Source organism: Roseococcus suduntuyensis (assembly GCF_014196305.1).
Classification (GTDB): Bacteria; Pseudomonadota; Alphaproteobacteria; order Acetobacterales; family Acetobacteraceae; genus Roseococcus; species Roseococcus suduntuyensis.
This window is the reverse complement of sequence record NZ_JACIDJ010000003.1, coordinates 1-55,402: the sequence shown is the minus strand read 5'-3', so window position 1 is coordinate 55,402 and position 55,402 is coordinate 1. Positions and strand designations below refer to the sequence as shown.

Genomic DNA, 55,402 nt, shown 5'->3' with positions numbered 1-55,402 from the left:
TACCTGATGAAGCCCTTCGACGGCGCGCCCGCCACCATCGGCAACGGCGCCATGGCCGCCTTCGAGGCGCAGGACCGCGCGACGGTGGACGACTTCCACCGCATCGCCCTCGAACATGGTGGGCATTGCGAGGGGCCGCCGGGGCTTCGCCCGCACTACCATCCCGACTACTACGGGACCTATGTCCGCGACCCGGACGGGAACAAGCTGTGCTGCGTGTGCCACCGCCCCGCATGAGGGGCATGAGGGAATGACCATGGAAGAGAAGAAGGGGCTGGCCCGGAACGCGGCCAACTACGGGGACCGGGAATTCGCGCTGTATTTGCGCCGCTCCTTCGCCAAGTCCATGGGCTATTCGCGCGAGGCGCTGGCGCGGCCGGTGGTGGGCATCGCCGACACGGGCAGCGACCTCAACAACTGCCACCGCACCGCGCCGGAGCTCATCGAGGCGGTGAAGCGCGGCGTGCTGATGGCCGGCGGGCTGCCGCTGAGCTTTCCCACCGTCAGCCTCTGCGAGCCCTACCTGAACCCCTGCTCCATGCACTACCGCAACCTCATGGCGCTCGACACCGAGGCGATGATCTCGGCCCAGCCCATGGATGCGGTGGTGCTGGTGGGGGGCTGCGACAAGACCGTGCCGGCCCAGCTCATGGCGGCCGCCAGCGCGGGCGTGCCGGCCGTGCAGCTCGTCACGGGGCCGATGAGCGCCAACCGTTTCCAGGGCGAGCGCCTGGCCGCCTGCACCGATTGCCGCCGCTACTGGGCCCGCTACCGCGCGGGCGAGGTGGATGAGGCGCGCATCGAGGAGGTGGAGGCGGCACTCGCCACCACCGCCGGCACCTGCGGCGTGATGGGCACGGCCAGCACCATGGCCTGCATCGCCGCCGTGCTGGGCTTCATGCCGCTGGAGGGGGCGAGCGTCCCCGCCGTCCATGCCGACCGGCTTCGCATCGCGGAGGAGGCGGGCGCCCAGGCCGTGCGCCTCATCCACAAGCCCGTGAAGCCCACCGAACTGCTGACGCCGCAGTCCATCGAGAACGCGCTGCGCGTGCTGCTGGCGCTGGGCGGGTCCACCAATGCGCTGGTGCACCTGGCGGCCATCGCGGGCCGCGCGGGGGTGGCGATCGACTACCACCGGCTGAACGAGCTCTCCGACACCACGCCGGTGCTGGTGGACCTCAAGCCCACCGGCGAGGGTTACATGGAGGATTTCCACTTCGCCGGCGGCATGAAGGCGCTGCTGCATGAGCTGCGGGACCTGCTGCACCTGGACTGCCCCGACCTCGACGGTGTCACGCTGGGCGAGCGGCTGGGTTCGGGCCCCGCCTATGTGGACCGCACCTACATCAAGGCGCGGGAGAACCCGGTCTCGCCGGTGGGCGGGCTGGTCGCGCTGCACGGTTCGCTGGCGCCGGAGGGCGCCATCCTGAAGCGTTCCGCCGCCACCCCTGCCCTGTTCGAGACCGAGGCGCGCTGCCTGGTCTTCGACGGGCTGGAGGATCTGGCGGCCCGCATTGACGACCCCGCGCTGGATGTGGAGCCGGGCGACATCATGATCCTGAAGGGGGCGGGACCGTTGTCCAGCGCCGGCATGCCCGAGGCCGGCTACCTGCCCATCCCGAAGAAGCTGGCCCGCCAGGGCGTGAAGGACATGGTGCGGATGAGCGATTGCCGCATGTCCGGGACCGCCTTCGGGACCGTGGTGCTGCACATCGCGCCCGAGGCGGTGGCCGGCGGGCCGCTCGCCCTGGTGGAAACCGGCGACCGCGTGCGGCTGTCGGTCGAGAAGCGCAGCCTGGACCTGCTGGTGGACGAGGCCACGCTGGCCGCCCGCCGCGCCCGCTGGACCCCGCCCGAGGCGCCCCGCCGCGGCTGGGACGCGCTGGTGCGGCGCGAGGTGACGCAGGCGCCGCAGGGGGCCGATCTGCGCTTCCTGCTGCCGGAGGGGCAATAGCGCCCGATCGGCTCCGGCGCAGCCGGGGCCGTGAATCGGTCGCGTGGCAATGCCCGCCCGATCGGCTCCGGCGCAGCCGGGGCCGTGAATCGGTCGCGTGGCAAAGCCCGCCCGATCGGCTCCGGCGCTGCCGGAGCCGTGAATCGGTCTTGGCAAGGAGCGTCCGGTCGGTTGCGGGACGCTGAGCCACGGCGAAAGCGCGTGCGACGCATGTCGCGCGCGCCGTAGCCGGCAACCAAAGGCCAGGGTTAGGCTTTCCTTCAGGCGACGGGCTGCCGACTCCATCCAGGGTCGCAGAACGGCCCGCGCCCGGAGGAAAATTGCCATGTCGCGGCACCTGTTCGCGGCCGTGCTGCTGCCATGCCTGGCGGCGGTGCCGGCCCATGCCGACCCGTTCCAGCCCTGCACCGTGACGCTGTTCACGGCCCAGCCCCGCAGCGGCGAGGAGGCGCTGAGCGAAGCGCGCCGCCAGATCGCCGCCCATCGCTGCGCCCCCGGCGACCCGCTGGTGGTGGTGGGCACGGGGTTCCAGCCCATGCTGCTCGCCGCCTCCTTGTGCCGGCGCGGGGCCTCGGTGCAAATCAGCGACATGCCCGACACCGAGGACCACACCCGCCAGGTGGATTGCGAACTGCCCGCACGGAGCACCCGCTGACGCTCGCCCTCATCGGGGCCAGCGGGCGGTCGGGGCGGGCGCTGGCCGCTGCCCTGCGCGAAGCGGGCCTGCCTTTCCGGCCCGTGCTGCGCGACGCCCTGAAGTGGACGGGGCCGGAGACGCCCTCCCTCGCCGACCTCACCGACCCGGCGGCGCTGGCCGCCGCGCTTGCGGGGGCGGAGGTGGTGGTCTCCACGGCCCATGCCCGCCACGCGCCCGCCATCCTGGCCGCGGCGCCGGCGGATGCGGCCTTCGTGCTGATGGGCTCGACCCGCCGCTTCTCGCGCTGGCCGGATGATCATGGCGATGGCGTGCGCGCGGGCGAGGCGGCCTTCCTCGCCTCCGGCCGGCCTGGCGTCATGCTGCACCCCACCATGATCTATGGCGCGGAGGGCGAGGACAATGTGCAGCGCCTGGCCGCCCTGATGCGCCGCCTGCCCGTATTGCCCCTGCCGCAGGGCGGGCGGGCGCTGGTGCAGCCCATCCATCAGGACGATGTCACCGCCTGCCTGCTGGCGGCGATGCGGCGCGCGCGCGGCATGGCGGGCGCGCTGGTCATCGCGGGGCCCGAAGCCCTGCCCTATCGCGACTTCTGCGCCGCCGTGGCCCGCGCGGCGGGAATGGCACCCCGCCCCGTTTTGCCCATCCCGGCCGGGGCGCTGATGGCCTTCGCCCCCCTCACCCGCGCCCTGCCCTTCCTGCCGCGCATCGGCCGCGACGAAATCCGCCGACTCACCGAGGACAAGGCCTTCGACATCGCGCCCATGCGCGCCACACTGGACATTGCGCCACGCCCCCTTGCCGCCGGGCTCAAACAGACGTTTTGATGGGGCAAAGTTGGAGTTCGCCCCATGCCCGTCCTCAACCGCATCGCCGAGTTCCACCCCGAGATGACGGAGTGGCGCCAGGATTTCCACCGCCACCCCGAGCTGGGCTTCGAGGAGGTCCGCACCAGCGGCATCGTGGCCGAGAAGCTGCGCGAATTCGGCTGTGACGAGGTCATCACCGGCATCGCCAAGACCGGCGTGGTCGGCGTGATCCATGGCGCGAAGGGCCCGACCGGCCGCGCCATCGGCCTGCGCGCCGACATGGACGCCCTGCCCATCCATGAGGCGACAGGCCTGCCGCACGCCTCCACCATCCCCGGCAAGATGCACGCCTGCGGCCATGACGGGCACACCGCCATGCTGCTGGGTGCGGCCAAATACCTGGCCGAGACCCGCAATTTCGACGGCAGCGTCTATGTCATCTTCCAGCCGGCGGAAGAGGGCGGCGGCGGCGGCGGCGTCATGGTGCAGGAAGGCCTGTTCACCCGCTTCCCCATGGAGCGCGTCTTCGGCCTGCACAACTGGCCGGGAGCCCCCGCGGGCACCTTCCTATGGCGCGAGGGGCCGGTCATGGCGGCGGTGGCGGGGCTGGAGATCACCGTCACGGGGAAAGGCGGCCATGGCGCCCTGCCCTTCCAGACCGTGGACCCCATCGTGGCCTCGGCCGCCATCATCCAGGCGCTGCAGACCATCGTGGCGCGGAACATGGACGCGGCCGATGCGGGCGTCATCACCATCGGCAGCATCCATGCGGGCGAGGCCGGCAACGTCATCCCCGAGGTGGTGAAGATGACCGGCACCGCCCGCTGGTTCCTCCCCGAGGTGGGTGACCTGCTGGAGCGCCGCTTCAAGGAGATCGTGACCGGGGTGGCCGCGAGCCTCGGCGCCACGGCCGAGCCCGTCTTCCGCCGTGCCTACCCCGCCACCATCAACGAGGGCGACAGCACGCGCCTCGCCGTCCGCGCCGCCGAGACCATCGCGGGTGCGGCCGCCGTGCAGCACATGGACAAGCCCACCATGGGCGCGGAGGACTTCGCCTTCATGCTGGAGGCCAAGGCCGGCAGCTACCTCATGCTGGGCGGCGGGCGCGGCGCGAACGACGCTTCCGTCCATCACCCGCTCTACGACTTCAACGACGAAATCCTGCCCATGGGCGCCTCCTACTGGGCCACGCTGGCCGAGCAGCTTCTCCCCCGTGAGTGAGACGCGGACACCGACCCGGGCGGAACTCTTCCTGGGCTATGCGAAGATGGGGCTGCTGGGCTTCGGCGGCGTCGCCGCCTGGTCGCGCCACGTCATCGTCGAGGAACGCCGCTGGCTGACCGAGCGCGAATACGCCGAAATCCTGGGGATGGGGCAGATCCTGCCCGGGCCCAATGTGGGCAATGCCTCGGTGATGATCGGGCGGCGCTTCCATGGGCTGGTGGGCGCGCTGCTGGCCACCTCGGGCCTCTATATCGGGCCGCTGACGGTGCTGATGGGCCTCGCTTTGCTCTATGACAACTTCGCCGAGGCGCCGGGCGTCGCTTCCTTCATGCACGGCATCGCGGCCGCGGCCGCCGGCATGGTGATCGCGACCGCGCTCAAGATGGGGCAGAATTTGCGCCCGCCGCCGGAACTCATCGCGATCGGCATCGCGGCGCTGGTGGCCGCCGCCTTCCTGCGCCTGCCGCTGCTGCTGATCGTGTTCAGCCTGGCGCCCGTCGGCATCTGGCTCTCCATCCGCCGGGCCTACCGGGAGACCCCCGCGAAATGACCCTGCTGCTGCAGATCTTCCTGGCCTTCGCCACGCTCTCCCTCGTCGCCGTGGGTGGCGCCACCGCCGTGCTGCCCGAGATGCACCGCCTGCTGGTGGTGGTGCATGGCTGGATGGACGACGCGACCTTCACCCAGCTCTTCGCCCTGGCCCAGGCCGCGCCCGGCCCCAACATCCTGGCCGCCTCGCTGATGGGGTGGAACATCGCAGGCATCGGCGGGCTGGCGATGGCGACGCTGGGCATGCTGATGCCGGCGGCCATCCTCGCCTGGTATGTGGCCGGCGCCACCCACCGCCTGCGCGGCGCGCGCTGGCTCAAGCCCGCGCAGTTCGGCCTCGTGCCCATCGCCGTCGGCCTCATCGGCGCCTCGGGCATCACCCTCGCCCGCGCCGCCACGACCGGATGGCTGACCTGGGTGATCCTCGCCATCTCCTTCGTCTTCGTGTGGCGCACGAAATACTCGCCCCTCTGGGTGCTGGCCGGCGGCGGCGCGCTGGGCGTGGCGCTGCTGTAGGGTGCGCCGCGGGGGACGCTGTCCCCCGCACCCCCTGCCAGAGGCCGAGGGCCTCTGGACACCCATTCGATTGTTGGGGTTTTCGGGAGGGGGCATGTCGTGCCCTTGATCCAGGGCGCGCGTGTGACGCCCCCTCCCGCAAACCCCAAAACTGACGGTTTCCAAAGGCCATGGCCTTTGGCAGGTGGGGTGTGGGGAGGACAGCGTCCTCCCCGCGGCACCCCCTCAGCTGCCCACTTTCAGCGTGCTGGTCAGGCCGCGCAGGCAGGCCAGGATGGACAGAGGGGTGATCTTGCCGGTGCGGGGGTTTTCCTCGCTGGGCACGTTCTCGATGGTCATGGTGAGGCGCGCCGAGGCCGCTTCCACGCGGATGGTGTGGGTGTTGCGGGTGACATGCGGATCGGCCCAGATCTCGATCATGGTCTTCCGCGGGCCGATGCCGGCGAGGGCCAGGGCGGCGGCCACGTTGACGTTGGCGGGGAAGCCCTGGGCCGCGTCGAAGGCGTTGCCCTTGAAGACGAGCTTCTTCTCATCGGTCACGGCCAGCACGTCGATCTTGTGCTGTTCGAGATAGGGCGCGCCGACCAGGCCGCGCGGCGGCTTGCGCGTCTCGATGGTGACGGAGGCGACGTCGCCCTCGGCCGCGGCGCGCACGGCATCAAGGCCCAGCAGCGCGCCGGTGGGCACGATGATCCGAGCGCCGGTGCGGCGCGCTTCCTCCACCAGGTGCATCCGCGGCAGCAGCGCCCCGCAGGAGGAGGGCACGAAGATGCGCCCCTTGGCGATGGCGGCCTTGGCCACTTCCTCGAAGATGGAGGCGGGGGCCGCTTCCACCACGATATCGGCCTCCGCGAGGCCGGCCAGGTCCGTGATGGCGGGCATCTTGCGGAAGCCCGAGAGGTTGGCGCGCGCCTTGTCATGGTCGCGCGCGGCGACGGAATGCAGGCTCAGCCCTTCCACGCCCGCGTCCAGCGCGCGGGCGAGGTGCAGGCCGATGGCGCCGAGGCCGGCGATGCCGACGGTGAGGGTGCGGGACATGGGCGGGTTCCTCCGGCGAATGTGTCGCCGGGGTTGATGCCCGCCCATCGCCGCGCCGGCAAGGGCGGGAGGTCAGTCCTCCTTGAAGCCGTAGGCCGGGATGCCCTGCTCGTTGCCGTAGTATTTGTAGGGCAGGAACTTGCCGGTCATCTCGATCTTCACGCGGTCGCCCTTCTCATGGGCCATGCGCTCGAAGTGGAAGTCGAAGTCGATGGCGGACATGATGCCATCCCCGAACTCCTCCTCGATCAGTGCCTTCCAGGCGGGGCCGTTGACCATCACCATCTCGTAGAAGCGGTAGATCAGCGGGTCGGTGGGGGGCATCGCGGTGCCGCGGTAAGGCACTTCGTTCAGCATGCGTTCCTCGACCTCCGACAGGCCGAAGAGCTTGGCGGCCTTGGCGGCCAGCGGCTTCACGAGCTTCATTTGGCCCAGCAGCGCCCCCACGATGAGGGTGGGCGACATTCCGCCGATCTCCTCGCAGATATACTTCCAGGTCCAGTTCTTCTCCCGCTTGATGTCGAGAATTTTCTCCGTGAGCTGCGAGCGAGTCATGTTTGTGCCCTCAAACGCCGGGCGCGCGCTGCGCGCGCTTGGCTTGCGGCGCGCGGCGGTCGCGCCTGTTGTGAAGCTCCGTGGGCGCCGCCGGCCGCGTTGCGGCCGGATCCTCGGAGGGTGGTGGCCGGGCGTGCACAGAGGATCTCTGCCCTCAAACGCCGGGCGCGCGCTGCGCGCGCTTGGCTTGCGGCGCGCGGCGGTCGCGCCTGTTGTGAAGCTCCGTGGGCGCCGCCGGCCGCGTCGCGGCCGGATCCTCGGAGGGTGCGGAGGAAGGGCGCCCCCTCAGGCCTCGGCCGGCACCACCACCGGTGGCCGCCGCGAATCCCAGCCCTCGGGCGGCTTGCCCGCCAGTGTGCGGCTGCGCGTGATCAGGAAGTCCATGATGTGGTCCCGCAGCGGGTGGTAGCCGGGCATGTGGTGCAGGTTGGCGCGCGCCCGCGGGCGCGGCAGCGTGTTCTGCACCACCTCCGCCACCCGCGCCTCGGGGCCGTTGGTCATCAGCAGGATGCGGTCGGCCAGCAGGATGGCCTCGTCCACGTCATGCGTGATCATGAAGGCGGTCTGCCCGGCCTCCGTCACCAGGCGCGACACCTCCTCCTGCAGGGTGCCGCGCGTCAGCGCATCCAGCGCGCTGAAGGGCTCGTCCATCAGCAGCAGCTTGGGCTCCACGGCCAGGGCGCGCGCGATGCCCACGCGCTGCTTCATGCCGCCCGACAGCTGCGCGGGCTTGCGCTCGGCCGCCTGGGTCAGCCCCACGCGTGCCAGCGCCGCGCGCGCCGCATCGCGCACCCGTGCCTTGTCCCAGCCGGGATTGCGGCAGGAGACGGCGAAGGCCACGTTCTCCAGCGCCGAGAGCCAGGGCATCAGCGCATGGCCCTGGAAGATCACCGCGCGGTCGAGCGAAGGCCCGCTGATCTCGCGCCCATCCACCAGCACGCCGCCCTCATCCGGGACGTCGAGCCCGGCCAGGATGTTCAGGATGGTCGTCTTGCCGCAGCCCGAATGGCCGACCAGGCAGACGAACTCCCCCCTGTCCACATGGAACCAGAGGTCCTGGAAGACGGTCAGCCCCGGGAAGCGCCGCGCGATCCCCTCGATGCTGACGATGCGCGCGGCCCCGCCCATGCCCGGCATGGCGTTCATTCCTGCCACGCCACCGCGCGCGCCACGAGGCCGAGCGCCCGGTCCAGCAAGAGCCCCACCAGCCCGATCATCAGGATGGCGATGACGATGTCGGCGATGGAGAGGTTGTTCCACTGGTTCCACACCCAGTAGCCGATGCCCGTGCCGCCCACGAGCATCTCCGCCGCCACGATCACCAGCCAGGCGATGCCGATGGAAATGCGCATCCCCGTCAGGATGGTGGGCGCGGCCGCGGGCAGGATCACGCGCATGGCGGTGCGCCAGCGCCCGGCCTCCAGCGTGCGCGCCACGTTCAGCCATTCCTTCCGCACGCTGGCCACGCCGAAGGCCGTGTTCAGCAGCATGGGCCAGATGGAGCAGATGAAGATGACGAAGATGGACGAGATGTTGCTGTCCTTGATCGTGTAGAGGGCGAGCGGCATCCAGGCCAAGGGCGAGACCGGGCGCAGCACCTGGATGAAGGGGTTCAGCGCCGCGTTCAGCAGCGGCGACATGCCGATGACGAAGCCCAGCGGAATGGCGATGGCCGCCGCCAGCAGGAAGCCCGCCATGACGCGCCAGAGCGACCACGCGATCTGGATGCCGATGCCCTGGTCATTGGTGCCGCGCTGGTGGAAGGGGTCGCGCAGCAACTCGACCAGCCGCGCGCCGATGTCCGACGGCGCGGGCATGGCCGTCTGCCCGCCGGCCGCCGCGGCCGGGCTGAGAAGTGCCGCCAGTTCCGCATCCACGGTCGGGCCACCCGGCCCACCGCCGCCCTTCACCGCCCATTCCCAGGCGCCCAGCAGCACGGCCAGCAGCAGCGCGGACAGCAGTGCCGCGCGCCAGGCCTCCCCCTTCGCGGCCATGGCTCAGTTCCGGCGGATGGCGAAGCTCGCCATATAGGCCTCGGGCTGGCGCGGGTCGAAGGTGCGGCCGAGGATGGTCTCGTTGCGCATCGGGCTCTCGGGCACGGTCAGGCCCAGGTCGCGCATGGCGCGGCCGGCATCGAGGGCCAGGAAGGTCTGCTCGGCCACCGCCGCCCAGTCCACGTCGCGCTGCAACTGGTTCCAGCGGCGCATCTGCGTCAGGATCCAGACGGCCATGGAATGCCAGGGATAGGGGTCGAAGCCGATGCGCTGCGGCACGCGCTGCACCCCGCCCAGCCCATCGGCGAAGGTGCCGGTCAGCACCTGCTGCACCACGGTCAGCGGCTGGTTGAGGTAGTTGGGCCCATGGATGGCCTGCGCCACCGCCACCCGGTTGGCGGGGTCGTTCGAATGGGCCGTGGCCTCCACGATGGCGCGCAGAAGGGCCGCATAGGTGTTGGGCGTGTCCGTGATCATGCTGCGCGGCACGGCGAAGGCGCAGCAGGGGTGCCCGTCCCACAGCTCGCGCGTCAGGATGTGGATGAAGCCCACCCCGTCGAACACCGCGCGCTGGTTGAAGGGGTCCGGCCCCAGGAAGCCGTCGATGTTGTCGGCGCGGAGATTGGCCACCATCTCGGGCGGCGGCACGGAGCGGATCTGGATGTCGCGGTCGGGGTCGAGCCCCGCCTCCGCCACATAGGCGCGCAGCAGGTAGTTGTGGATGGAGAAGTCGAAGGGCACGGCGAAGCGGAAGCCGCGCCAGTCGCGTGGGTTGCGCTTGTCGCGGTGCTTGTTGGCCAGCGTGATCGCCTGGCCATTGATGTTCTCGATCGCGGCGACGGCAAACGGGATGGGGTTGGCCACGCCCACCCCCAGCGACATCGCCACCGGCATGGGCGCCAGCATATGCGCCGCGTCATATTCACGCGCGATGGCGCGGTCGCGGATCACGGCCCAGCCCGCGGTGCGGATCACCTCCACGTTCAGCCCATGGCGGCGATAGAAGCCCATCGGATCCGCCATGATGATGGGGGTCGCGCAGGTGATGGGGATGAAGCCGATCTTGAGGTCGCGCTTCTCAGGGGCCGCGGCCGGCGTGCCCTGGGCCAGCGCCTCGCGCACATTCCCCAGCGGCAGCACGCCCTCCAGCGCCGACAGCAGCGTGCCCGCGCCGAAGAGGGAGAGCAGCCCGCGCCGTGTTGCCGCATTGGGGAAGGCCGCGCGCAGCGCCGCCTCGTTGACGACACGGCCCATCTCGCCCGTGCCGTCGGGCGGGGCCTCCGGGGCGCAGGCGAAGGCGGCCGGGTGGCCCACCCCGCAGGCGCAGACATCGAGGACAGGGTCGCGGCGGAACATGCGGGCCATGGAGACTCCCTGGGCTGGTCTCCATGAGATTGGTTCGAGTGCATGCCGCTAGAGCGGGCGGCAGGGGCGAAATCTCCGGGCCCTGCCGCCCTTTTGCATCATTTCAGGGCAGAGTGGGTAACGCCTGCCCAATCCAGGCCCCTCACACCACCGGGCTGCGACCCCCATCCACATTGATGGCGGTGCCGGTGATGTAGCCGCCCTGCTCGCTCGCCAGCAGCAAAGCGAGGGAGGCGAATTCCTCCGGCTTGCCGATTCGGCCCAGCGGCACGACGCGGCCCTGTTCTTCCTTCCATTCCTCCCAGGTGATGTTGCGCTTGTCGGCCGCGTGGCGGCGCACCCATTGGTCGCTCTCGATGATGCCGACCAGCATGGCGTTCACCAGGATATTGTCGGGCGCATATTCATTCGCCAGCGCCTTGGTCAGCGCCATGCCCGCCGCGCGCGAGACGCTGGTGGGCGTGGAGGTGGCCAGCGGCGCCTTGGCCCCGATGTTCAGCACATTGATGATCCGGCCCCATTTGCGTGCCCGCATGCCCGGCAGCACGGCGCGGCAGAAGCGCACGGCGGCCATCAGCTTCAGGTCCAAGTCGTCCTGCCAGAGCGCGTCGCTGATATCGAGGAAGGGCCCGCGCTGCGAGGTGCCGGCATTGTTCACCAGGATGTCGATGGGCCCGATGGCGGCCTCGGCCTCGGCGTGCAGGCGCACGCATTCGCTGGCCTGGCGGATGTCGCCGGCGATGGCGGCCACCTTCGCGGTGGGGGCGGCGGCCTCGATCTCGGCCTTGGCGGCGGCCAGAGCCTCGGCGCCGCGGGCCACCAGCGCGACATGCCCGCCCGCGCGGGCGAAGGCGAGGCCCATGGCCAGCCCCAGCCCCTTCGAGCCCCCGGTGATGAGCGCGCGTCGGCCCTCGATGGAAATCTGCATGGCATGTCCTCCCGTTGCGTGGGCGCGATGGTGGCGGGGCCGGGGGCGCGCGTGAAGCCACCCCTCGCCCACCCCTCGCCGACCCCTCGCCCCTGGGGGCGCCAGGGCGTAAACAGGGCGCATGTTCGACCCCTCGGGACGCCGCGTCCTCGTTCTCGGCGATGTGATGCTGGACCGCTTCGTCTATGGCGCGGCGGGGCGCCTTTCGCCCGAGGCGCCGGTGCCGGTGGTGCGCCTCTCCGAACGCCGCGCCATGGCGGGCGGCGCGGGCAATGTGGCGCGCAACATCCAGGCGCTGGGCGGCGAGGTGCTGTTGCTGGCCGCCATCGGCGCCGATGCGGCCGGCGCGGAACTGGCCGCGCTGCTCGGCCCCGCCGCGCAACTTCTGCGCGTCCCGGGCCGGATGACGCCCGTGAAGCTGCGCGTCATCGCCGGCCGCCAGCAGGTGGTGCGGGTGGATGAGGAGGACGCCGCGCCGCTCACGGACGCCGCCGCCCTGCTGGAGGCCCTGCCCGCCGCGCTGGACGGCGCCCAGGCCGTGGTGCTGTCCGACTACGCCAAGGGCACCCTGCCGCCTGCCGTGATCGCGGCCGCCATCGTCGGCGCCCGCGCCCGCGGCATCCCCGTCCTGGCCGACCCCAAGGGGCGCGACTTCGCGCGCTATGCCGGGGTGGATGTGCTCACACCCAATGCCGGGGAGTTGGCCGAGGCGGCGGGAATGCCCGTCGCCACCGATGCCGAATGCGAGGGCGCGGCCCGCCACCTGCTCACCCGCATCGAGGCCCGCGCCATCCTCGCCACGCGCAGCGAGAAGGGCATGATGCTGGTGCCGCGCGACGCGCCGGCCACCCTCATCCCCGCCATGGCGCGCGAGGTGTTCGACGTTTCGGGCGCGGGCGACACGGTCATCGCGACCCTGGCGCTGGGGGTGGCCAGCGGGTTGTCGCTGGAGGGCGCCATGCGCGCGGCCAATGCGGCGGCGGGTGTGGTGGTGGGCAAGATCGGCACCGCGACCTGTTCGCTGGCGGAGCTGGAGGCCGCGCTGCGCGAGGGTGACGGCGCGCTGCTCACCTGGCCCGAGGCCGCGCGGCAGGTGGCCGCCTGGCAGGCGCAGGGGCTGCGCGTCGGCTTCGCCAATGGCTGCTTCGACCTGCTGCATGCGGGCCATGTCGGCCTGCTGCGCGCCGCCCGCGCCCATTGCGACCGTCTGGTGGTGGCGCTGAACGACGATGCCTCGGTGACACGGCTGAAGGGTCCCGCGCGCCCTATCAACACGCTCGCCGACCGCGCCGCCGTGATCGGCGCGCTGGCCGCCGTGGACTTGGTGGTAGGCTTCGCGGAGGACACGCCGCTGGAGGCCATCCTCGCCCTTCGACCGGACGTGCTGTTCAAGGGCCAGGATTACCGCATCGAGGATGTGGTGGGCGCGCCCGAAATCGCCTCCTGGGGCGGGCGGACGGTGCTGCTGGAATTGCTGCCCGGCCGCTCCACCACCGGCATGGTCGAGAGGATGCGCTCATGATCCGCGCGGTGCTTCTGCTTCTGGCGCTGACCCTGCCGGCCCAGGCGCAGGCCCCACGCAGCAATGCCTGGGCCGAGGTGCCGGGGCCGGCGGCCGGCCCCGCGCGTTCCATCGGCGGGGCCTCGCTGGGTTGCCTGGCGGGCGGGGTGCAATTGCCGCTGGAGGGGGTGGGCTACCAGGCGGTGCGCGTCTCGCGCAACCGGCACTGGGGCCACCCCGTCACCATCCGCTTCGTGCAGGAATTCGCGGCCGAGGCGCAGCGGCGTGGCTACCCCGACCTCTGGATCGGCGATCTCGCCCAACCACGCGGCGGCCCCATGCCCTGGGGCCATGTGAGCCACCAGACGGGCCTCGACGTGGACATCTGGCTGGACCTGCTGCCGAAAGCCCGCCAGCCGCGCGCGGCGCGGGAGGAGATCCGCATCACCTCGCTGGTGCTGCCCGACCAGTCGGCGGTGGACCCACGCCACTTCACCGCCCGCCACGCGGCGCTGATCCGCCAGGCGGCGGAACATCCGGGCGTGGACCGCGTAATTGTCAACCACGGCATCAAGCGCAGCCTCTGCGCCGCCCATCGCGGCGAGGCCTGGCTGCGCCGGGTACGGCCCTGGCGCGGGCATGACAGCCACATGCACATCCGCCTGCGCTGCGCCCCCGGCGATCCCACCTGCCAGCAGGCCCCGCCCATCCCAGCCGGCGATGGCTGCGACGCGAGCCTCGACTGGTGGCTGAGCGAGGAGGCCCGTCGCCCGCCGCCACGCCCCGCCCGCCCCGGACCCCCGCCGGCCCTGCCCGCCGCCTGTGCCGCGGTGCTGCGCGCGCCCTGAACCCTCGTCGGGCGCGTCGTTCCGGGCTATCGCTCCGCGCATGATCCCCTTTCCCCAGATAGACCCCGTGGCCCTGCAGATCGGGCCCATCGGCATCCGCTGGTATGCGCTGGCCTATATCGCCGGCATCGTCATCGGCTGGCGCGTGGCGCGGCGGCTGGTGGAGGCCGCGCCCGCCGCCGGCACGGCGCGGCAGATGGATGATTTCGTCACCTGGGCCACGCTCGGCATCATCATCGGCGGGCGGCTCGGCTATGTGCTGTTCTACCGGCCGGCCTACTACCTCCAGAACCCGCTGGAGGCGCTGATGGTCTGGCAGGGGGGCATGGCCTTCCATGGCGGGGCGTTGGGGGTCATCGTCGCCGCGTTGCTGTTCTGCCGGGCGGAAAAGCTGAACCCGCTGGCCTTTGGCGACCGCGTGGCCGTGGTCGTGCCCATCGGCCTCTTCTTCGGGCGCATCGCGAACTTCATCAATGGCGAGCTGTGGGGACGGCCGGCCAGCGTGCCCTGGGCCATGGTCTTCCCGCACGACCCGCTGCAACTGCCCCGCCACCCGAGCCAGCTCTACCAGGCGGGGCTGGAAGGCGTGGCGCTGTTCCTGGTCATGTTGGCCCTGTGGTCGGTCCGGGCCAACCGTGCGCGGCCGGGGCTGCTGACAGGCACGCTCATCGCGGGCTATGGCGTGGCGCGCAGCATCGGTGAGTTCTTCCGCCAGCCGGACGACAACCTTGGCTTCCTGCTGGCCGGTTCCACCATGGGGCAGTTGCTGTCCCTGCCGATGATCCTGGTGGGTCTGTTCCTCATCCTGCGCGCCCGCCGCGCCGGCTGATGGAGCGCCTCGACGCCTTCATGGCCCGCGCGGGCGCCGCCTATTACGGGCAGCGTGCCGGCCTGGGCCGCGACTTCACCACCGCCCCCGAGATGGGCCAGGCCTTCGGCGAGTGCCTGGGCCTGTGGTGCGCCGTCACCTGGCAGGCGATGGGCGCGCCGTCGCGGGTGGTGCTGGCCGAACTCGGCCCCGGGCGCGGCACGCTGATGGCCGATGCGCTGCGCGCGGTGCGCGAGATGGTGCCGCAATTCGCGGCGGCACTGGACCTGCACCTGGTCGAGGCCTCGCCCCTGCTGCGCGCGGAACAGGCCCGCCGCCTTGCCGCCACCTGGCATGACGACGCCAGCACCTTGCCCCCCGGCCCAATGATCCTGGTCGCCAACGAGTTCTTCGACGCCCTGCCCATCCGGCAATTCGTCCGCCGGGGCACGGCTTGGACGGAGCGTTTCGTGGCCGGAGGCGCCTTCGTGGAACATCCGGCCGAGGACCAGGGCGAGGCGCCCGAAGGCGCGGTGCGCGAGGTCTGCGAGGCCGGTTCCGCACTGACCAAGAGCCTCGCCGCGCGGCTGGCGCACGAAGGCGGCGCCGCGCTGATCCTCGACTACGGCCCGGCGGAATCCGGCCTGGGCGACACCCTTCAGGCCCTGCGCGACAACGCCCCCGCCGACCCGCTGGCCGAGCCCGGCACGGTGGACATCACCGCCCATGTGGATTTCGCGGGCCTCGCCGCGGCCGCGCGCGACGCGGGCGCCGCCGCCCATGGCCCGATCCCGATGGGCGTCTTCCTGCAACGCCTGGGGCTGATGGCGCGCTCGGCCATGCTGGCGCGCGCCGCACCCGCCCAGGCGGGGGCCATCCTGGCCGCCGCCCAGCGCCTCGTCGCGCCCGAGGGCATGGGGCGGCTGTTCAAGGCGCTGGCCCTGGCGCACCCTGCCCTTCCCACTCCGGCAGGCTTCGAGAACTGAATGGCCGAATACCTGACCCATGGCGCGCTCACGGCCCGGCACGGCTTCTTCACCCGGCGCGGCGGCGTCTCGGGCGGTGGCTATGCCTCGCTGAATTGCGGGCTGCGCGGCGATGACGACCCGGCGAATGTCGCCGAGAACCGGGCGCGGGCCACGGCGGCGCTGGGCGCGGCGCGGCTCGTCTCGCTGCGGCAGGTCCATGGCCCTGCCGTGGTGGAGGCGGAACCGGAATGGACCAGCCTGCTCGAGGCCGATGCGCTGGTCACCGACCGCCCGGGCCTGGCACTCGGCATCATCACCGCCGATTGCGCGCCCGTGCTCTTCCATGACCCCGTGGCCGGCGTGGCCGGCGCCGCCCATGCCGGATGGCGCGGCGCGGTGGCGGGCGTGCTGGAGGCGACCGTGGACGCCATGGTGAAGCTGGGCGCCGAACCCCAACGCATCACCGCCGTCATCGGCCCCTGCATCGCCCAGCCGAGCTATGAGGTGCGGGCCGATTTGCGGGACGCGGTGGGCGACGCGCGCTTCTTCGCCCCCGGCCGCGACGCCGCGCATTTCCAGTTCGACCTGGCCGGCTATTGCGCCCACCGCCTTTCGGGCATCGGCGCGGCGCTCGTGCTGGGCGTGGACACGCTGGCCGAGGAGGACCGCTTCTTCAGCCACCGCCGCCGCACCCTGGCGGGCGGCGGACCCCTTGGACATCAGCTTTCCGCCATCATGCTATGAATCCGCCATGCCCTACATGATCATCTTCCTCGCCCTGCTGCTGCTGACCGCGATGGTCTCCTGTGTCATCGCGTAGCCTCCTGCTGGCCGCTCTGGCGCTGCTGCTCTCCGCCTGCGGGATAGAGCCGCGGCCGCCGCATTGGGGCAATCCGGGCGGGGCGGCGCCCTGGCTGTCGCGGCCGCTGGCCGTCCGCATCGCCATTCCGCCGCCCGAGGCCGCGCTGCTGCCCTCCGCCGATGCCGCGCGGCTGGCCGAGGCGGTCAGCACCGCCCTGCAGGCGGGTGATGTGCCCGCCACCGCCAGGCCGCCCCTGCCGCTCGACTGGCGCCTCGTCATCCTGGCCGAGAACCAGGGCGGCACGGTGCGCCCCATCTACCGGCTGCTGGACGCCGATGGGCGCCCGCAGGGCAGCGTGGGCGGCAACCTGGTGCCTGTCGCCGCCTGGGCGGCGGCCGAGCAGCCGACCCTCGATGCCGTGGCCTCCGATGCGGGGGCGAAGGTCGCGCAGCTCATCCTGGGCATCCAGGCGGCGCGCGCCTCGGCCTCGCCGGCGGCGCTGGCGGCGGGGCCAGACCGCGTGCGCCTGCTGCCCGCCACCGGCGCGCCGGGCGATGGCAACCAGGCACTGACGGCCAGGCTGCGCGAATTCCTGTCCGCCCAGGGCTATGTGGTGCAGGACATCGCGGATGGCGCGGCCTTCGCCGTCACCGCCGAGGTCAGTGTCGTCCCCGCCCCCGCGCCGCGCACCGAGCGCGTGGAGATCCAATGGATCGTCTCGCGCCGCGACGGGCATGAGCTGGGGCGCGTGCTGCAATTGAACGAGGTGCCGGCCGGGCGGCTCAATGGTTTCTGGGGCGATATCGCCTTCGCCGCCGCGCAGGAGGCCGCGGGCGGGGTGCGACAGGTGATTCGCAACGCGGCCAACCCGTGACGCCACATGCCAGGGCTGCCCTGGCGTGAAGTTTACAGCGCGATGCCCTGCGGCTATCCCTGCCGCGCACGAAACAAGGGGTGAACTGGCCCGATGAAGATCGTCGCCTGCAACAGCAACCGCCCCCTCGCCCAGGCGGTCGCGGATGCCCTGGGCATCCCGCTGACCAATGCGTCGGTGCGGCGCTTCGCCGACATGGAGGTCTTCGTGGAGATCCACGAGAACATCCGCGGCGAGGATGTCTTCGTGATCCAGTCCACCAGCTTCCCGGCCAATGACCATCTGATGGAGCTGCTGATCACGCTGGACGCGCTGCGGCGTTCGTCGGCGCGGCGCGTGACCGCCGTGGTGCCCTATTTCGGCTATGCCAGGCAGGACCGGAAGAGCAGCCCGCGCTCGCCCATCTCGGCCAAGCTGGTCGCGAACCTCATCACCCAGGCGGGTGCGGACCGCGTGCTGACGATGGACCTGCACGCCGGGCAGATCCAGGGCTTCTTCGACATCCCGGTGGACAACCTCTATGCCGCGCCGCTCTTCGCCCGCGACATCCAGGACCGCTATGCCGGGCGCGAGCTCATGGTGGTCAGCCCCGATGTGGGCGGCGTGGTGCGCGCGCGCGCCATCGCGCAGCGCCTCAACACGGATCTCGCCATCATCGACAAGCGGCGGCCGCAGGCGGGTGTGTCCGAGGTCATGAACGTGATCGGCGACGTGTCCGGCCGCGACTGCATCGTGATCGACGACATCATCGACAGCGGCGGCACCCATTGCAACGCGGCCGAGGCGCTGATCAAGAACGGGGCCCGCAGCGTCTCCGTCTATGTCACGCATGGCGTCTTCTCGGGCGGCGCGGTGGCGCGGGTGGCACAGGCGCCCATCGAATCCATGGCGGTGACCGACACCATCGCGGCGACCGATGCGGTGCGGAATTCCAACAATATCCGCCAGCTTCCCATCGCTCCCCTGCTGGCCGAGGCCATGCGGCGCATCAGCGAGGAGAGTTCCGTCTCCTCGCTGTTCTGCTGAGGGCACCCGTCTTGCTCAATCCCATCCCCTTCTGGTTCCTCCGCCATGGCGAGACCGACTGGAACGCCGAGGGCCGCAGCCAGGGCCGCACCGACATCCCGCTGAACCATGTGGGCGAGATGCAGGCGCGCCGCGCCGCCCGCACGCTGGTGGGCCAGAAGATCACGACCATCGTGGCCTCCCCCCTCTCCCGCGCCCGCGTCACCGCCGAGACGGTGGCCGAGGCGCTGGGCCTTCCCATCCAGCTCGACCCCGAGCTGGAGGAGGTGAATTTCGGCGAGCAGGAAGGCCAGTTGATGGGCGACTGGTATGATGGCTGGATCGCGGGCGACTACACCCCGGCGGGTGCGGAGAGCTTCGCGGGCCTCCGTGCCCGGACCGTGCGCGCCATCAACCGCGCCACCGCCCTGCCCGGGCCCGTGCTGGTGGTGGCGCATGGCGCGCTATGGCGTGCCTTCCGCCACGAGGCGGGTATGACAGCCAATATCCGCACGCCCAACGCCCTGCCCCTCTGGGCCGCGCCGGGCACCCCCTGGACGCTGACGCCGCTGGAGCTGGCGCCGGAGGAATAACCCGGCACAGGTTTTGCTAACCCACAGGCAATCATCTTGTCATGTGGGGTTCACCTGATGCGTCGTCGTTCCCTTCTGCCTGTTCTCGCGGCAACTGCCCTTCCCTTCGGCGCCTCGGCCCAATCGGGCTGGGTGCCGGATCGGCCCGTGCGCCTCATCGCGCCCTTCGCCGCCGGGGGAGCGGCCGACATTCTCGCGCGCATCGTGGCCGAGGACCTCTCGCCCCTTCTCGGCCAGCAGGTGGTGGTGGAGAACCGCACCGGCGCCGGCGGCGCGGTGGGCACCGAATCCGTGGCCCGCGCCCGCCCCGATGGCTTGACCCTGCTGATGGCGAGCCAGGCGACGCATGGCATCGTCCCCAACATCACGCGCCTCAGCTTCGACCCGGCCACCGACACGGTGCCGGTGGCGAACCTGGCCGGCGTGCCCGCCGTGCTGATCGTGAACCGGGACCTGCCCATCACCAGCTTCGCGGAATTCGCGGCTTACATCCGCGCGCGGGCGGGGCAGCTGTCCTATGGCTCGGCCGGCATCGGCTCCTCCACGCACATGACCATGGCGCTGCTGCTGCACATGGCGGGGCTGGATGTGACGCATGTGCCCTATCGCGGCACGGCACTCGCCATGCCGGACCTGCTGGCCGGGCGCATCATCGGCATGACGGACACCATCACCTCCGCCCTGCCCGCCATCCGCGACGGGCGGGTGCGGGCCATCGGCGTCTCCAGCCCCGCGCCGCTGCCGGTGCTGCCCGATGTGCCGCCGCTGGGGGCCGATGTGCCGGGCTATGAGGTGCTGAACTGGTATGGCCTGGCCGGCCCGCGCGGCCTTCCCGCCAACATCGTCACCACGCTGCACGCCCATATGCAGACCCTGCTGGGCCGCCCGGCCTTCCTGGAGCGCCTGGCGAGCCAGGGCGCCCAGCCCTTGCCGATGAGCCCCGAGGAGTTCGGCACCTATATCGCGCGCGACCGGCAGCAATGGGCCGACCTGGTCCGCGCCACCGGCATGACCGTGCAGTGACAGGAGGGCCCCGCATGACCCGCCTGCCCCGTCGCGCCCTGGCCCTGGCCGGCGCCGCCGCCCTCGCCACCCCGGCGCTCGCCCAGAGCAACTGGCCCGAGCGCCCCATCCGCTGGGTGGTGCCCTTCCCGCCCGCCGGCACGGCCGACATCCTGGCCCGGCTGCTGGGCGAACATGTCAGCCGCGCCCTGGGCCAGCCCATCGCGCCCGAGAACCGGGCCGGCGCGGGGGGCACGCTGGCGGCCAACATCCTCTTCCAGGGCCGTGGCGACACGCATCTGGTGATGGTGAGCAATTTCGCGCCGCATGGCGTCTCGCCCACCCTCTTCCCTGGCGTGACCTATGACGCGCAGCGCGACTTCACCCATCTGGGCCTGCTGGGCGCGCTGCCCATGGTGCTGGCGGCACACCCCTCCTTCCCGGCGGCCGATGCGGCGGCATTGCTGGCGGCCGGCCGGCAGCAGGGGGCTTCGCTGACCATGGGCTATGGCGGCAATGGCACGGCCTCGCATCTGATCGGGCTCTCGTTGCACCGGGCGGCGGGCATGTCGCCCACCTTCGTGCCCTATCGCGGTTCGGGCGCGCTGCTGAACGACGTGATGGCGGGCACCGTGCCCGTGATGATCGACACGCTGAGCGCCGCGATCGGCCATATCCGTGCCGGGCGCATCAAGGCGCTGGCGGTGAGCGGCCCCGCGCGCAGCCCCGCCCTGCCCGACACCCCCACCTTCACCGAGATCGGCGTGGGGGAGGCCACGGGCATGAACTGGTTCGGCTTCTGCACCCCCACAGGCCTGCCCGCGCCCATCGCCGCCCGCTGGGTGAGCGAACTGCGCACCGCCCTGGCCCTGCCCGCCGTCACCGAGCGCCTGTCCAGCCTGGGCGTGGAGGGCACCAACATGGACCCGGCCTTCATGACGGAATTCGTGGGCACGGAGGTGGCGCGCTGGCGCGAGGTGATCCGCGCCAACAATGTCACTGTCGGATAGTTGATCTTTTTTCGAGCAATGGGTTCGGCTGCAACCGCACCTTAACCTTCGCGTTGGAAGATTATGGGGCGAATGCCTTTCAACCGGGCACCCACGCACCATCTATTGAAATGGCATCAAGGATCGCCGCCATGACCACTCGCCTCACCGGACGTGGAATTTCTCTGGCCCAGGCCGCGCTGGCGATTGCCGCCGCGGCGCGGGCCACGCGCGAGGCCGCGGCCGCCCTCCTCTCCCCGGCACCGCAGCCCATTCCGGTGCGTATCGCCCGCACCACCCGCCGCACGACCCGCCTTCATCACGACAAGGGCTGAGCCCTACAACAAGGACCCCAGGACCCGCCCGCCCACCATAGGGCGTGGCGCGCCGGTGGTCTCTGGAAAGCTGATGGGCAGGCCACGGGCCGTGCGTGCCGCCAGCACGGCGAAGCATTGCGCTTCCAGCGCGTCGCCATCCCAGCCAACCACTTCCACCGGGCGCACCGGTTCGGATAGCGCCGCCGACAGCGCGCGCATCAGGGCGGGATTGCGCCGCCCGCCGCCCGCCACCAGCCATTGCATGGGGGGTTCGGGGAAGTGCCGGCCGGCCACGGCCACACATACCGCGGCGAAGGCGACCAGCGTCGCGGCGCCATCCTGCGGGGAGAGGTTGTGGGCCCCCGCCTCGCGCAGCGCCCGGTCGAAATCCAGCCGGTCCAGGGATTTGGGCGGCGGTGCTGCCAGATAGGGGTGGGCCATGAGACGCCCCAGCACCGCGCCATCCACCTCGCCCGCCAGGGCCAGCCTGCCGTCGCGGTCATAGTCGCGCCCGATGGAGCGCTTGGCCCAGTCATCGAGCGGGCCATTGGCGGGGCCGGTGTCGAAGGCCAGCATCTCGCCCGACGCACCCAGCCAGGTGACATTGCCCACACCCCCTAAATTCAGCACAGCCAATGGCTTGGGGAGATTTGCTGCCAGCGCATGGTGGGCAATGGGCACGAGTGGCGCCCCCTGCCCGCCGGCCGCCACATCGGCGCTGCGGAAATCGAAGGCGACGGAAAGCCCCGTGGCGCGCGCCAGGGCCTGGGCGTCGCCGATCTGCCAGGTGAAGCCCTGGGCGTTGCGCGGATCCCCATGGCGGAGCGGCCGGTGCAGGATGGTCTGGCCATGGAATCCGGCCAGTTCGGCGTCGGGCAGACCGTTGCGGGCGGCCTCGCGCATCACGCGACGCACGGCCTCGACATGGGCCTCGGTCAGGCGCGCGGTGACGCCGGCGAGGAAGTCATCATTCTCATGCAGGGTGGGAGCCAGCTCCAGCAAACGCCTGAGATCACGCCTCAAAGCCGGATCATACGGGAGAGTCAGAGTGGGCCCCAGGCGTTCCACACGTTCCCCATCCGTCTCAACCCAGGCGGCATCCACCCCGTCGAGGGAAGTCCCGCTCATCAGCCCCACGATTCTCAACATCGGCCGAGTGTGCTACGCGAGGCGCCCACTCGCCAATTGGACGTTTCCCCATGAGTTCCGCCGATTTCCTGCATGTGCTGCGCGAGCGTGGCTTCATCCACCAGGTCACCGACGAGGTCGCGCTCCAGGCGCGGCTGAACGCCGGCCCCATCGCGGGCTATATCGGCTATGACTGCACCGCCGACAGCCTGCATGTCGGCCACCTGGTCCAGATCATGATGCTGCGCTGGCTGGGCACCACGGGGAACCGGCCGGTGGTGCTGATGGGTGGTGGCACGACCAAGATCGGCGACCCGTCGGGCCGCGACGAGACGCGCCAGATCCTGACCGAGGCGCAGATCGAGGCCAACAAGGCCGGAATCCGCAAGACCTTCGACGCCATCCTCGACTTCGGCGATGGCCCGGGCAAGGCGATGATGCTGGACAATGCCGAATGGCTGGACCAGCTGCGCTACATCCCCTTCCTGCGCGAGGTCGGCCGGCATTTCAGCGTGAACCGCATGCTGACCATGGACAGCGTGCGCCTGCGCCTGGAGCGCGACCAGCCGCTGACCTTCATCGAATTCAACTACATGCTGCTGCAAAGCTATGATTTCATGGAGCTTCGCCGCCGCCATGGCGTCGTGCTGCAGATGGGCGGCAGCGACCAGTGGGGCAACATCGTCATGGGCGCCGACCTGATCCGCCGCATGGACCAGGCCGAGGCGTTTGGGCTGACCACCCCGCTCATCACCACCGCCTCGGGTGCCAAGATGGGCAAGACGGCGGCGGGTGCGGTCTGGACCAACCCCGAGCGTCTCTCGGCCTACGATTACTGGCAGTTCTGGCGCAATGCCGAGGATGCCGATGTGGGCAAGTTCCTGGCCCTGTTCACCGAGCTGCCCATGGATGAGGTGCGGCGCCTGGGTGCGCTGCAGGGTGCCGAGGTGAATGACGCGAAGAAGATCCTCGCCACCGAGGCCACCGCCATCCTGCATGGCCGCCAAGCCGCCGAACTCGCCGCCGAGACGGCCCGCCGCGCCTTCGAGGAGGGGGCCGCCGCCGAGACCCTGCCCAGCATCACCGCCACCCTCCCCGCCGCGCTGGCCGACCTGCTGGTGAGTGCGGGCCTCGTCGCCAGCAAGGGCGAGGCGCGGCGCCTCGTGGCCCAGAACGGCGTGCGGCTGAACGACGCGCCGGTGAACGACGCGGCGATGACCGTAACCGAGGGTGACCTGCGCGACGGCGCGGCCAAGCTCTCGGCCGGCAAGAAGAAGCATGTGCTGGTGCGGGCCGCATGACGATCGAGTTCCTCCACCCGCCCGGCCCCGGAGAGGCGCGCCCCTTCTCCCGCGTCGTGAAGGCCGGCGGCATGGTCTATGTGTCCGGCGCCTCGGCCCCGCATGACCCGGCGCGCGGCCTCCACCGCGGCGCCACCCCGGCCGAGGAGGTCCGCAACGCGCTGACCTATATCGCGGGACTGCTGGAAGAGGCCGGCAGCGGGCTGGACCGCGTGGTGCAGGTGACCATGCTCATCAGCGACCGCGCCGACTATGCCGCCTGCAACGCCGAATACGTGACGTTCTTCCCCAACGGCCTGCCCGCCCGCCACACGGCGCTGTTCGGCGTGCCCACCGAGGCCAGGGTGGGTTTCGCCTGCATCGCCCTTGCGGCGGAGCAATAGCGAAACGGTCAAGTCGCGATATAGTCCAACCCCAGGTTGCCCAGGGAGACGGGACAATGGGGGATCAGCGCAAGATCGAGGCCGCGCGCGTGCGCGCCAGCGATGCGGCGCCCATCCTCTGGATGCTGGGCCATGCCGGCGCCGGGCAGAGCAGCCTGGTCGCGCATCTGGTCCATGGCTGGCGCGCGGCGCTGCGCCCCGCCTTCGAACCCGCCACCCCCACCGCCGAGCAATTCGCCCACCCGGAGGAACTGCCCCTCATCCGCTTCCTGCTGACCACGGGGCTGCGGCCGGGCGAAACCTATGACCCGTCGGAGGACATGGCCTTCATGGAGGCCTCGCCCGGCCTCATCCTCGTGACCGTGGCGGCGGCGGAGCTCGATCATGGCGGGTTGCGCTCCGCCCTGCGGACCATCCGCGAGGCGCATCCGGACTGGAGGGTGCTCGTGGCGCAGACCCGGCTGCATGAGCTGTATCCCGAAGGCTCGGGCCACCCGACCCCCTACCCCTTCACCCCGGCCATCGCGCTGAACCCCGTCCCGCCCGCTCTCGCGGCGGCGCTGGCCGGCCAGCGCGCCGCCTTCGCGGGGCTGGCGGATGGCTTCGTGCCGCTGGACCTCACCGAGGGCGAGGGGCTGCGGGAGCCGCATGACTACGGGCTGCCCCAGCTCCTGGCCGCCATGCAGGCCCTGGCGCCCGAGCTGGTGCCCGGCCTTGCCCCCGGGCCCGACCCGGAGGAGGGTATCCGCCAACAGGTCATCCTGCCCTGGGCCATGGCCGCCGCCGCGTCCGATGCGCCCCCGCTCCCCCTGCTCGGCGGGGTGCCCGCCATGGCCTTCCAGGCGGCCATGGTGCGCGCCATCGCGCGGCGCTACGGGCTGGGCGCGGACGCCGCCATCTGGGCCGCGCTGATCGCGGGGCTGGGCGCGGGCTTCCTGCTGCGCCACGCCATGTTCTGGATGGTGCGCCAGGCCCTGAAACTGGCGCCCTTCTGGGGCAGCGCCACCGTCGGCGCCTGGACCTTCGCGGTCACCTGCGGCCTGGGCGAAGCCGCCATCCGCATCTGCCGCGACGAGGCGGAGGACCGCCGTCCCACCCCGGCAGCCCTGCGCGCCGCCTTCCGCAACGGCCAGCGGCGCGGCGATGCGCTGCACGATGCGGGGCGCGGCGGGGCCCCCTATTGAGATTTGTCCGTCCAGGGGTCCACAAGCCGCCCCAACACATGGCATGATCGTCCGAACAACTTCGGGAGAGAATGTCCATGGCGGACCCCACGCTCATCATCCGGGGCGGGCTCGTGGCCGATGGCACCGGCGCCCCGCCGCGCGAGGCCGACATCGCCCTGATCGGCGACCGCATCGCCGCCGTCGAACGCCGCATCACCGCGCCCCGCGGCACCCCCGAGATCGATGCCCGCGGCAAGCTGGTCACGCCCGGCTTCGTGGACATCCACACCCATTATGACGCCCAGGCCACCTGGACCTCGGAAATCCTCTCCTCCTCGCTGCATGGCGTGACGACGGCGCTGCTGGGCAATTGCGGGGTGGGCTTCGCGCCCTGCCGGCCCGAGGCGCGGGACATGCTGGTGAAGCTCATGGAAGGTGTCGAAGACCTTCCGGAAGTGGTTCTGACGGAAGGACTTCCGTGGAACTGGGAAAGCTTCCCGGAATATCTGAACGCCCTCGACAGCCGCCCCTATGACATGGACATCGCGACCCAGGTGCCACATGCGGCGCTGCGCGTGCATGTCATGGGCCGCCGTGGCTTCGAGCGTGAACCGGCCACCGAGGCCGACCGCGCCGAGATGGCGCGCCTGGCGCGCGAGGGCATCGCGGCGGGGGCTCTGGGCTTCTCCACCTCCCGCGCCATCGCCCACAAGACGCTGGCGGGCGAACCCACCCCCACCCTGGGGGCCGCCGAGATCGAACTGGCCGAGATCGCCCGCGGCCTGGGCGGCGGCTGGATGCAGCTGATCTCCGACTTCGACGAGCCGGCCGAGGAGGAATGGGAACGCCTGCTCCGCATCCTGCGGCTTTCGGGCCGGCCCATGACCTTCTCGCTGCTGCAGCGCGAGTCCAAGCCCGATTTCTGGCGCTGGATCCTGTCCCAGGTGGACCGCGCCAATGCCGAGGGGCTGAAGGTCTCGGGCCAGGTGATGGGGCGGCCGGTGGGGCTGATGTTCGGGTGGGAGCTGTCGCAGCACCCCTTCCTGACGCGCGCGGCCTACCAGGAGGTGGCGCATCTGCCCATTGACGCCCGCGCCGCCGCCCTGCGCGACCCCGCCCGCCGCGCCCGCATCCTGGCCGAGCCGACGGACCCGGCCCTCAAGGCGCGCCTCAACAACTACGCCCGCATCTACAAGCTCACCATGGATTACGAGCCGCCGCCCGAGACCAGCGTGCTGGAACAGGCCCGCGCCCAGGGCCGCGACCCCGAGGACCTCTGCTACGACTGGATGCTGGAGGAAGGCGGCCGCGCCATCCTGAACCGCCCCTTGCTGAACTACGCGGATGGCAACCTGGACGCCATCCGCGAGATGGTGACCCACCCCCACACGCTGATGGGCCTGGGCGATGGCGGGGCGCATGTGGGCTATATCTGCGATGCCTCCGCACCCACCCACATGCTGACCCATTGGGCGCGCGACCGTGCCCGTGGCGCCAAGCTGCCGGTGGAATTCGTGGTGAAGCGGCTCTCGGCCGACAATGCCGCGGCGCTGGGGCTGAATGACCGTGGGCGGCTCGCACCTGGTCTCAAGGCCGACCTCAACGTCATTGATTACGAACAGCTTGCCATCGAACGCCCGAACATGCGCTACGACCTGCCGGCGGGCGGCAAGCGGTTGGTGCAGGGGGCGCGGGGCTATGTCGCGACCCTCGTCTCCGGCCAGGTGGTCCATCAGAACGGAGAGGCCAGCGGCGCCCTGCCCGGCCGGCTCATCCGCGGCGCGAAGAATGGGGGAGCCAAGCCATGAAGCACGACCTCGTCATCCGCAACGGCTGGGTGCTGGACGGCACCGGCGCCCCCGGCTTCCAGGCCGACATCGCCATTGATGGCGAAACCATCACGACGGTCGGCAAGGTCCATGGCTCCGGCCGCGAGGAGCTGGACGCCAAGGGGTTGCTGGTCACGCCCGGCTTCGTGGACATCCACACCCATTACGACGGCCAGGCGGTGTGGGATTCGCACCTCGCCCCCTCCGCCCTGCACGGCGTCACCACGGCGCTGATGGGCAATTGCGGCGTGGGCTTCGCGCCCTGCCGCGCCGAGGACCGCGACACGCTGATCGAGCTGATGGAGGGGGTGGAGGACATCCCCGGCCCCGTGCTGCACGAGGGGCTGAACTGGTCCTGGGAGAGTTTCCCCGAATATCTCGACGCGCTGGAGCGCAAGGCGCGCGACATCGACATCGCGGCCCTGCTGCCGCATGGCGCCGTGCGGGTGAACGTCATGGGCCAGCGCGCCCTGCGGCTGGAGAACGCCACGGCGGAGGAGATCGCCCGCATGCGCGCGATCACGGCCGAAGCCGTGGCGGCCGGGGCCTTCGGCACCAGCACCAGCCGCACCATCAGCCACAAGACCCTGGCGGGCGAACCCACACCCACCCTGAAGGCGCAGGAGGAGGAACTCATCGGCCTCGCCGCCGGCATGGCCGAAGGCGGCGGTGGCTTGCTGGAACTGGTGTCGGACTGGAATACGCCGGACCCGGCCACGGAATTCGCCATTGTGCGCCGTGTGGCGGCGGCCTCGGGCCAGCCCGTGGTGTTCAGCCTGACGGCCCGGCATGACCGCACCGAGGCCTGGAAGGAGTTGCTGGCCCTCTCCGGGGAGGCCATGGCGGCGGGGCTCGACATCCGCCCGGTCTTCCCGCCGCGTCCCATCGGCATCCTGATGGGGCTGGTGGGGTCGCAGAACCCCTTCTCCGGCTGCCCCTCCTACCGCGAGATCGCGCATCTGCCGCCGGCCGAGCGCGCGGCGGCCATGCGCGAGCCCGCGCGCCGCGCGGCCATCCTCTCCGAGGACCGGGTGGCGGGGTCCAACTTCCCCCTCATCACCCGGCTGCACTGGGCGCGCATGTTCCCCTTCGGCGACCCGCCCGACTATGCGCCGCCGCGCGAGGCGAGCCTCGAAGCCCAGGCCGCACGCGAGGGCCGCCGCCCGGAGGAGGTGGCGTATGACCTGCTCTGCGCCGGGGATGGGAGTGCCTTCATCTTCGCGCCACTCACGAACTTCGCCGACTACACGCTTGATGCATCAGCCGAATGCCTGCGCCATCGCCACGCCATCGTGGGGCTTTCGGATGGGGGCGCGCATGTGGGCTTCATCTCGGATGGCAGCTTCCCGACCTTCACGCTGATGCACTGGCCCAAGCGCGGCTTTCCCATGGAGGAACTGATCCGCCGCCAGACCAGCGACACCGCGCGCGCCATGGGGCTGACCGACCGGGGCGTCCTGGCGCCGGGGCTGCTGGCGGACATCAACCTCATCGCGGAAGGGGAACTCGCCCTGCCCCAGCCGCGCATGATCCATGACCTGCCGGCCGGCGGGAAACGCCTGATCCAGGGCGCGCGGGGCTACCAGGCCACGATCAAGCGCGGCCAGGTCACCTATCGCCACGGCACGCCCACCGGGCGCCTGCCGGGGCGGCTGTTGCGGCGGCATGAGAGCGGGATGCGTTGAGGCGGCATCACCGACCCCGCTGAATCCCGCTCTCGGCACCAGCTAGAGCCATATCCGACCGGATGGAATCATCCGGTCGGAAGCCGCTCTAGGCCGTGCCGCCTGAACTCGGCACGTTCTGGGTGTCCTCTTCCTGGTCCTCGCCCATCTGGAAAGCCTGGGCGGCTGTGGCGTCGATGGTGGTGGTGATGCTCCCCGCGCCTTCCTGGCGCAGCGCCTCGGCCAGCCGGCCCTCATCGCCGATGACGAGCACATTCACCTCCACCCCCGGCAGGCGCCGCTTCACCCGGCGCAGGATGGAGCGGGCGGCGGCGGTGGAGCCCATGCCCTCCACAGTGCACAGCCAGGCCTGGCGGATGCGGGCCAGATCCTCCGCGGGGGTCGCGTCGGCGCGCAGCATCTCGGCCGGGGCGGCGCCGGCGTCCAGCCCGCGCTTGCGCAGCACCTGGGCCAGCATGGCCGCGGCCGCCATGTCGAAGGGGCCGCGCCCGCCCACGCAAAGGATCGGACCCGCCGAGGCCGGCGGCACGGGGCGCGGGACCGTGGGGTCGCCCTTGGCCAAGGGGATGGCGTCCTGCTCCACATCCTCCTCCAGATCCTCGAGCAATGAGGCGAGGCGCGCGCGCATGCCCTTGAGCTGCAATTCGCCCAGGCGGCCGCGCTGGGCATCGGCCTGGGCCAAGGCGAGGCCCGGAAGCGCCACCGTGTCGTAGTAGCGGGAGAGGCGGGATTCCCGCAGCGCGATCTCCGCCTGCTCGGCCAGGGCGTCGGGGTCGTCGCCCAGGGCGCGCTGATAGAAGGTCTCGGGCGGTTCGAGGGGGGGTCGGTCACCCAGCGCCACCTCCAGGAATTCGAAGCGCTCCACATGCCGCCCCAGCACCACGAGGCAGACCGTGAGCGGCACCGCCATCACCAGCCCGACGGGTCCCCAGAGCCAGGTCCAGAAGGTCGCCGCCACGATGACGGCGATGGGCGAGAGGCCGGTGGACCGCCCGAAGATCAAGGGCTCGAAGACCTGCCCCATCGCGCCCTCCCCCACCGCGAAGAGCACCAGCACCAGCACGGGCATGGTCCAGCCCGGCTCCACCGCCAGCGAGAGCAGCAACGGGAAGGCGACCGCGATGATGGTGCCCACGAAGGGCACGAAGCGCATCAACCCGGCCACGATGCCCCACAGGATGGGCTGCGGCACGCCGATGAAGAACAGCGCCAACGCGATGACCATCCCGTAGATGGAGTTCATCGCGACCTGCGCCAGGAAGAAGCGCGAGAGGCGATAGGCCGCGTCATCCATGGCGGCCATGGTGCGCTGCAGGTCATGCGCGCCGATCAGGCGGATGAGGCGGTCGCGCAGATCCTCGCGGTAGAGCAGCACGAAGATGACGAAGACGATGACGATGCCGAAGGTGGCGAGCGGGTAGAGCAAGGGCTCGACCACCGTGCGCAGCACCTCGAAGGTGCGGGGCGGCGGCGGGTGGACCTGCACGGGAAAGGGCCGCACCTGGTCGGCCGCGGGCATGGGCGGGGGCTCGGGTGCCGCGCGCTCCGCTCCCGCGGCGAGGCCCTGGAGCATCTCCTGCACGCGCTCGATCATCCCGCCGCTGGCGTTGATGGAGGAGAGCTTCCGGGTCAGCTCGAACTGGTAGAAGGGAATGTCATTGGCCAGCTCCGCAAGCTGGCGCGCCATGACGAGGCCCAGCATCAGGAGCACCGCGACGGCGGCCAGCACCGCCGCCAGCACGGCCAGCACACGCGGGGTGCCGATGCGGCGCAGCGCGCGCACGATGGGCGCCAGCACGAAGGAGAGCAGCACGGCCAGCGCCAGCGGCACCAGCAATTCCCGTGCGAAGTAGAGCACGGCCATGACCAGCAGCGCGGTCAGCGCCAGGTTGGTTCCCCCCTCGGGGGCGCCCGCCGGCCGAATGGAATGGTAGGCACGGCGGAAATCGGACATGGGAGGGCGAGACTCCTTCGCCGGATCGGCGATCACGCAACGGCCCCTCAACGCCCGGTGAAGCGTGCGGTTGCTGCCGAAGCGTCATCGCCGCAGGGCCCAACGCCCGGAGGCGTGAATCACGCGCGCCGCCGCCTACCCCAGGCGGGCGAAGGTCAACTCATGCTTGTTGTGGGCGCCGTGGAAGAGGGTAGCGCCAGGGATGGCCGCGAACTCGGCCACCACGGCGTGGTCGGTCGGCCCCTGGAACTTCACCGAGCAGACGATGTTCGTGGCCATGGGCAGCCAGCGCCGCACCAGGGCCAGCAGGCGGGCGGGGTAGCAGATGACATCGCTGAACAGCCATTCCACCGGCTCGGGTTCGAGCGCGAAGGCGCTCTCCTGCCGCCAGGACACGCCGGGCATGGCCATCACGCGCGGATCGAGCGGCGCCTTGTCCACCGCCGTCACCTGCGCGCCGAGTTGGGCCAGCGCCCAGGTCCAGCCGCCCGGCGCGGCGCCGAGGTCGAGGCAGCGCGCGCCCGGCGCGGGGTGGTGGCCGAGCCGCGTCAGCGCCTCCCACAGCTTGAGATAGGCGCGCGAGGGCGGGCCCTCGCGGTCCTCCACGAAGCGCACGGCGCCGCCCGGAAAGGGCGAGGATTTGGTGGGCGAGGCTAGGATCAGCCCCGTCTCCAGCAATGTCCAGCCGCCCAGGTGTCCGGTGGGCGCGGGTTCGGGAAAGGCCAGCGGCCGCGCCTTCACCGGCGGCAGCCGCGCCTCGATGAGTGCCGCGCGCCGGTGATGCAGCGCGGGCACCACGGACCAATTGCGCTGGATGGCACGCAGCGCATCGGCGGCCTCCTTGATGGAGGCCGCCGAGATTTCGCGCGGGGCGTCCCAGACATCCAGCGCCCAGGCCGCGGGCGCCGGCGGGTCCGGCGAGAGGGCAAGGCGCCCATGCCAGCGCGTGACGGCGCGGCCGGAGAGGGCAAGCTCCTCCTCCAGCACCGTCTCCAACCCCTCATCGGCCAAATAGGCGGCGCGGATCATGCGCGGGGGGGCGTGCGCAGGGCCAGCGCCACCAGCACCAGCCAGCCCGCCATCAGCGCGAAGCCGCCGATGGGCGCGATGGGCCCGGGCGAGACGCCGGTGAAGGCGCGGAACAGCACGGCCCCCGAGAACAGCACCAGCCCCGGCAGCATCAGCGCCGCCACCGCCCGGCCCCGCGCGTCGTTCCACACGCCGAAGGCGAGCAAGGCCGGCGCGTGCCAGCCCAGGATCTGGGCCACCGACTGCACCATCTCCCGCGCGTCGAGGGGCGCATGGGCGCCGAGGGCGGCGAGCGCCACGGCGGCGAAGCCCGCAAGCCCCGCCGCGCTGAACCAAAGTCTTTGCATGGGCTTCCTCTACTCCCGGCCGGGCGGCGGCGCCATGGCCGCGCGGCGCGCTTGTCCGGCCCATTCATGCGCGGCGCGCGTCGGTTCGGGCAGGCGGCGGCCGCGCAGCGTGGCCCGCACCCAGTGCAGCGCCGTGGCGAGGCTGACACGGTGGCCGGGCGAGATGTGCAGCGGGTTGGCGCGCGCCCGGCTGCGCAGCAGCGCACCCACCACATCGCCGCGGTCCCGCACCTCGACCAGCGCGCCGGGCTCCTCGCCCAGCGGCGCCACGGGCTGGCCCACCAGCCGCGACTTCGCCACGCCGATGCTGGGCAGGTCCGTGACCACGCCCAGATGCGTGGCGATCCCGCAGCGGCGGGGGTGGGCGATGCCCTGCCCGTCCACCATCAGCAGGTCGGGTGGGTCGGGCAGCTGCGCCAACGCGGCCTCGATGGCCGGGATTTCCCGGAAGGCCAGCAACCCGGTGATGTAGGGCATGGGCGCGGGCAGGCTCACGGCCGCGCGCGCCACGGGTGTGAGCGAAGGCCAGTCCAGCACCACCACCGCCGCATGCACCATGCGCGCCGGGTCGAAGCGCGAGGAGGAGACATCCACCCCCGCGATACGCCGCACCTCGCCCAGCGCATCCTCTCGCACCGCCCGCGCGGCCAGTTCCAACTGGCATCTACGCAGTTTCACGAGGTCGCTTCTGGGGGGTGCGCGGCTTGTCATACGGACAAGGTGCAGTAGTTTCCGAAACATCGCTGCACAAGACGGGAATGGATGATGGCCGGAACGATGCGCGCGCTGCTGCTGCGCGAACATGGCGACCTCGACAAGCTCCAGGTGGTGGAAGACCACCCGATGCCGGTGGCCGATGAGGGGCATGTCGTCATTCGCGTCGGCGCCTCCTCCTTCAACTACCATGACGTGTTCACGGTGAAGGGCATGCCGGGCATCAAGGTGCCCATGCCGGTCGTGATCGGCCTGGACATGGCGGGCACCGTCACCGAGGTGGGTGCCGGCGTCTCCGGCTGGTCGGTGGGGGACCGCGTGCTGGTCAACCCGCTGAACAAGAAGAAGGGGCTGATGGGCGAGATGCTCGATGGCGGCATGGCGCAATATTGCCGCGTCGCCGCCGACCAGCTCATCAGGATGCCGGCGGGCGTGACCTTCGCCCAGGCGGCCTCGCTGCCCGTGGCCTATGGCACGGCGCACCGCATGATCGTGACGCACAACACGATCAAGGCCGGCGACAAGGTGCTCATTCTCGGCGCTTCGGGCGGCGTGGGCACGGGCTGCGTCATCCTGGCCAAGCAGTTGGGCGCGCATGTCATCGCCTGCGCGGGCTCGGCCGAGAAGTGCGAGGCGCTGCTCAAGATGGGCGCCGACGAGGCCATCAACTACAACGAGGTGGACTTCTCCAAGTGGGCCACCGAGAAGTATGGCAAGCCGCAGCGCCGCAACTATGAGGGCGGCGTGGACGTCGTCATCAACTTCACCGGCGGCGACACCTGGACCAAGACGCTGCGCTGCGTGAAGCGCGGCGGCAAGATCCTGGTCTGCGGCGCGACCGCGGGCCACGACCCCAAGGAAGACCTCCGCTACGTCTGGTCCTTCGAGCTGCAGATCATCGGCTCCAACTCCTTCTACGACGACAACCTGGCGGCGCTGATGGAGATGATCCAGGACGGGCGCATCGCGCCGGTTCTCGACAAGGTGCTGCCGCTGGACGAAGCCGCGGAGGGCCTGCGCCTGATCCGCGACCGCGAGGTGCTGGGCAAGGTCGTGGTGCTGCCGAACGGAGACGAAGGATGAGCGAGAAGAAGCCCCTCCCCACCCCCGCCGAGGTGGAGGCCATGCTGCTGCGTGGCCCCTACCACCAATGGCTCGGCATCAAGGTGATCGCGGTCGGCGAAGGCACCATTGAGCTGAAGGCCACCTGGCGCGAGGAATGGGTGGTGAACCCTGACCGCCGCTACACCCATGGCGGCATCCTGGCGGCCCTGGTGGACCTGACGGCCGACTGGGCGCTGGTGTCCAGCACCGGGCGCGGCGTGCCCACCATCGACATGCGGGTGGACTATCACCGTGCCGCCATGCCGGGCGACCTGACCTGCAAGGGCAAGGTGGTGCGCGCGGGCGGGCAGTTCTCGGTGGCGGAGGCCTCGGTCTTCGACGGCGATGGCAAGCTTTGCGCCTCGGGCCGTGGCGTCTATCTCACGGCACCCCCGGCCCCGCCGAAGGCATGAGCGGGTTCACGGCGCGCAACCTCGGCGCGCTGACGCCGAAGGACGTGGCGGGCGACAAGCCCGCCCTGGTCTTCCGGTCCGGTGGCGCGCGGCGCGTCGTGACCTATGCGGAGTTCGACGCCCTGGCCGATGCGGCCGGGCGTGGCCTGCTGCGCCGTGGCCTGGTTCGCGGCGACAGGCTGGGGCTGCTCGGCGCGAGTTCGGTTGAGTTCCTGGCGCTGCTCTGCGGCGCCATGCGCGTGGGCGTGGTGGCCGTGCCGGTGAATTGGCGCTTCCCGCCCGAGACGATTGCCTATGTGCTGGGCAATGCGGAAGTCAGTCTGGTCGCGCATGACGCAGCGCTTGCCACCCAGGTGCCCGGTGGAATTCCCACCTTGCCCCTGGAAGGCGCTGATTGGCATGGATTTCTTGATGCGGGGGCATTGGACCCCCTCATCCCCGCCCCGGCCGAGCCGGCGCTCTTCCTCTACACCTCGGGCAGCACGGGCAAGCCCAAGGGAGTGGTGCTGTCGCACCAATCCCATCTCTGGATCGTGGAACAGCGCCTGAAGGCCGCGCCGCAGCGGGAGGAACGCTTCCTCATCGCGGCCCCCCTCTACCACATGAACGGGCTGGCGCTGGCGCAACTGGCGCTGGCCGCGGGCGCCACCATCGTGCTGCTGCCGCAATTCCGCGAGGCCGACTACATCCGCGCCATCGGCGACGAGCGATGCACCTGGCTCACCGCCGTGCCGCCCATGTTCGCCATGCTGCTGCGGGAGAAGGCGCTGCTGGCGGAGACGGACACGAGTTCGGTGCGCTCCATCCGCCTCGGCTCCGCCCCGGTCAGCGAGGCGCTGGCGGCCGCCATCAAGGCCGCCTTCCCCACCGCGCGCCTCATCAACGCCTATGGCACGACGGAAGCGGGCCCGGTGGTCTTCGGGCCCCACCCGGAAGGCCTGCCCACGCCGCAGCTTTCGGTGGGCTACCCGCTGCCGGTGGTGGAACTGCGCCTGCGCGCGCCCGATGGCACGCTGGGCGATGAAGGCGTGCTGGAACAGCGCACGCCCGGCCTGATGAACGGCTATTTCAACCGGCCGGACCTCAAGCCCCCCGTCACCTCGGACGGATTCTACATCACGGGCGACGTGATGCGCCGCGACGCGGACGGGTTTTTCTACGTCGTGGGCCGGGCGGATGACATGTTCATCTCCGGCGGCGAGAACATCTTCCCCGGCGAGGTGGAGGCCGTCCTCGAACGCCATCCGGAGGTGGAGCAGGCCGCCGTGATCCCCGTGCCCGACGAGATCAAGGGCACCAAGCCCGTGGCCTTCGTGGTGCGTCGGCCAGGTGCGACGGTGGACGAAGCCACGCTCAAGGCCTTCACCCTGCGCCACGCGCCGGCCTTCATGCATCCGCGCCGCGTGTGGTTTCTGGATGCGCTGCCACTGGCGGGCACCAACAAGGTGGACAAGGCCATTCTACAGCGTAAGGCCGCGGAAATATCGGCCTAGCTTTCCTACCAAATTAGATCGTGCAATAAGGGGTCTCGCCGCGGCGGGGCCCCTTGGCATGGTTCGTGCCAACCTGGAGCCCCAAGCCGATCCAGGAGACTGCCCCATGCTGCATCGCCGTTCCCTCCCCCTCCTCGCGGGGCTTGGCCTCGCCGCCCCCACCATCGCCCGCGCCGCCTTCCCCGAGCGCCCGGTCACCATGGTCATTCCCTATGCCACCGGCGGCTCGGCCGATGTGCTGGGCCGGGTCATCGCGCCCGAGATGTCGCGCATCCTGGGCCAGACGGTGGTGGTGGAGCAGCGGCCGGGCGCCGGCGGGCATATCGGCGGCGCGCATGTGGCGCGCAGCTCCCCGGCCGATGGCTACAGCTTCGTGCTCGGCTCCGTCTCCAAGGCCACCGGGCCTTCCTTGCAGACGCTGAACTATGATCCGCTGAACGACCTGACGCCGCTGAGCGGCATCGGCGCCGTGCCCATGCTGCTGGTGGTCTCGCCCCAGGCCCCCTTCCAGAACCTGGGCGATCTGCTGGCCGCCGCGCGGGCCCGGCCGGGCGAGATCAGCTATGGCTCGTCGGGTCCGGGCACGGGCAGCCACCTGGCCGGCGAATTGCTGGCGGCGGCGACCAACACCCAGCTTCTGCACGTGCCCTATCGCGGCTCGGGCGCGGTCTATCCGGACCTGATCAGCCAGCGGATCAACTTCCTGCTGGACGCGGCGGGCTCGGCCTCGGGCCAGGTGCGGGGTGGCGCGGTGCGGGCGCTGGGCGTCACCTCCGCGGCGCGAACGGCGGTCTTCCCCGAATTGCCGACCGTGGCCGAGCAGGGCGTGGCCGGCTACGAATTCGGCCTGTGGCTGGGCTTCTTCACCCGCACCGGCACGCCCCAGGCCGCCTTCCAGCGCCTGGAGGCCGCCTGCCGCGAGGCCATCGCCACCGCCGCCGTGCAGGAGCGCATGCGCCAGGCGCTGGTGGAGCCCATCCCGACCGACGCCGCCGGCTTCGCCGCCTATTTCCGCGCCGACGCGGCGCGCTGGGCGGAACTGGTCCGCAGCGGGCGGTTGCGGCGGCTGGATGGCTGAGGCGCCTCAGGGCGCGCGGCGGGCCAGCGCCTCGCGCCCGATCACGTAGAGGATGCACGTCCCGGCCCGCACCGAGCCCATGAGCGTGCCCGAAATCTTGGACACGCCCACGCGGCGCCGGTAGCCCACCGGGACCTCGGCCACGGGCAGGCCGAGGCGCAGGGCGCGCGCCTGCATCTCGACCGTCCAGCCCCAGGTCCTGTCCTGCATGGCGAGCTTCGTCAGGGCCGCGCGGGTGATGGCGCGGAAGGGGCCAAGGTCGGTGAAGCGCCCGCCCCAGATGCCGCGCATGAGCGCGCAGGCCAGCGCATTGCCCATGCGCTGCTGCGGCGTCAGGGCGCCGCGCTCCAACCTGCCCCGCACGCGCGAGCCGATGACGAGCTGCGCTTCCCCGGCCGCGATGGGTGCCAGCAGGGTTGGGATATCCTCCGGCCGGTCGGCCGCGTCGGCGTCCATGAACAGCACGGTGTCCACATCGGGCGCGAGGGCGGCGATGCCGGTGAGGCAGGCCTGGCCATAGCCGCGGCGTGGTTCAGCCACCACCTGCGCGCCCAGGGTGCGCGCGACCTCGGCCGTGGCGTCGCGGCTGCCATTGTCCACCACCACCACCTGGGCCAGCCAGGGCGGCAGGAAGGGCAGCACGCGCGGCAGCGCCGGCGCCTCGTCGCGCGCCGGGATCACCACGCCCACGCGCAGGCCGCCGGGCGCGCTCATCGCCGCGGCCACCAGAGGGCCAGGGCCAGCAACACCGGCAGCAGGTGCAGCGCGGCCAGCGCCTGGTTGAACAATGCCCCCTGCCCCGCCCGGTCCAGCGGGAACCACAGCCAGTAGACCGGCAGCAGCGCCGCCGGCAGCAGCAATGGGCGGAAGGCAAGCAGGGTGGCGAGCGGCATGAACCATGCCGCATACCATGGGTATTGCGCGGGCGAGAGGTAGAAGACGCTGGCCGCGACCACGAGCGCGCCCCCCAGCAGCCCCGCCGGGCCCGACGGCGCACGCCAGGCGACGGCCAGCGCGACCACCCCGGCCACAAGCCCGAGCACGGGCCTGAGCCCCGCACCCGCCCCCGGCCATAGGGCCACTGCCCAGGCCAGGGGCGCGTTGTTCACCAGCCAGCCGCCCGCATAGGCCGCAAGCCCTGCCTCGCCCGTGCCGAGCGTCGTCAGCAGCGGCGCCACCATGGCGCCGCCCACCACAACCAGCGCCAGCGCGGCACCGGGACGCGCCTCCGACGGCAGCGCCCGACCGAGCAACGGCGCCAGCAGCACAGGCCAGAGCTTCACGCCCACCGCCAGCCCCAGCACCACCCCGGCCGTGACCCCCCGCCCCGCCAGGGTGGCGAGCAGCGCGCCCAGCAGCAGCGGCGGCACCAGCACATCCACATGGGCATTGCCCAGCATCAGCACCGGCGCCAGCGGACAGCACCACCACAGCGCCGCCCGCGCGGCCGGCCAGCCGGCACGGCGCAGCAGCAGCATCGAGAGGCCGAGCGTGGCCGCCTCCGCCGCCAGCGCCACGAGGCGCAGCCCCCGCACATCCCAGGGCCAGACCAGATGCGCCAGCCCGAAACCCGCCTGTGCCGTGCCAGGATAGATGCTGCGCAAGGTGGGGAAGTTCACCTGCGGCGCCAGGACGGCGCCGGCCTGGCCCAGCGCCTCGGGCACGCCCGCCGCAACCGGCGACCCCCAGGGCGAGAGCCCATGCGCCAGCAGCGCCCCTTCCCACAGGTAGCGAAAGTGGTCGGTGTTCAGCACCACCGGCGCGTCCAGCCAGAGGAGGCGCATCGCCGCCCCCAGCGCCAGCCAGGCGGGCCAGCCCATGCGCGCAAGCGGCCCCGGGATGGCCCAAAGCCACAGCGCGCCCCCCGCCATGGCCAGCGCCACGAAGCCCAGCACGGGGGCGAGCGGGATTTCGGCGCCTTCGACCAGGCGGGGCGCCAGCGCCAGCATGCCCGCCTGCAGGACGAGAAGCAGGGCGGCGAAGACCAGCACGGGCGCCGCGGCGATCCGCGTCACCGGCGTGGGAATGGAGGGGTTAGCGGCCAAGGGTCCGGCGCAGCAACTGGCCCCAGGCGGCATCGTAGTGATGGACCTCGGCGGCGCCTTCCAGGGGCAGGCCCTCGGCGCGCCAGCGGAACAGGCCGCCGCGGAGGTTATACAGCGCCGCCGGGCCCGCGCTGGCGATCGTGGCCTGCACCCGCTCCAGCATCCGGCCCGAACGCCACCCCACCGCGCAGTAGAACACCACCCGCGCGCCCGCCACCTCCGCGCCATGGGCCGCGCGGAAGGCCGCGGCCGGCATGTCGGGCGGCAGGCGCCGGGCGCCAGGCAGCCGGCTGAGGGCGAATTCCTCGGCCTCGCGCACGTCGAAAAGGATCATCTCCGCCAGGCGCGGGACGAGTTCGCGGGGCGTGATCTCCGGCACCGGGATCAGCCGCGTTACGGCCCGCTCCACCGCCTCCAGGGTGGTGGCGGCGTCGGCCGGGTCGGGCAGGCCGCGGCGCCAGAGCCAGGCCTGGGCGGGTCCTGGCGCCAGGGCGGCGCCGGCCAGGAGAAGCGGCAAGGAGCGGCGTGGCGTCATGCTGTCCCGCGGATGCTGTGCCCTTGGGACTTCGCCCGGGCCTCGCCCAAGGTTTCACCCGGGGCGAGAAATTTCCGCAAGCACCATCCGGCCCGCCTTCTGCCCTCACCCCGCCATGGCCCGCACCATCAGCCCGACATTGTGGCGCATCATCGCCTCATAGGTCGCGGCCGGGCCATCGGCGGCCGAGAGCGCATCGGCGTAGAGACGGCCCTGCACCGTCACCCCCGCCTCGCGCGCCAGGCGCTCCAGCGTGGCGGGGTTGCTGATGTTCTCGACGAAGACGGCGGTGATGTTGTTCTCGCGGATCTGCCGGATCAGCCGCGCCACCTGCTGGGCCGAGGGCTCCGTGTTGCCGATGCCCTGGGGGGCCAGGAAGCGCACGCCATAGGCCGCGCCGAAATAGGCAAAGGCGTCATGGCTGGTCACGACGACGCGCCGCGCCTCGGGCACGCGCGCGATTTCGGCGCGGACCCAGGCATCCAGCGCCTCCAGCCGGGCCACGGCGGCATCGGCCTGGGCGCGGTATTGCGTGGCGCCGTCCGCATCGGCCTGGACCATGCCGGCCTCGATGTTGCGGATGTAGCGGGCGGCGAGCCGCGCATCCTGCCAGGCATGGGGGTCGTTGTGGCCGTGGTTGTGGCCGGGGCGCGGGGCCTCGCGCAGCAGGGTGAGGCCCTCGGTCGCGACCACCCGGGTTCCGCGGAAATTCGTGCTGCCCAGCAGGCGGTTGAACCAGTTGTCGAAGCCCGCCCCGTTGCGGATGGCGACGTTCGCCGTCCGCACCGCCTCGGCATGGGAGGGGCGGGTCTGGAAATGATGCGCGTCCACATCAGGGCCCGCGATGACGCGCAGCTCGGCGCGGTCGCCCACCACCTGCTGCGTCAGGTCACCCAGGATGGTGAAGGAGGCGGCGACGACGGGGCGCGCCTGCGCGCGGAGCGCGGTGAAAGGCAGCAGGGCCGGCAGGGCCAGGAGAAGGCGGCGGTTCATCGGGCACCTCGCAGAACAGGTATGTTATAACCTATCTGGACGGGGTGCCTCCTCAGGTCAACGCCGGAACAGCCGCCGCAGCCAGCCGAACAGCCCATCGCCGCGCGGCCGGTTGCGCTGGTGCGACACATGCGGCCGGCGCGAAGGTGGCGGCAGGGCGGAGGCCACGCTGTGCCGCGCCGCGTCCTCCGCCTCGATCAGCCGCAGTTCCAGGGCCAGCACCTGGGCCACCGCCTCGGGCGGGCCATCCTGCAGCAGGGCGCGGGCGGTGTGGGCGGCATCCTCCCATTCCTCGGCGCGGCGCAGCGCGTCCACGACGCGCACGGTCTGCTCGGCATCCAAGGGCGGGCCGCTGCGCCACAGCGCCACCGCCTCCAGCCGCCAGGCGCGGGCGAGTTCGGGGCGGCCGAGATCATCCGCCGTCCAGGCGGCCTGCAGCGTGGCCTCGGCGGCGGCGTGCAGCGCGCCCGTCTCCTCCAGCACCAGCGCCCAGGCCAGGAATCGCCGCGCGAGCGGGGGGTGGGAGGCATCGTTTAGCAGCGCGCGGTAATTCGCCCCGCCCACCGCCTGTGCCGCGGCCGGATGCGCCTGGGTGATGTCCGGCGCCGAATATCCGCAATGCGGGCATTGCTGCAGCCAGCGCCCCATGGTGGCGCGCAGCGGCTGGCCCGGCCGCAGGTCGAGGTCCGGCGCCTGCTCCGGCGCGGTGGCGCGGAACAGGGCCTGGCGGCTTTCGGTGCCGCAGACCGCGCACACGGCCCCCTGGGGTGCGGTGGACGCGGCGCTCTGGCCGGGTCGCGAAACTGGCATCATGCTAAACTAGGCAGTCCGGGGCCGAAGGCGAAGGGGGGAGAATGATGATCGGCGCAGATGGCCGAAGCCATTGCCCCGCGCGGCGCGGCGAAGGATAACTGCGGGATGCCCCGTGGCGACCTTTTCCCCGATATCGCGCCTTTCGAAACCGGCCTGCTGCCGCTCGGCGACGGGCATGTCATGTATTGGGAGCAGGTGGGCAACCCCCGCGGCCAGCCCGTGCTGTTCCTGCATGGGGGCCCGGGTGCGGGGGCGGGTGCCGTGCATCGCCGCTTCTTTGACCCCACGCATTGGCGCCTGGTGGTGTTCGACCAGCGCGGCGCCGGTCGTTCGCGCCCCTTGGGGGAACTCACAGCCAACACCACGCCGCATCTGGTCGAGGACATCGAGACGCTGCGGCGCTTCCTGGGGCTGGAGCGCTGGCTGCTGTTCGGCGGCTCCTGGGGTTCCACACTGGCCCTGGCCTATGCCCAGGCGCACCCGGAGCGCGTGACAGGCTGCGTGCTGCGCGGCGTCTTCCTCGGCCGCGACGCGGAGGTGGAGTGGTTCCTGCACGGGCTGCGGCGCTTCTTCCCCGATGCCTGGTCCGCCTTCGTGGAGCACATCCCGCCCGAGGAACGGCATGACCTGCTGGAGGCCTATCTGCGGCGCCTCACCAGCCCCGACCCCGCCTTGCACCTGCCCGCCGCCCGGGCCTGGAGCCATTACGAGGGAAGCTGCTCCACCCTCCTGCCTTCGCCCGAGACGGTGGCTTCCTTCGCGCAGGACCGCACGGCGCTGGGGCTGGCGCGCATCGAGGCGCATTACTTCAAGCACCGGCTCTTCCTGCCCGAGGGCGGGCTGCTGGGCGGCATGCACCGCATCGCGCACATGCCGGCCGAGATCATCCAGGGCCGCTACGACATGGTCTGCCCGGCCGAGACGGCCTTCGACCTGGCCGCCGCCTGGCCGCGCGCCCGGCTGACGGTGGTGGCCGATGCCGGGCATTCGGCGTTGGAACCTGGCATCCGCACGGCGCTGGTGGCGGCGGTGGAGCGGTTTCGCAGGCGCTGAGCGCGGGGCTGGCTACGCCATCCCCCCCCGCGCCGCGACGGGCCAGAGGCATTCCACCCGCCCCTTTCTGACGCCCACATACCAGTCGTAGCGGTCCACAGTCGGGTCGCAATGGCCGGGCACGAGGCGCAGTTTCTCCCCCAGCCGCGGACGGAGCGCGGGGTCTTCCACCGTCAGCTTTCCGTGCTCGTCCGAGGCGCCGACATAGCGCACCCCTTCCCGCCCCCAGACCAGCGGGTAGCCGCTGTCGGTCGGCATGGCCTTGTGGCCGGCATCGAGCACCGCGATGTGCGGGGTGGCGGCACTCATCACCGTCGCCAGCACGAAGAGGGCGTGCTGGAAGGGCGGTGCCTCCTCGTTGCGCGCGTAGTCGGCGTCCATCAGCGCGTAGGAGCCGGCTTGCAGTTCGGTGTAGACGCCGCTCGCCAGTTCGTGCGCGAAGGTGCCGGTGCCGGCGCCGCCCACCACGGGGCACTCCAGCCCCTGTTGGCGCAGCTGCTCCACCGTGCGGCGGGCTTCCTCTGAAGCTGCGCGGATGGCCGTGGCGCGACCCTCCGGTGTGCGGATGTGCTGCGCGCTGCCGTGATAGGCCTGGATCCCGCCGAAGCTCAGATGCCGGGACGCCGCGATGCGCTGCGCCAGTGCCACGGCCGGTGGCCCCGGCTGCACGCCGCAGCGCGCGGCACCCACGTCGATCTCGACCAGCACCGGAATTCGCACGCCGGCGGCCTCCGCCGCGGCCTCGATGGCGTCCACATGCGCGGGGTCATCGGCGCAGATGGACACGCGCGCCACCTTCGCCAGTGCCGCGAGCCGCGCGAGCTTGCGCGCGCCCACCACCTGGTTGGTCACCATCACATCGGGCACGCCGCCCCAGACCAGCGCCTCGGCCTCGGCCACCTTCTGCACGCATTGGCCGATGGCGCCGCGCGCCATCTGCATGCGGGCGATGACGGGGGATTTGTGCGTCTTGGCGTGCGCCCGCAGCTTCACGCTGGTCGGCGCCAGCAGAGCCGCCATGGTGTCGAGGTTGTGCTCGAAGGCGTCGAGGTCGAGCAGCAGGGCGGGCGTGTCCACCTCGTCCTCGCGCATGCCGGGTTCGGCGGGGGGTGGCTGCAGCATGGGCGTTCTCCGTGATCCGGGGCATGATGCGGGCATGTCCCCAAGCGATCCAGAGGTGCCCCCGGAGGTATTGGTCATCGGTGCGGGCTGCGCAGGCATCGCGGCGGCGCGGGCGCTGCGCATGGCGGGGCGAAGCGCGATTGTGCTGGAGGCGGGAGGCCGCGTCGGCGGCCGCGCCCACACCAGCGACAGCCTGGGCGTGCCCTTCGACCATGGCGCCACCTGGCTGCACCAGGCGCGGGAGAACCCGCTGACCGCCCACATCGCCGAGCACATCGACCACGACACGGTGCGCGAACGCCACCTGCATCTGGGCGACCGATTCGCGACGCCGGAGGAGTTCCGCGACTACTGGCGCGCCCATGCGGCCTTCGAGGACGCGCTTGCCAAAGCCCCCCTCGCCCCCGACCGCCCCGTGACCGAGGCCGCCCCATGCGGCGGGCGCTGGGACGCCACCATCGCGCATTGGCTGGGCAGCCAGATCAATGGCGCCGAGCTGGAGCGCATTTCCCTGGAGGATTACGTCCGCACCGACCTGGACGGCCCCAACCTGCTGCCGCGCGAAGGGGTCGGCGGGCTGGTGGCGCGGCTGGCCGAGGGGCTCGACATCCGCCTGAACCACGCCGTGCGGCACCTGCGCTGGGAAGGGCCGGGCGTGGTGGCGGAGGGCGATTTTGGCGCGCTGCGCGCCGCGCGCACCATCGTCACCGTTTCGACCGGCGTGCTGGCAGCGGGCGGATTGCGCTTCACACCCGAATTGCCTCCGGCCACACGGGACGCAATCGCCGGCCTGCCCATGGGCCTACTGACGAAATTCGCCTTCCGGCTGCGGCGGAATGTGGGGGTGGCGCCCTTCCATTCCGCGCGCCGGGCCGTGACCGCGGCCGCGCCGCAGCCCATGTCCTGGGTGTTCCGCCCCTTCGGCGCGCCGCTGGTCTTCGGCTTCGTGGGGGGCGCGCGGGCCTGGGAATTGCTGCGCGAGGGCGTGGCCGCCACCGAGGCCGCCGCTCGCGCCGACTTCGCCGCCATGTTCGGCGCCGATGACGCGCTGGGCGAGGCGCTGGTCACGCGCTGGGGCGACGACCCGCTGTTCCTGGGCAGCTACAGCCATGCGCGGCCGGGGCACCACGCCTCGCGCGCCGTGCTGGCGGCACCGCTGGGCGAAGGGCGCCTCACCTTCGCGGGCGAGGCCACGCATGGCCGCTTCGCCGGGACGGTGGCCGGCGCCTGGCTGTCTGGCGAGGCGGCGGCGCTGCCCCTTTAGCCGGCGCGCTTGCGCTTCGGCTTCGCGGGCGGCGCGTGGCGCGCCAAGATGGGCTGGAGGAAACGGCCGGTGTGGCTTTCGGGGTTGGCCGCGATGTCCTCCGGCGTGCCATGCGCCACGATTCGCCCGCCGCCCTCACCGCCCTCAGGCCCCAGGTCCAGCACCCAGTCGGCGGTCTTGATGACCTCGAGGTTGTGCTCGATCACCACCACCGTGTTCCCGGTGGCGACGAGCTGGTGCAACACCTCCAGCAGCTTGCGTACATCCTCGAAATGCAGGCCGGTGGTGGGCTCGTCCAGGATGTACAGGGTGCGGCCCGTCGCGCGGCGGCTGAGTTCCTTGGCGAGCTTGATGCGCTGCGCCTCGCCGCCCGACAGCGTCGTCGCCTGCTGGCCGAGATGGATGTAGCCCAGCCCCACCTCCTCCAGCATCCGCAGCTTCTCGTGGATGCTGGGCACGGCCGAGAAGAAGGCACGGCCCTCCGTCACGGTCATGTCCAGCACATCGGCGATGGATTTCCCGCGGAACTTCACCTCCAGCGTCTCGCGGTTGTAGCGCTTGCCCTTGCAGGTGTCGCAGGTGACGTAGACGTCGGGCAGGAAGTGCATCTCGATCTTGATGACGCCGTCGCCCTGGCAGGCCTCGCAGCGGCCGCCCTTCACGTTGAAGCTGAACCGGCCGGGCTTGTAGCCGCGCGAGCGTGAATCCGGCAGCTCCGCGAACCAGTCGCGGATGGGGGCAAACAGGCCCGTATAGGTGGCGGGGTTGGAGCGCGGCGTGCGGCCGATGGGCGACTGGTCAATGTCAATGACCTTGTCGATCAGCTCGATGCCCTCGATGCGCTGGTGCGGCGCGGGCACGACGGAGGCGCCCATCAGCCGGCGCGAGAGGCCGTTGAACAGCGTCTCGATCACCAGCGTGGACTTGCCGCCGCCCGAAACGCCCGCGATGGCGGTGAAGGTGCCGAGCGGGAATTCCGCATCCACGTTCTTCAGGTTGTTGCCGGTGGCGCCGACCACCCGCAGCATCCGCTTGCGATCAATGGGGCGCCGTGCCGGCGGCATCGGGATTTCGCGGCGGCCAGAGAGATAGGCGCCGGTGACGGAGGTGGGGTGGGCCGCCACCTCCTCCGGCGTGCCCTGCGCCACCACGGTGCCGCCGGCCGCCCCTGCCCCAGGCCCGATATCCACCAGGTGGTCGGCGGTGCGGATGGCGTCCTCGTCATGCTCGACCACGATCACGGAATTGCCGAGGTCACGCAGGCGGCGCAGCGTCACCAGCAGGCGCTCGTTGTCGCGCTGGTGCAGGCCGATGGAGGGTTCGTCCAGCACATAGAGCACGCCGGTGAGCCCGGAGCCGATCTGCGAGGCGAGGCGGATGCGCTGGCTCTCCCCGCCCGAGAGCGTGGCGGAGGAGCGCGCGAGCGAGAGGTAGTCCAGCCCCACATCCACCAGGAATTGCAGCCGGTCCTCGATCTCGCGGAGAATCCGGCGGGCGATTTCCTGGCGCTGGGGGGTGAGGGTGTCGTTCACCCCCGCGAACCATTCCCGCGCGCGGCGGATGGACAGCGCGCTCGCCTCGCCGATGTGGCATCCCGCGATCTTCACTGCCAGCGACTGCGGCTTCAGCCGATGGCCGTTGCAGGCATGGCAGGGCTTTTGGGCCTGGTAGCGCGAGAGGTCCTCGCGCACCCAGGGGTTGTCGGTCTCGCGGAAGCGGCGCTGGAGGTTCGCGATCACGCCCTCGAAGGGCTTGGCCACCTCATAGGCGCGCAGCCCGTCCTTATAGCGCAGCGTCACCACCTCGCCGCCGGTGCCGTGCAGGATGGCCTGGCGGGCGGCGTCTGGCAGTTCTTCCCAGGCGTGGTCCAGGTTGATCTTCAGGTGCTTGGCGAGCGAGGCGAGCGTCTGGTCGTAATAGGGGCTGGAGGCGTTGCCGGCCCAGGGGGCGATGGCGCCCTCGCGCAGGGTCGCGGCCTCGTTCGGGACCACCAAGGCCGGGTCGAAGAAACTCTCGGTGCCGAGCCCGTCGCAGACCGGGCAGGCGCCCTGGGGCGAGTTGAAGCTGAACAGCCGCGGCTCGATTTCCTCGATGGAGAAGCCGCTGACAGGACAGGCGAATTTCTGGCTGAACACGGTGCGTTCGGCATTGTCCGCGTTCTCGGCATAGGCGATGCCGTCGGCGAGCGCGAGCGCCGTCTCGAAACTGTCCGCCAGGCGCTGGGCGATTCCCTCGCGGACCACTATGCGGTCCACCACCACCTCGATGTCGTGCTTCAGCTTCTTGTCGAGCTTGGGCGCCTCGCTGATCAGGTGCAGGGCGCCGTTGATCTTCACCCGCTCGAAGCCGCGGCGCTGGTATTCGGCCAATTCCTTGCGGTACTCGCCCTTCTTGCCGCGGATGACGGGTGCCAAGATCAGCAGCCGCGTGCCCTCGGGCATGGACAGCACCCGGTCCACCATCTGGCTGACCGTCTGCGCCTCGATGGGCAGCCCGGTGGCCGGGCTGTAGGGCACCCCCACCCGCGCCCAGAGCAGGCGCATGTAGTCATGGATTTCCGTCACCGTGCCGACGGTGGAGCGCGGGTTGTGGCTGGTCGTCTTCTGCTCGATGGAGATGGCGGGGCTCAGCCCCTCGATCGAATCCACATCGGGCTTCTGCATCAGTTGCAGGAACTGCCGGGCATAGGCGCTGAGCGATTCGACGTAGCGCCGCTGCCCCTCGGCATAGATGGTGTCGAAGGCCAGCGAGGATTTGCCCGAGCCGGACAGCCCCGTCAGCACCACCAGCTTCCCGCGCGGCAGGTCAATGTCCAGCGACTTCAGATTGTGCTGCCGGGCGCCGCGGATGCGGATCAGGTCGCTTCGGGCATCCCCGCGCGTGGCCGGGGTCTCGGGGGCGGCATCACGCGGCATGGGGCGAACTCCGGCGGGCAAGGGTCATCGGCCCATCCTAAGGGGTGGTTATGACAGTTATGGACGCGGCAAGAAAGCGCCCTCGGCTTGGCGTGAGGGCGCTGAAAAGGTAGGTTGCTCGACCCGATTGCAAGGAGCTTTCCCCCATGGCCGGCGTGAACAAGGTGATCATCCTCGGCCGGCTCGGCAAGGACCCGGAAGTGCGGAACTTCCAGAATGGCGGCCGCGTGGTGAACCTGCGCCTCGCCACCTCCGAGCGCTACAAGGACCGTGATGGCAACATGCAGGAGCGCACCGAGTGGCACTCCGTGGCCATCTTCAATGAAAAGCTGGGCGAGATCGCCGAGCGCTACCTGAAGAAGGGCAGCGAGGTCTACATCGAAGGCCAGCTCGAAACCCGCAAATGGCAGGACCAGGCCGGCCAGGAGCGCTACACGACCGAGATCGTGCTGCGGAACTTCCGCGGTGAACTCACCCTGGTGGGCGGGCGCGGCGGTGGCGGCGGCGGCGACATGGGCGAGGAACGTTCCTATGGCGGCGGCGACAGCCCGGCCCCCCGTGCCGGCGCGAGCGAGCGCGCTGGCGGTTATGGCGGCGGCGGGCGTTCGGGCGGCGGGCAGCGCTCGGGCTGGGACGCGCCCAAGAAGGCCGACCTCGACGACGACATCCCCTTCTGACCCCCCTGCACCTCCCCCTACCCCCTGCCGACTGACCAGGCGCGCCCCCGCGCCATGAGGATTGCGACTTGAGCGACACCGCCCCGGACGAACCGTCTTCGGACATCGCGCCCATCGCCCTCGAAGAGGAGATGCGGCGGTCCTATCTCGACTACGCGATGAGCGTCATCGTCAGCCGCGCGCTGCCCGATGTGCGCGATGGGCTGAAACCTGTGCACCGGCGCATCCTGTTTGCCATGGACGAGGCCGGCTACACGGCCGACAAGCCGCACCGCAAGTCGGCCCGCGTGGTGGGCGACGTGATGGGCAAGTATCACCCGCACGGCGACAGCGCGATCTATGACGCCATGGTCCGCATGGCACAGCCCTTCTCCATGCGCGTGCCGCTGGTGGATGGGCAGGGCAATTTCGGCTCCATGGACGGCGACCCGCCGGCGGCCATGCGCTACACCGAGGTGCGGCTGGCCAAATCCGCCGCCGCGCTGCTGGAAGGGATTGACGAGGACACCGTCGATTTCGCGCCCAACTACGACGAGAGCGCGAACGAACCCAAGGTGCTCCCGGCCGCCTTCCCCAACCTGCTGGTGAATGGCGCGGGCGGCATCGCGGTGGGCATGGCCACCAACATCCCGACCCACAACCCGACCGAGGTGATTGACGCCACGCTGAAGCTGATCGCGGAGCCCGCGACCACGCTGCAGGAACTCATGGAGATCATCCCGGGGCCGGACTTCCCCACGGGCGGCATCATCCTGGGGCGCTCGGGCATCCGCTCGGCCTTCGAGACGGGGCGCGGCTCCATCCCGCTGCGCGCCGACTGCGACATCGAGGTGAAGGGCAACCGCCAGGCCATCATCGTCACCGAAATCCCCTACCAGGTGAACAAGTCCACCCTGGTGGAGCGGATCGCGGAACTGGTGCGTTCCAAGCTGATCGAGGGCATCAGCGACCTGCGCGACGAAAGCGACCGTTCGGGACTTCGCATCGTGATCGAGCTGAAGCGCGACGCGGTGGCCGAGATCGTGCTGAACACGCTGTATCGCATGACGCAGCTGCAGATCAGCTTCCCGGTGAACTTCCTGGCGCTGAATGGCGGCCGCCCGCAGCAGATGGGCATCCGCGAGGCGCTGCTCTGCTTCATCGCCTTCCGCGAGGAGGTGATCCTCCGCCGTTCGCGCCATCGCCTGATGAAGGCGCGCGAGCGGGCGCACAACCTGGTGGGCCTCGCCATTGCGGTGGCGAACATTGACGAGGTGATCCGCCTCATCCGCGAAAGCCCCGACGCCGCCGCCGCGCGCATCGCACTGATGGCGCGCGACTGGCCGGCGGCCGATGTGGCGCCGCTGGTGGCCCTGGTGCAGGACGAGGGGAACATCCTCTCCGACACCGGCACCATGCGCCTGACGGAAGCCCAGGCGCGCGGCATCCTGGAACTGCGCCTGCAACGCCTGACCGGCCTGGAACGCGCCAAGATCGAGGGCGAACTGCAGGAGGTCGGCGCCCGCATCGTGGATCTGCTGGATATCCTGGGCAGCCGCCCCCGCCGCATGGAGGTGATGTCCGAGGAACTGCACGCCGTCCGCGCGGTGCTGGCCAGCCCGCGCATGACGCGCATCGAGGACATTGACGGCGACATTGACGACGAAAGCCTGATCGCCCCCGCCTCCATGGTCGTGACGCTGACACGCGACGGCTATGTGAAGCGCACCGCGCTGGACGTGTTCCGCGCGCAGCATCGCGGCGGGCGGGGCCGGAGTGCGGCCTCAACCCGCGCCGATGACGTGGTGGTGCGCAGCTTCGTGGCGCACACCCACCAGTGGGTGATCTTCTTCACCAGCCGCGGCATCGCCTTCCGCGAGAAAGTCTGGCAACTGCCCGAGGGCGGCACCGGCGGCAAGGGCCGCTCGCTGCGGCAGGTGCTGCAGTTGCAGGAGAACGAGACCATCACCGCCGTCCTGCCGCTGCCGCAGGACGAGACGCTATGGGATGCGTTGCACCTGGTCTTCGCCACCGCGGGCGGCGACGTGCGGCGCAACCGGTTGTCGGATTTCCGCAACATCCGTTCCTCCGGCCTCATCGCCATGAAGCTGGACGAGGGCGACAAGCTCATCGGCGTCGCCACCTGCCAGGAGGGCGATGACGTGCTGCTGGCCACCCGCCAGGGCAAGGCCATCCGCTTCGTGGCCGACACCGACACGCTGCGTGTCTTCGCCGGCCGCGATTCGACGGGCGTGCGCGGCATCCGCCTCGCCCCCGGCGATGGGGTGATCGCGCTGGTGGTGCTGCGCCATGTGGAGGCGAGCCCCGCCGAGCGCGAGGCCTATCTCCGCGCTCGCCGCCGCGCCGCCGGCGAGGAGATGGAGGCCGTGCCCGCCGTGATCGAGGACGCGGAGGTGTCGGAGGAAATCACCCTCTCGCCCGAGCGCATGGCCGAGATGGAGCAGGCCGAACAATTCCTGCTCACCGTCACCGATCGCGGCTTCGGCAAGCGCAGCAGCGCCTATGAATATCGCGTGACGGGCCGTGGTGGGCAGGGCATCGCCAACCTCACCCTGTCGGCGCGCACCGGTTCCGCGGTGGTGGCCAACTTCGTCGTCCATCCGGGCGACCACATCATGCTGATGACCGATGGCGGCCAGGCCATCCGCTTCGCGGCGGAACAGGTCCGCAAGACGGGCCGGCAGTCGCAGGGCGTCATGCTGCAAAGGCTGGACGAGGGCGAGCGGGTGACGAGCTGCTTCCCTGTCCTGGAAGAAGTCGAGGAAACGCAAGAAGATGGTTGAACGCACGGCCCTCTACCCGGGCACTTTCGACCCCGTGACCAATGGCCACCTGGACGTGATCGGCCGCGCCGCGCGGCTGGTGGACCGGCTGGTGGTCGGTGTCGCCATGAACGCCGGCAAGGGCCCCCTCTTTCCCCTGGAGGAGCGCGCGGAGCTGGTCCGCGCCGAGACGGACGCCATCGCCACGCGCACGGGCTGCAACATCGAGGTGGTGCCCTTCACGGGCCTGCTCGTGCATTTCGCGCGCGAGGTGGGGGCGCAGATGATCGTGCGCGGGCTGCGCGCCGTCACCGATTTCGACTATGAGTTCCAGATGGCTGGGATGAATGCCCGTCTCGATCCCGAGATCGAGACGGTCTATCTGATGGCCAGCGAGCGGAACCACTTCATCTCCTCGCGCTTCGTGAAGGAGATCGCGCAGCTGGGCGGTGACATCCACAGCTTCGTCCCCCCGCTGACGCTCGAACGCACCCTCGCCCGCACGCGCAAGGCCTGACCGGCAAGCGCGCGCCAAACCCGAACAGGAGGCCCGACATGCAACGCCGCGCCCTTCTCACCGCCACCACTCTTCTCGCCGCAGGAGCGATCATGACCGAGACGAACGAAGCCGAGGCCCAGACGCCCGCGCAGGACCCCGAGAACACGCTGCGGATGACGCTGAAGGATGATGGCATCGTCACCATCCAGCTGCGCCCGGACCTGGCGCCGCTGCATGTGGAGCGCATCAAGACGCTGACACGCCAGGGCCTCTATGACGGCACGCCCTTCCACCGCGTGATCGAGGGCTTCATGGCCCAGGGCGGCGACCCGACGGGCACCGGCACGGGCGGTTTCCGCGACCGCGGCTTCGCCGACCTTCCCGCCGAATTCGTGCCACCTTCGCGCGCGCGCTTCCTGCGCGGCACCTGTGGCATGGCCCGCTCGCAGAACCCCAACAGCGCGAACAGCCAGTTCTTCATCATGTTCGCGCCGGGCAGCTTCCTCGATGGCCAGTACACCATCTGGGGCCAGGTGACGGCGGGGATGGAGCATGTGGACCGCATCACCCGCGGCGCCGGCCAGTCGGGCCAGGTGCGCAATCCGGACCGGCTGATCCGCATGCAGGTGCTGGCCGACGTGGGCTGAACCCTCTCGGGTTGACTTGCCGCGCGCGGTGGCGTTTCTCCGCCCCGCGCGCGTGCGAACCGGTAGCTCAGTGGTAGAGCATTCGACTTTTAATCGAATGGCCGTGGGTTCGAATCCCACCCGGTTCACCATTTCCCCCGCAAAAACAGCGTCTTTTCAGTCCGGTGAATTTCCATCGGCCCGCTTCGTTTTGGCTGTTTTCGGATCGAATTTGGAGAAATTGGTAGCCCAGTGGTAGCCAGGTGGTAGCCGGAGGGGGGGGCAGCATGGGCAAGGACGCGCCGTTCAAGGTGAACATCTCGACCTTGCGCGCCCTGGCCAAGCAGCCCGGCAGCGGTCAGCGCGTCACCCTATGGGACAGTTCTCTTCCCGGCTTCGGGATCCGCTGGGGCGGCGGGGACAAGATCACCTTCATCTGCAAGCTCCGGGTGAGGGGCAGCCACCAGCAGATCTTCGCCTCGCTGGGGGACTGGATCTCCATGACGCCCGAGGCGGCGAGAGAGCGGGCGCTGGCGCTCCGCACCGCGGCCCAGGCCGGCCGGAACCTGCTCGAGGAGGAGCGCGCCGCACGGGTCCAGCAGGATCGCGACACCTTTCCCCTCTCGCGCCTGCTCGATTCCTGGCGCCTCGCCACCGAGGCGGTTCGGGCGAAGCGCATGGCGGCCGGCGAGAGCGGATCCTACGAGAAGGAGCTGCTGCGCCTGGAGGGGAAGGTGGTGCGCCCCCTCATCGGGGCGGCCGAGCTCGGCGCCTTCGACCCGGACCAGCTGCAGGCCTGCATCGATTCCGCCCGCCCGGGGGATCGGAGGAACGTCCGCGCCCTGGTGGTGCGCTTCGTGAAGCACGCTCGAACCGAGCTGCGCGCCCAGGGCGTGAAGGTGGCCTGGCCCACGCGCTTCGAGGTGGAGGTGAAGAGCCAGCCTCGCTGGGAGCGCTACACGCTCGATGAGATGGCCCGCATCTGGATCGCGGCCGGCGCGCTGGGCCGGCGCGGGGCGCTGGTGCGGTTCCTGATGCTAACCGGCTGCCGCCGCAGCGAGGCGGCACTCGCCGCCTGGGATGACCTGGTGCTGGAGGACGCGGTGCTGGGCCCGCACTGGAACCAGCCGGCGGCGCGCACAAAGACGCGGCGGCCCTATCGGGTGGCCCTCTCGGCGCCAGCGGTGGCGCTACTGCGCTGGCTGCCCCCGCGCGCCACCCGCAAGAGCGGTGAGGCCGCCCTGATCTTCGCGGGGCGCGGCAACAAGCCGCTCGGAGGCTGGACCGCGCTGCTGACCGCGGTGCGCGCCGGTGCGGGGCTGAGGCCCGGATCCACCCTGCACGACTTCCGCCGCACGCTGGTGTCGGTGCTGGGGGATCACGGATTCGACCCCCAGGTGGCCGATGGGCTGCTGAACCACGCCCAATCGGCAAGCCTTCCGGGCGTGATGGCCACCTACAACCGCTCAGAGATGTGGGAGAAGCGGCGCGCCGCGCTGGACCTTTGGGTGGAGCTGCTCTTCGCCGCGGTGGACCGCGCCCTGGGCACGCCCGTGTCGCGGGAAAGCTGGAGCTTCGATGGGCCGTTTGAAGATGCGCAATTGGCGAAGCCCCGGGTAGTCTGCGTTTAACTCCTTTATACCGCTTCGAAATTTTAGTATCACTCACAGGGCCATCAGTTTAGCTCGAACTGAAGAGAGGAATAAAGCCATCCGGAACGTGCCTGATGAGGAGGTCGCCGCCATTCGATACCTCTTCGAAATGGGATATCCGATGCGCACGATCGCTAGTCTTCGTGTGAATGTATCGGAGCGAGCCGTCTCTCGCCTTGCGAAAATGCACGGGTGGCTTCGGCCAAATGCTGCGCAGCGCGGGCGCCCCCACCAGTTCTGCCCGGCATCTACGCCTTCAGCTTGCTTTCTGAAAATGCCTAGCCCCGACGCACCCGGATCAGCTGTGGAGTGCACACCAATTGATGAAAATTCCGACTACGGCGAAGAATTTTTGGATAACAAGATTTTACGGGATATCATCCGACAGGGACGCGTTCGCGTAGCAAGCTTGACTTGCTTCGCTGCCAAGCAAGCCCAGCTAGTCGAGTTAGTTCTCAGCACGCCGGACGAGAAATATGCGCACTTACCAGAGGTCAATTGTCAGGTAGTAAATTCACTAAAGTTAAACAAAAAATATAGTCTGCACAAATGGACGCGTGACTTAATTACTTTTTTGGTTGCATCGCATCGCTTTGATTTGGCTGTTCAGAAAGTACTTCAGGCAGAACATCGCAGAGATAGATAAAATGATGCGCCCCCCTGAATGTACCCACTCAGATGGAGAGTTCTCAGCTTTGATGTATAATGATTGATGGGAAGGCAACTGGGTTGGGGGCATGCCCCCAACCCAGTTGGTCGGCGATCTGGGCAGGGGTACGCTCGCCCAGCTTCGAGTGTGGCCGGATCGTGTTGTAGTCTTGTCGCCAGGTGGTCAGCACAGCACGGGCCTGCAGCACGGACGTGAACAACTTCTCGTAGAAGCACTCATCCCGCAGCCGCCCGTTGAAGCTCTCGATGAACGCATTCTGGGTGGGCTTGCCCGGGGCGATGTAGTGCCACTCCACCTCCCGCTCCTGCGATCAGCGCAGGATCGAGGTCGAGGTCAGCTCCATGCCCTTGTCGCTGACCACCGCCAGAGGCTTGGGGCGGAGCGCCATGATCGCGTCGAGCTCACGCGCCACCCTGGCACCCAACAGCGAGGTGTCGGCCACCAGCGCCAAGCATTCGCGTGTGAAGTCGTTCACCACGCACAGGATCCGAAACCGCCGACCACAGCCCAAAGCGTCGGACACGAAGTCCAGCGACCAGCGCTGGTTCGGCCCCTGCGGCAGCACCATGGCGCTCGGGTGCCCAGCGCCCGCGTCCGGCCGCCGCGCGGCGGACCTTGAGCCCTTCCTCGCGGTAGAGCCGCAGCAGCTTCTTGTGGTTAGGCGCCAGACCCTCACGAGCCAGCAATTAGCCCGCCGATACCGAAACACCGACGCTCAGCCGCCAGTTCTCGCAGCCGCTGCCGCAGGCAAGCATTATCCGCCTGGAGTGGCCCCCATCAAACCGGACACATGGCCTGTTGGTTGGACTGCTGCTGGATGAACTCACGCGGGGACTGGAAACGCAATCCGCTGTGGGG

At 70.7% G+C, this 55,402-nt stretch carries 53 protein-coding genes, 1 tRNA gene and 1 pseudogene (1 of these 55 cut by a window edge); 36 read left to right on the top strand and 19 right to left on the bottom strand.

The window, feature by feature from the left end; translation table 11 throughout:
• The 7 genes from GGQ83_RS10330 to GGQ83_RS10305 all read left to right on the top strand — a co-directional run.
• Positions 1-237, top strand: the 3' portion of a protein-coding gene (locus tag GGQ83_RS10330; RefSeq protein WP_184383730.1) for a VOC family protein. Its footprint begins 156 nt before the window's first position; only the last 237 of its 393 coding nucleotides appear in the window; the start codon falls outside the window, past its left edge; its stop codon occupies positions 235-237.
• A gap of 19 nt (positions 238-256) precedes the next feature.
• On the top strand, positions 257-1,954 hold the full coding sequence (locus tag GGQ83_RS10325) for a dihydroxy-acid dehydratase (protein ID WP_242535055.1): 1,698 nt from the start codon (positions 257-259) through the stop codon (positions 1,952-1,954).
• A gap of 325 nt (positions 1,955-2,279) precedes the next feature.
• A complete protein-coding gene (locus GGQ83_RS20140; RefSeq protein ID WP_242535054.1) occupies positions 2,280-2,609 on the top strand; it encodes a hypothetical protein in 330 nt (109 codons plus the stop codon).
• On the top strand, positions 2,579-3,436 hold the full coding sequence (locus GGQ83_RS10320; RefSeq protein ID WP_242535053.1) for an SDR family oxidoreductase: 858 nt from the start codon (positions 2,579-2,581) through the stop codon (positions 3,434-3,436). The genes GGQ83_RS20140 and GGQ83_RS10320 overlap by 31 nt, the downstream gene beginning before the upstream one ends.
• A gap of 24 nt (positions 3,437-3,460) precedes the next feature.
• Complete coding sequence (locus tag GGQ83_RS10315) at positions 3,461-4,639, top strand: M20 aminoacylase family protein (protein ID WP_184383727.1); 1,179 nt, start codon at positions 3,461-3,463, stop codon at positions 4,637-4,639.
• A complete protein-coding gene (locus GGQ83_RS10310) occupies positions 4,632-5,192 on the top strand; it encodes a chromate transporter (RefSeq protein ID WP_184383726.1) in 561 nt (186 codons plus the stop codon). The genes GGQ83_RS10315 and GGQ83_RS10310 overlap by 8 nt, the downstream gene beginning before the upstream one ends.
• On the top strand, positions 5,189-5,707 hold the full coding sequence (locus tag GGQ83_RS10305) for a chromate transporter (protein WP_184383725.1): 519 nt from the start codon (positions 5,189-5,191) through the stop codon (positions 5,705-5,707). Before GGQ83_RS10310 ends, GGQ83_RS10305 begins: the two co-directional genes overlap by 4 nt.
• Positions 5,708-5,932: 225 nt before the next feature.
• Here the strand turns inward: GGQ83_RS10305 and GGQ83_RS10300 are convergent, their stop codons facing one another.
• The 6 genes from GGQ83_RS10300 to GGQ83_RS10275 form a co-directional block, all read right to left on the bottom strand.
• Entirely contained in the window at positions 5,933-6,745 is an 813-nt protein-coding gene (locus GGQ83_RS10300) for an aspartate dehydrogenase (protein WP_184383724.1), read from the bottom strand.
• Positions 6,746-6,817: 72 nt separating this feature from the next.
• Entirely contained in the window at positions 6,818-7,300 is a 483-nt protein-coding gene (gene cynS / locus GGQ83_RS10295) for a cyanase (protein WP_184383723.1), read from the bottom strand.
• 285 nt (positions 7,301-7,585) lie between these two features.
• On the bottom strand, positions 7,586-8,446 hold the full coding sequence (locus GGQ83_RS10290; protein ID WP_242535052.1) for an ABC transporter ATP-binding protein: 861 nt from the start codon (positions 8,444-8,446) through the stop codon (positions 7,586-7,588).
• Complete coding sequence (gene ntrB / locus GGQ83_RS10285) at positions 8,443-9,294, bottom strand: nitrate ABC transporter permease (protein ID WP_184383722.1); 852 nt, start codon at positions 9,292-9,294, stop codon at positions 8,443-8,445. Before ntrB ends, GGQ83_RS10290 begins: the two co-directional genes overlap by 4 nt.
• 3 nt (positions 9,295-9,297) lie before the next feature.
• Complete coding sequence (locus GGQ83_RS10280; RefSeq protein ID WP_242535051.1) at positions 9,298-10,659, bottom strand: CmpA/NrtA family ABC transporter substrate-binding protein; 1,362 nt, start codon at positions 10,657-10,659, stop codon at positions 9,298-9,300.
• Positions 10,660-10,801: 142 nt separating this feature from the next.
• Positions 10,802-11,587: an SDR family NAD(P)-dependent oxidoreductase gene (locus tag GGQ83_RS10275; protein WP_184383721.1), complete on the bottom strand. Its 786-nt coding sequence runs from the start codon at positions 11,585-11,587 to the stop codon at positions 10,802-10,804.
• A 121-nt stretch (positions 11,588-11,708) separates the two neighbouring features.
• Here GGQ83_RS10275 and rfaE1 point away from each other — a divergent pair, with 121 nt between their 5' ends.
• The 11 genes from rfaE1 to GGQ83_RS10220 all read left to right on the top strand — a co-directional run bounded on the left by rfaE1 (position 11,709) and on the right by GGQ83_RS10220 (position 21,312).
• Entirely contained in the window at positions 11,709-13,109 is a 1,401-nt protein-coding gene (rfaE1, locus tag GGQ83_RS10270; RefSeq protein WP_184383720.1) for a D-glycero-beta-D-manno-heptose-7-phosphate kinase, read from the top strand.
• A complete protein-coding gene (mepA, locus tag GGQ83_RS10265; protein ID WP_184383719.1) occupies positions 13,106-13,936 on the top strand; it encodes a penicillin-insensitive murein endopeptidase in 831 nt (276 codons plus the stop codon). Before rfaE1 ends, mepA begins: the two co-directional genes overlap by 4 nt.
• A gap of 40 nt (positions 13,937-13,976) precedes the next feature.
• On the top strand, positions 13,977-14,765 hold the full coding sequence (gene lgt, locus GGQ83_RS10260) for a prolipoprotein diacylglyceryl transferase (protein WP_184383718.1): 789 nt from the start codon (positions 13,977-13,979) through the stop codon (positions 14,763-14,765).
• Positions 14,765-15,730, top strand: coding sequence for a class I SAM-dependent methyltransferase (locus tag GGQ83_RS10255; RefSeq protein WP_184383717.1), 966 nt, complete (start codon positions 14,765-14,767; stop codon positions 15,728-15,730). Before lgt ends, GGQ83_RS10255 begins: the two co-directional genes overlap by 1 nt.
• Positions 15,731-16,456 carry a peptidoglycan editing factor PgeF gene (pgeF, locus tag GGQ83_RS10250; RefSeq protein WP_184383716.1) on the top strand — a complete coding sequence of 242 codons (726 nt, stop codon included), beginning with the start codon at positions 15,731-15,733 and terminating at the stop codon, positions 16,454-16,456.
• Between the two features lie 62 nt (positions 16,457-16,518).
• The gene (locus GGQ83_RS10245) at positions 16,519-17,388 is read left to right on the top strand and encodes a hypothetical protein (RefSeq protein WP_184383715.1); all 870 of its coding nucleotides are present in this window, start codon (positions 16,519-16,521) and stop codon (positions 17,386-17,388) included.
• Positions 17,389-17,481: 93 nt separating this feature from the next.
• Positions 17,482-18,414 carry a ribose-phosphate pyrophosphokinase gene (locus tag GGQ83_RS10240; protein ID WP_184383714.1) on the top strand — a complete coding sequence of 311 codons (933 nt, stop codon included), beginning with the start codon at positions 17,482-17,484 and terminating at the stop codon, positions 18,412-18,414.
• 11 nt (positions 18,415-18,425) lie between these two features.
• Positions 18,426-18,986, top strand: coding sequence for a histidine phosphatase family protein (locus GGQ83_RS10235; RefSeq protein WP_242535050.1), 561 nt, complete (start codon positions 18,426-18,428; stop codon positions 18,984-18,986).
• Between the two features lie 57 nt (positions 18,987-19,043).
• Positions 19,044-20,009, top strand: coding sequence for a Bug family tripartite tricarboxylate transporter substrate binding protein (locus GGQ83_RS10230; protein ID WP_184383713.1), 966 nt, complete (start codon positions 19,044-19,046; stop codon positions 20,007-20,009).
• Between the two features lie 14 nt (positions 20,010-20,023).
• Positions 20,024-20,998, top strand: coding sequence for a Bug family tripartite tricarboxylate transporter substrate binding protein (locus GGQ83_RS10225; protein WP_184383712.1), 975 nt, complete (start codon positions 20,024-20,026; stop codon positions 20,996-20,998).
• Positions 20,999-21,129: 131 nt separating this feature from the next.
• Positions 21,130-21,312, top strand: coding sequence for a hypothetical protein (locus tag GGQ83_RS10220; protein ID WP_184383711.1), 183 nt, complete (start codon positions 21,130-21,132; stop codon positions 21,310-21,312).
• A gap of 3 nt (positions 21,313-21,315) precedes the next feature.
• Here the strand turns inward: GGQ83_RS10220 and GGQ83_RS10215 are convergent, their stop codons facing one another.
• A complete protein-coding gene (locus GGQ83_RS10215) occupies positions 21,316-22,440 on the bottom strand; it encodes an anhydro-N-acetylmuramic acid kinase (RefSeq protein WP_184384321.1) in 1,125 nt (374 codons plus the stop codon).
• 53 nt (positions 22,441-22,493) lie between these two features.
• Here GGQ83_RS10215 and tyrS point away from each other — a divergent pair, with 53 nt between their 5' ends.
• The 5 genes from tyrS to GGQ83_RS10190 all read left to right on the top strand — a co-directional run bounded on the left by tyrS (position 22,494) and on the right by GGQ83_RS10190 (position 28,786).
• A complete protein-coding gene (gene tyrS / locus GGQ83_RS10210) occupies positions 22,494-23,723 on the top strand; it encodes a tyrosine--tRNA ligase (RefSeq protein ID WP_184383710.1) in 1,230 nt (409 codons plus the stop codon).
• Positions 23,720-24,106 carry a RidA family protein gene (locus GGQ83_RS10205; protein ID WP_184383709.1) on the top strand — a complete coding sequence of 129 codons (387 nt, stop codon included), beginning with the start codon at positions 23,720-23,722 and terminating at the stop codon, positions 24,104-24,106. The genes tyrS and GGQ83_RS10205 overlap by 4 nt, the downstream gene beginning before the upstream one ends.
• Positions 24,107-24,162: 56 nt before the next feature.
• Positions 24,163-25,290 carry a hypothetical protein gene (locus GGQ83_RS10200; protein ID WP_184383708.1) on the top strand — a complete coding sequence of 376 codons (1,128 nt, stop codon included), beginning with the start codon at positions 24,163-24,165 and terminating at the stop codon, positions 25,288-25,290.
• 77 nt (positions 25,291-25,367) lie between these two features.
• Entirely contained in the window at positions 25,368-27,080 is a 1,713-nt protein-coding gene (locus GGQ83_RS10195; RefSeq protein WP_184383707.1) for an N-acyl-D-amino-acid deacylase family protein, read from the top strand.
• On the top strand, positions 27,077-28,786 hold the full coding sequence (locus tag GGQ83_RS10190) for an N-acyl-D-amino-acid deacylase family protein (protein WP_184383706.1): 1,710 nt from the start codon (positions 27,077-27,079) through the stop codon (positions 28,784-28,786). Before GGQ83_RS10195 ends, GGQ83_RS10190 begins: the two co-directional genes overlap by 4 nt.
• Before the next feature lie 88 nt (positions 28,787-28,874).
• Here the strand turns inward: GGQ83_RS10190 and GGQ83_RS10185 are convergent, their stop codons facing one another.
• The 4 genes from GGQ83_RS10185 to nfi form a co-directional block, all read right to left on the bottom strand.
• Positions 28,875-30,740: an AI-2E family transporter gene (locus GGQ83_RS10185; RefSeq protein WP_184383705.1), complete on the bottom strand. Its 1,866-nt coding sequence runs from the start codon at positions 30,738-30,740 to the stop codon at positions 28,875-28,877.
• A 135-nt stretch (positions 30,741-30,875) separates the two neighbouring features.
• Positions 30,876-31,769, bottom strand: coding sequence for an SAM-dependent methyltransferase (locus tag GGQ83_RS10180; protein WP_184383704.1), 894 nt, complete (start codon positions 31,767-31,769; stop codon positions 30,876-30,878).
• The gene (locus GGQ83_RS10175) at positions 31,766-32,116 is read right to left on the bottom strand and encodes a DUF423 domain-containing protein (RefSeq protein WP_184383703.1); all 351 of its coding nucleotides are present in this window, start codon (positions 32,114-32,116) and stop codon (positions 31,766-31,768) included. The genes GGQ83_RS10180 and GGQ83_RS10175 overlap by 4 nt, the downstream gene beginning before the upstream one ends.
• Positions 32,117-32,125: 9 nt before the next feature.
• Positions 32,126-32,794 carry a deoxyribonuclease V gene (gene nfi / locus GGQ83_RS10170; RefSeq protein WP_207018115.1) on the bottom strand — a complete coding sequence of 223 codons (669 nt, stop codon included), beginning with the start codon at positions 32,792-32,794 and terminating at the stop codon, positions 32,126-32,128.
• A gap of 87 nt (positions 32,795-32,881) precedes the next feature.
• On the opposite strand from nfi, the gene GGQ83_RS10165 reads away from it, so the two are divergent.
• The 4 genes from GGQ83_RS10165 to GGQ83_RS10150 all read left to right on the top strand — a co-directional run bounded on the left by GGQ83_RS10165 (position 32,882) and on the right by GGQ83_RS10150 (position 36,918).
• Positions 32,882-33,913, top strand: a complete 1,032-nt coding sequence (locus GGQ83_RS10165; protein WP_184383701.1) for a quinone oxidoreductase family protein — start codon at positions 32,882-32,884, stop codon at positions 33,911-33,913.
• Entirely contained in the window at positions 33,910-34,347 is a 438-nt protein-coding gene (locus tag GGQ83_RS10160) for a PaaI family thioesterase (protein ID WP_184383700.1), read from the top strand. Before GGQ83_RS10165 ends, GGQ83_RS10160 begins: the two co-directional genes overlap by 4 nt.
• A complete protein-coding gene (locus GGQ83_RS10155) occupies positions 34,344-35,840 on the top strand; it encodes a class I adenylate-forming enzyme family protein (RefSeq protein WP_184383699.1) in 1,497 nt (498 codons plus the stop codon). The genes GGQ83_RS10160 and GGQ83_RS10155 overlap by 4 nt, the downstream gene beginning before the upstream one ends.
• Before the next feature lie 106 nt (positions 35,841-35,946).
• Positions 35,947-36,918 carry a tripartite tricarboxylate transporter substrate-binding protein gene (locus GGQ83_RS10150; RefSeq protein WP_184383698.1) on the top strand — a complete coding sequence of 324 codons (972 nt, stop codon included), beginning with the start codon at positions 35,947-35,949 and terminating at the stop codon, positions 36,916-36,918.
• Positions 36,919-36,924: 6 nt separating this feature from the next.
• On the opposite strand, the gene GGQ83_RS10145 is transcribed toward GGQ83_RS10150, so the two are convergent.
• From GGQ83_RS10145 to GGQ83_RS10125, 5 genes are all read right to left on the bottom strand, one after another.
• Positions 36,925-37,632 (bottom strand): glycosyltransferase family 2 protein, encoded by a 708-nt coding sequence (locus tag GGQ83_RS10145; protein ID WP_184383697.1) that lies wholly within the window; start codon positions 37,630-37,632, stop codon positions 36,925-36,927.
• Positions 37,629-38,933 carry a hypothetical protein gene (locus GGQ83_RS10140; RefSeq protein WP_184383696.1) on the bottom strand — a complete coding sequence of 435 codons (1,305 nt, stop codon included), beginning with the start codon at positions 38,931-38,933 and terminating at the stop codon, positions 37,629-37,631. Before GGQ83_RS10140 ends, GGQ83_RS10145 begins: the two co-directional genes overlap by 4 nt.
• Positions 38,934-38,952: 19 nt before the next feature.
• Positions 38,953-39,498 carry a rhodanese-like domain-containing protein gene (locus tag GGQ83_RS10135; RefSeq protein WP_184383695.1) on the bottom strand — a complete coding sequence of 182 codons (546 nt, stop codon included), beginning with the start codon at positions 39,496-39,498 and terminating at the stop codon, positions 38,953-38,955.
• A 105-nt stretch (positions 39,499-39,603) separates the two neighbouring features.
• On the bottom strand, positions 39,604-40,491 hold the full coding sequence (locus GGQ83_RS10130; RefSeq protein ID WP_184383694.1) for a metal ABC transporter solute-binding protein, Zn/Mn family: 888 nt from the start codon (positions 40,489-40,491) through the stop codon (positions 39,604-39,606).
• 57 nt (positions 40,492-40,548) lie between these two features.
• On the bottom strand, positions 40,549-41,304 hold the full coding sequence (locus GGQ83_RS10125; protein WP_260170567.1) for a hypothetical protein: 756 nt from the start codon (positions 41,302-41,304) through the stop codon (positions 40,549-40,551).
• Positions 41,305-41,409: 105 nt separating this feature from the next.
• Here GGQ83_RS10125 and pip point away from each other — a divergent pair, with 105 nt between their 5' ends.
• Positions 41,410-42,357 (top strand): prolyl aminopeptidase, encoded by a 948-nt coding sequence (gene pip, locus GGQ83_RS10120; RefSeq protein ID WP_184383693.1) that lies wholly within the window; start codon positions 41,410-41,412, stop codon positions 42,355-42,357.
• A 12-nt stretch (positions 42,358-42,369) separates the two neighbouring features.
• Here the strand turns inward: pip and GGQ83_RS10115 are convergent, their stop codons facing one another.
• Positions 42,370-43,479, bottom strand: a complete 1,110-nt coding sequence (locus GGQ83_RS10115; RefSeq protein ID WP_184383692.1) for a DSD1 family PLP-dependent enzyme — start codon at positions 43,477-43,479, stop codon at positions 42,370-42,372.
• A 34-nt stretch (positions 43,480-43,513) separates the two neighbouring features.
• Between GGQ83_RS10115 and GGQ83_RS10110 the strand changes: the two genes are divergently transcribed.
• Positions 43,514-44,743, top strand: coding sequence for a flavin monoamine oxidase family protein (locus GGQ83_RS10110; RefSeq protein WP_184383691.1), 1,230 nt, complete (start codon positions 43,514-43,516; stop codon positions 44,741-44,743).
• Here the strand turns inward: GGQ83_RS10110 and uvrA are convergent.
• Positions 44,740-47,658, bottom strand: coding sequence for an excinuclease ABC subunit UvrA (gene uvrA / locus GGQ83_RS10105; RefSeq protein WP_184383690.1), 2,919 nt, complete (start codon positions 47,656-47,658; stop codon positions 44,740-44,742). The genes GGQ83_RS10110 and uvrA overlap by 4 nt on opposite strands.
• A 146-nt stretch (positions 47,659-47,804) precedes the next feature.
• Here uvrA and ssb point away from each other — a divergent pair, with 146 nt between their 5' ends.
• From ssb to GGQ83_RS10070, 7 genes are all read left to right on the top strand, one after another.
• On the top strand, positions 47,805-48,335 hold the full coding sequence (gene ssb / locus GGQ83_RS10100) for a single-stranded DNA-binding protein (RefSeq protein WP_184383689.1): 531 nt from the start codon (positions 47,805-47,807) through the stop codon (positions 48,333-48,335).
• A 68-nt stretch (positions 48,336-48,403) separates the two neighbouring features.
• Positions 48,404-51,118 carry a DNA gyrase subunit A gene (gene gyrA, locus GGQ83_RS10095; protein WP_260170565.1) on the top strand — a complete coding sequence of 905 codons (2,715 nt, stop codon included), beginning with the start codon at positions 48,404-48,406 and terminating at the stop codon, positions 51,116-51,118.
• The gene (coaD, locus tag GGQ83_RS10090) at positions 51,111-51,614 is read left to right on the top strand and encodes a pantetheine-phosphate adenylyltransferase (RefSeq protein ID WP_184383688.1); all 504 of its coding nucleotides are present in this window, start codon (positions 51,111-51,113) and stop codon (positions 51,612-51,614) included. Before gyrA ends, coaD begins: the two co-directional genes overlap by 8 nt.
• Positions 51,615-51,652: 38 nt before the next feature.
• Positions 51,653-52,243, top strand: a complete 591-nt coding sequence (locus tag GGQ83_RS10085) for a peptidylprolyl isomerase (RefSeq protein WP_184383687.1) — start codon at positions 51,653-51,655, stop codon at positions 52,241-52,243.
• Positions 52,244-52,299: 56 nt separating this feature from the next.
• Positions 52,300-52,374 (top strand) — tRNA-Lys (locus GGQ83_RS10080).
• Positions 52,375-52,509: 135 nt separating this feature from the next.
• On the top strand, positions 52,510-53,853 hold the full coding sequence (locus tag GGQ83_RS10075) for a tyrosine-type recombinase/integrase (protein WP_184383686.1): 1,344 nt from the start codon (positions 52,510-52,512) through the stop codon (positions 53,851-53,853).
• Positions 53,854-53,941: 88 nt separating this feature from the next.
• Positions 53,942-54,520, top strand: coding sequence for a hypothetical protein (locus GGQ83_RS10070; protein ID WP_184383685.1), 579 nt, complete (start codon positions 53,942-53,944; stop codon positions 54,518-54,520).
• 43 nt (positions 54,521-54,563) lie between these two features.
• On the opposite strand, the pseudogene GGQ83_RS20135 reads toward GGQ83_RS10070, so the two are convergent.
• A pseudogene (locus tag GGQ83_RS20135) lies at positions 54,564-55,303 on the bottom strand (IS3 family transposase); the annotation flags it as partial.
• Positions 55,304-55,402 lie beyond the last annotated feature (99 nt).

What these genes read in the sequence shown, in the direction of transcription:
- GGQ83_RS10325 (WP_242535055.1), top strand. Translation starts at nt 257, where the DNA reads ATGGAAGAGAAGAAGGGGCTGGCCCGGAACGCGGCCAACTACGGGGAC.
- GGQ83_RS20140 (WP_242535054.1), top strand. Translation starts at nt 2,280, where the DNA reads ATGTCGCGGCACCTGTTCGCGGCCGTGCTGCTGCCATGCCTGGCGGCG.
- GGQ83_RS10315 (WP_184383727.1), top strand. Translation starts at nt 3,461, where the DNA reads ATGCCCGTCCTCAACCGCATCGCCGAGTTCCACCCCGAGATGACGGAG.
- GGQ83_RS10305 (WP_184383725.1), top strand. Translation starts at nt 5,189, where the DNA reads ATGACCCTGCTGCTGCAGATCTTCCTGGCCTTCGCCACGCTCTCCCTC.
- GGQ83_RS10300 (WP_184383724.1), bottom strand. Translation starts at nt 6,745, where the DNA reads ATGTCCCGCACCCTCACCGTCGGCATCGCCGGCCTCGGCGCCATCGGC.
- cynS (WP_184383723.1), bottom strand. Translation starts at nt 7,300, where the DNA reads ATGACTCGCTCGCAGCTCACGGAGAAAATTCTCGACATCAAGCGGGAG.
- GGQ83_RS10290 (WP_242535052.1), bottom strand. Translation starts at nt 8,446, where the DNA reads ATGAACGCCATGCCGGGCATGGGCGGGGCCGCGCGCATCGTCAGCATC.
- ntrB (WP_184383722.1), bottom strand. Translation starts at nt 9,294, where the DNA reads ATGGCCGCGAAGGGGGAGGCCTGGCGCGCGGCACTGCTGTCCGCGCTG.
- GGQ83_RS10280 (WP_242535051.1), bottom strand. Translation starts at nt 10,659, where the DNA reads ATGGCCCGCATGTTCCGCCGCGACCCTGTCCTCGATGTCTGCGCCTGC.
- GGQ83_RS10275 (WP_184383721.1), bottom strand. Translation starts at nt 11,587, where the DNA reads ATGCAGATTTCCATCGAGGGCCGACGCGCGCTCATCACCGGGGGCTCG.
- rfaE1 (WP_184383720.1), top strand. Translation starts at nt 11,709, where the DNA reads ATGTTCGACCCCTCGGGACGCCGCGTCCTCGTTCTCGGCGATGTGATG.
- mepA (WP_184383719.1), top strand. Translation starts at nt 13,106, where the DNA reads ATGATCCGCGCGGTGCTTCTGCTTCTGGCGCTGACCCTGCCGGCCCAG.
- lgt (WP_184383718.1), top strand. Translation starts at nt 13,977, where the DNA reads ATGATCCCCTTTCCCCAGATAGACCCCGTGGCCCTGCAGATCGGGCCC.
- GGQ83_RS10255 (WP_184383717.1), top strand. Translation starts at nt 14,765, where the DNA reads ATGGAGCGCCTCGACGCCTTCATGGCCCGCGCGGGCGCCGCCTATTAC.
- pgeF (WP_184383716.1), top strand. Translation starts at nt 15,731, where the DNA reads ATGGCCGAATACCTGACCCATGGCGCGCTCACGGCCCGGCACGGCTTC.
- GGQ83_RS10240 (WP_184383714.1), top strand. Translation starts at nt 17,482, where the DNA reads ATGAAGATCGTCGCCTGCAACAGCAACCGCCCCCTCGCCCAGGCGGTC.
- GGQ83_RS10230 (WP_184383713.1), top strand. Translation starts at nt 19,044, where the DNA reads ATGCGTCGTCGTTCCCTTCTGCCTGTTCTCGCGGCAACTGCCCTTCCC.
- GGQ83_RS10225 (WP_184383712.1), top strand. Translation starts at nt 20,024, where the DNA reads ATGACCCGCCTGCCCCGTCGCGCCCTGGCCCTGGCCGGCGCCGCCGCC.
- GGQ83_RS10220 (WP_184383711.1), top strand. Translation starts at nt 21,130, where the DNA reads ATGACCACTCGCCTCACCGGACGTGGAATTTCTCTGGCCCAGGCCGCG.
- tyrS (WP_184383710.1), top strand. Translation starts at nt 22,494, where the DNA reads ATGAGTTCCGCCGATTTCCTGCATGTGCTGCGCGAGCGTGGCTTCATC.
- GGQ83_RS10205 (WP_184383709.1), top strand. Translation starts at nt 23,720, where the DNA reads ATGACGATCGAGTTCCTCCACCCGCCCGGCCCCGGAGAGGCGCGCCCC.
- GGQ83_RS10200 (WP_184383708.1), top strand. Translation starts at nt 24,163, where the DNA reads ATGGGGGATCAGCGCAAGATCGAGGCCGCGCGCGTGCGCGCCAGCGAT.
- GGQ83_RS10195 (WP_184383707.1), top strand. Translation starts at nt 25,368, where the DNA reads ATGGCGGACCCCACGCTCATCATCCGGGGCGGGCTCGTGGCCGATGGC.
- GGQ83_RS10190 (WP_184383706.1), top strand. Translation starts at nt 27,077, where the DNA reads ATGAAGCACGACCTCGTCATCCGCAACGGCTGGGTGCTGGACGGCACC.
- GGQ83_RS10185 (WP_184383705.1), bottom strand. Translation starts at nt 30,740, where the DNA reads ATGTCCGATTTCCGCCGTGCCTACCATTCCATTCGGCCGGCGGGCGCC.
- GGQ83_RS10180 (WP_184383704.1), bottom strand. Translation starts at nt 31,769, where the DNA reads ATGATCCGCGCCGCCTATTTGGCCGATGAGGGGTTGGAGACGGTGCTG.
- GGQ83_RS10175 (WP_184383703.1), bottom strand. Translation starts at nt 32,116, where the DNA reads ATGCAAAGACTTTGGTTCAGCGCGGCGGGGCTTGCGGGCTTCGCCGCC.
- GGQ83_RS10165 (WP_184383701.1), top strand. Translation starts at nt 32,882, where the DNA reads ATGGCCGGAACGATGCGCGCGCTGCTGCTGCGCGAACATGGCGACCTC.
- GGQ83_RS10160 (WP_184383700.1), top strand. Translation starts at nt 33,910, where the DNA reads ATGAGCGAGAAGAAGCCCCTCCCCACCCCCGCCGAGGTGGAGGCCATG.
- GGQ83_RS10155 (WP_184383699.1), top strand. Translation starts at nt 34,344, where the DNA reads ATGAGCGGGTTCACGGCGCGCAACCTCGGCGCGCTGACGCCGAAGGAC.
- GGQ83_RS10150 (WP_184383698.1), top strand. Translation starts at nt 35,947, where the DNA reads ATGCTGCATCGCCGTTCCCTCCCCCTCCTCGCGGGGCTTGGCCTCGCC.
- GGQ83_RS10145 (WP_184383697.1), bottom strand. Translation starts at nt 37,632, where the DNA reads ATGAGCGCGCCCGGCGGCCTGCGCGTGGGCGTGGTGATCCCGGCGCGC.
- GGQ83_RS10135 (WP_184383695.1), bottom strand. Translation starts at nt 39,498, where the DNA reads ATGACGCCACGCCGCTCCTTGCCGCTTCTCCTGGCCGGCGCCGCCCTG.
- GGQ83_RS10130 (WP_184383694.1), bottom strand. Translation starts at nt 40,491, where the DNA reads ATGAACCGCCGCCTTCTCCTGGCCCTGCCGGCCCTGCTGCCTTTCACC.
- GGQ83_RS10125 (WP_260170567.1), bottom strand. Translation starts at nt 41,304, where the DNA reads ATGATGCCAGTTTCGCGACCCGGCCAGAGCGCCGCGTCCACCGCACCC.
- pip (WP_184383693.1), top strand. Translation starts at nt 41,410, where the DNA reads ATGCCCCGTGGCGACCTTTTCCCCGATATCGCGCCTTTCGAAACCGGC.
- GGQ83_RS10115 (WP_184383692.1), bottom strand. Translation starts at nt 43,479, where the DNA reads ATGCTGCAGCCACCCCCCGCCGAACCCGGCATGCGCGAGGACGAGGTG.
- GGQ83_RS10110 (WP_184383691.1), top strand. Translation starts at nt 43,514, where the DNA reads ATGTCCCCAAGCGATCCAGAGGTGCCCCCGGAGGTATTGGTCATCGGT.
- uvrA (WP_184383690.1), bottom strand. Translation starts at nt 47,658, where the DNA reads ATGCCGCGTGATGCCGCCCCCGAGACCCCGGCCACGCGCGGGGATGCC.
- ssb (WP_184383689.1), top strand. Translation starts at nt 47,805, where the DNA reads ATGGCCGGCGTGAACAAGGTGATCATCCTCGGCCGGCTCGGCAAGGAC.
- coaD (WP_184383688.1), top strand. Translation starts at nt 51,111, where the DNA reads ATGGTTGAACGCACGGCCCTCTACCCGGGCACTTTCGACCCCGTGACC.
- GGQ83_RS10085 (WP_184383687.1), top strand. Translation starts at nt 51,653, where the DNA reads ATGCAACGCCGCGCCCTTCTCACCGCCACCACTCTTCTCGCCGCAGGA.
- GGQ83_RS10075 (WP_184383686.1), top strand. Translation starts at nt 52,510, where the DNA reads ATGGGCAAGGACGCGCCGTTCAAGGTGAACATCTCGACCTTGCGCGCC.